The organism is Cetobacterium somerae (assembly GCF_022430525.1).
In the GTDB taxonomy this organism is placed as follows: domain Bacteria; phylum Fusobacteriota; class Fusobacteriia; order Fusobacteriales; family Fusobacteriaceae; genus Cetobacterium_A.
In genome coordinates, this window is the sequence record NZ_CP092519.1 from 1845485 (window position 1) to 1903155 (window position 57671).

Annotated in this window: 52 protein-coding genes, 17 tRNA genes and 3 rRNA genes (2 of these 72 running past the window's edge); 5 read left to right on the top strand and 67 right to left on the bottom strand. The window is 29.7% G+C overall.

All coding sequences use genetic code 11. The features are described from left to right. The 12 genes from rsxC to yaaA all read right to left on the bottom strand — a co-directional run. A protein-coding gene (rsxC, locus tag MKD34_RS08690; RefSeq protein WP_240219055.1) for an electron transport complex subunit RsxC crosses the window boundary here: on the bottom strand, positions 1 to 181 show its start. Its footprint begins 1130 nt before the window's first position; 181 of the gene's 1311 nt are visible here — the first part of the coding sequence; the start codon lies at positions 179 to 181; its stop codon lies off the left edge, out of view. 105 nt (positions 182 to 286) lie between these two features. Beyond that, positions 287 to 853: an aminoacyl-tRNA hydrolase gene (gene pth, locus MKD34_RS08695; RefSeq protein WP_240219056.1), complete on the bottom strand. Its 567-nt coding sequence runs from the start codon at positions 851 to 853 to the stop codon at positions 287 to 289. A gap of 66 nt (positions 854 to 919) precedes the next feature. Then, positions 920 to 2128 carry an L-serine ammonia-lyase gene (locus MKD34_RS08700; protein ID WP_023050787.1) on the bottom strand — a complete coding sequence of 403 codons (1209 nt, stop codon included), beginning with the start codon at positions 2126 to 2128 and terminating at the stop codon, positions 920 to 922. A gap of 29 nt (positions 2129 to 2157) precedes the next feature. Further along, complete coding sequence (gene pheT / locus MKD34_RS08705) at positions 2158 to 4551, bottom strand: phenylalanine--tRNA ligase subunit beta (RefSeq protein WP_240219057.1); 2394 nt, start codon at positions 4549 to 4551, stop codon at positions 2158 to 2160. 16 nt (positions 4552 to 4567) lie between these two features. Further along, positions 4568 to 5584 carry a phenylalanine--tRNA ligase subunit alpha gene (pheS, locus tag MKD34_RS08710; protein WP_240219058.1) on the bottom strand — a complete coding sequence of 339 codons (1017 nt, stop codon included), beginning with the start codon at positions 5582 to 5584 and terminating at the stop codon, positions 4568 to 4570. 25 nt (positions 5585 to 5609) lie between these two features. Beyond that, positions 5610 to 6071, bottom strand: coding sequence for a metallophosphoesterase family protein (locus MKD34_RS08715; protein WP_240219060.1), 462 nt, complete (start codon positions 6069 to 6071; stop codon positions 5610 to 5612). Positions 6072 to 6078: 7 nt separating this feature from the next. Continuing rightward, positions 6079 to 6852, bottom strand: coding sequence for a universal stress protein (locus tag MKD34_RS08720; protein ID WP_240219062.1), 774 nt, complete (start codon positions 6850 to 6852; stop codon positions 6079 to 6081). Positions 6853 to 6876: 24 nt separating this feature from the next. Continuing rightward, a complete protein-coding gene (gyrA, locus tag MKD34_RS08725; protein ID WP_240219063.1) occupies positions 6877 to 9330 on the bottom strand; it encodes a DNA gyrase subunit A in 2454 nt (817 codons plus the stop codon). A gap of 46 nt (positions 9331 to 9376) precedes the next feature. Continuing rightward, positions 9377 to 11287 carry a DNA topoisomerase (ATP-hydrolyzing) subunit B gene (gene gyrB, locus MKD34_RS08730; protein ID WP_240219064.1) on the bottom strand — a complete coding sequence of 637 codons (1911 nt, stop codon included), beginning with the start codon at positions 11285 to 11287 and terminating at the stop codon, positions 9377 to 9379. Then, positions 11274 to 11825, bottom strand: a complete 552-nt coding sequence (locus MKD34_RS08735) for a DUF721 domain-containing protein (protein ID WP_240219066.1) — start codon at positions 11823 to 11825, stop codon at positions 11274 to 11276. The genes gyrB and MKD34_RS08735 overlap by 14 nt, the downstream gene beginning before the upstream one ends. Further along, on the bottom strand, positions 11803 to 12903 hold the full coding sequence (gene recF / locus MKD34_RS08740; protein WP_240219067.1) for a DNA replication/repair protein RecF: 1101 nt from the start codon (positions 12901 to 12903) through the stop codon (positions 11803 to 11805). Before recF ends, MKD34_RS08735 begins: the two co-directional genes overlap by 23 nt. A gap of 30 nt (positions 12904 to 12933) precedes the next feature. Then, on the bottom strand, positions 12934 to 13140 hold the full coding sequence (gene yaaA / locus MKD34_RS08745) for a S4 domain-containing protein YaaA (protein WP_023050778.1): 207 nt from the start codon (positions 13138 to 13140) through the stop codon (positions 12934 to 12936). Positions 13141 to 13633: 493 nt separating this feature from the next. Between yaaA and MKD34_RS08750 the strand changes: the two genes are divergently transcribed. Together MKD34_RS08750 and yfcC are read left to right on the top strand one after the other, a co-directional pair. Next, the gene (locus MKD34_RS08750; RefSeq protein ID WP_240219069.1) at positions 13634 to 14845 is read left to right on the top strand and encodes a NupC/NupG family nucleoside CNT transporter; all 1212 of its coding nucleotides are present in this window, start codon (positions 13634 to 13636) and stop codon (positions 14843 to 14845) included. Between the two features lie 147 nt (positions 14846 to 14992). Continuing rightward, positions 14993 to 16492 carry a putative basic amino acid antiporter YfcC gene (gene yfcC / locus MKD34_RS08755; protein WP_240219070.1) on the top strand — a complete coding sequence of 500 codons (1500 nt, stop codon included), beginning with the start codon at positions 14993 to 14995 and terminating at the stop codon, positions 16490 to 16492. Between the two features lie 92 nt (positions 16493 to 16584). Here yfcC and MKD34_RS08760 read toward each other — a convergent pair. The 25 genes from MKD34_RS08760 to MKD34_RS08880 all read right to left on the bottom strand — a co-directional run bounded on the left by MKD34_RS08760 (position 16585) and on the right by MKD34_RS08880 (position 32369). Then, positions 16585 to 16661: transfer RNA gene (locus MKD34_RS08760), tRNA-Asp, on the bottom strand. A 3-nt stretch (positions 16662 to 16664) separates the two neighbouring features. After that, a tRNA-Val gene (locus tag MKD34_RS08765) sits at positions 16665 to 16740 on the bottom strand. Between the two features lie 15 nt (positions 16741 to 16755). Further along, positions 16756 to 16831, bottom strand: a tRNA-Phe gene (locus MKD34_RS08770). Positions 16832 to 16864: 33 nt separating this feature from the next. Then, positions 16865 to 16948, bottom strand: a tRNA-Ser gene (locus MKD34_RS08775). A gap of 7 nt (positions 16949 to 16955) precedes the next feature. Continuing rightward, positions 16956 to 17030: transfer RNA gene (locus MKD34_RS08780), tRNA-Glu, on the bottom strand. Positions 17031 to 17037: 7 nt separating this feature from the next. Beyond that, a tRNA-Ile gene (locus MKD34_RS08785) sits at positions 17038 to 17114 on the bottom strand. A 5-nt stretch (positions 17115 to 17119) separates the two neighbouring features. Next, positions 17120 to 17196, bottom strand: a tRNA-Arg gene (locus tag MKD34_RS08790). Positions 17197 to 17202: 6 nt separating this feature from the next. Next, a tRNA-Lys gene (locus MKD34_RS08795) sits at positions 17203 to 17278 on the bottom strand. Between the two features lie 7 nt (positions 17279 to 17285). After that, a tRNA-Gly gene (locus MKD34_RS08800) sits at positions 17286 to 17361 on the bottom strand. Between the two features lie 31 nt (positions 17362 to 17392). After that, a tRNA-Met gene (locus MKD34_RS08805) sits at positions 17393 to 17468 on the bottom strand. 9 nt (positions 17469 to 17477) lie between these two features. Next, positions 17478 to 17565, bottom strand: a tRNA-Leu gene (locus MKD34_RS08810). 179 nt (positions 17566 to 17744) lie between these two features. After that, a complete protein-coding gene (locus tag MKD34_RS08815; protein ID WP_240219072.1) occupies positions 17745 to 18509 on the bottom strand; it encodes a glycosyltransferase in 765 nt (254 codons plus the stop codon). Between the two features lie 8 nt (positions 18510 to 18517). Continuing rightward, positions 18518 to 19504, bottom strand: a complete 987-nt coding sequence (locus MKD34_RS08820) for a glycosyltransferase (RefSeq protein ID WP_240219074.1) — start codon at positions 19502 to 19504, stop codon at positions 18518 to 18520. Further along, positions 19486 to 20601, bottom strand: coding sequence for a glycosyltransferase family 4 protein (locus MKD34_RS08825; RefSeq protein ID WP_240219075.1), 1116 nt, complete (start codon positions 20599 to 20601; stop codon positions 19486 to 19488). The genes MKD34_RS08820 and MKD34_RS08825 overlap by 19 nt, the downstream gene beginning before the upstream one ends. 13 nt (positions 20602 to 20614) lie before the next feature. After that, positions 20615 to 21736, bottom strand: coding sequence for an EpsG family protein (locus MKD34_RS08830; protein ID WP_240219077.1), 1122 nt, complete (start codon positions 21734 to 21736; stop codon positions 20615 to 20617). Then, positions 21733 to 22791 carry a glycosyltransferase gene (locus MKD34_RS08835; RefSeq protein WP_240219079.1) on the bottom strand — a complete coding sequence of 353 codons (1059 nt, stop codon included), beginning with the start codon at positions 22789 to 22791 and terminating at the stop codon, positions 21733 to 21735. The genes MKD34_RS08830 and MKD34_RS08835 overlap by 4 nt, the downstream gene beginning before the upstream one ends. Then, positions 22792 to 23589, bottom strand: a complete 798-nt coding sequence (locus tag MKD34_RS08840) for a glycosyltransferase family 2 protein (protein ID WP_240219081.1) — start codon at positions 23587 to 23589, stop codon at positions 22792 to 22794. A 5-nt stretch (positions 23590 to 23594) separates the two neighbouring features. Continuing rightward, positions 23595 to 24830, bottom strand: a complete 1236-nt coding sequence (locus MKD34_RS08845) for a sugar transferase (protein ID WP_240219083.1) — start codon at positions 24828 to 24830, stop codon at positions 23595 to 23597. Continuing rightward, positions 24830 to 26443: a hypothetical protein gene (locus tag MKD34_RS08850; protein WP_240219084.1), complete on the bottom strand. Its 1614-nt coding sequence runs from the start codon at positions 26441 to 26443 to the stop codon at positions 24830 to 24832. Before MKD34_RS08850 ends, MKD34_RS08845 begins: the two co-directional genes overlap by 1 nt. Positions 26444 to 26570: 127 nt before the next feature. Beyond that, positions 26571 to 26646, bottom strand: a tRNA-Asn gene (locus MKD34_RS08855). A gap of 10 nt (positions 26647 to 26656) precedes the next feature. Next, positions 26657 to 26773 (bottom strand): 5S ribosomal RNA (gene rrf / locus MKD34_RS08860). 49 nt (positions 26774 to 26822) lie between these two features. Beyond that, positions 26823 to 29739, bottom strand: a 23S ribosomal RNA gene (locus MKD34_RS08865). Positions 29740 to 29875: 136 nt separating this feature from the next. Then, positions 29876 to 29951: transfer RNA gene (locus tag MKD34_RS08870), tRNA-Ala, on the bottom strand. 52 nt (positions 29952 to 30003) lie between these two features. After that, positions 30004 to 31516, bottom strand: a 16S ribosomal RNA gene (locus MKD34_RS08875). The 16S, 23S and 5S rRNA genes sit together here with 2 tRNA genes alongside, the layout of an rRNA operon. A 202-nt stretch (positions 31517 to 31718) precedes the next feature. Then, the gene (locus tag MKD34_RS08880; protein WP_240219085.1) at positions 31719 to 32369 is read right to left on the bottom strand and encodes a Crp/Fnr family transcriptional regulator; all 651 of its coding nucleotides are present in this window, start codon (positions 32367 to 32369) and stop codon (positions 31719 to 31721) included. A 95-nt stretch (positions 32370 to 32464) separates the two neighbouring features. On the opposite strand from MKD34_RS08880, the gene aroE reads away from it, so the two are divergent. Further along, on the top strand, positions 32465 to 33268 hold the full coding sequence (gene aroE / locus MKD34_RS08885; protein WP_240219087.1) for a shikimate dehydrogenase: 804 nt from the start codon (positions 32465 to 32467) through the stop codon (positions 33266 to 33268). A gap of 19 nt (positions 33269 to 33287) precedes the next feature. Further along, a complete protein-coding gene (locus MKD34_RS08890) occupies positions 33288 to 33641 on the top strand; it encodes a hypothetical protein (RefSeq protein ID WP_240219089.1) in 354 nt (117 codons plus the stop codon). A gap of 46 nt (positions 33642 to 33687) precedes the next feature. On the opposite strand, the gene leuS is transcribed toward MKD34_RS08890, so the two are convergent. The 4 genes from leuS to MKD34_RS08910 form a co-directional block, all read right to left on the bottom strand. Further along, a complete protein-coding gene (gene leuS, locus MKD34_RS08895) occupies positions 33688 to 36300 on the bottom strand; it encodes a leucine--tRNA ligase (RefSeq protein WP_240219091.1) in 2613 nt (870 codons plus the stop codon). A gap of 75 nt (positions 36301 to 36375) precedes the next feature. Further along, positions 36376 to 37086, bottom strand: coding sequence for a 23S rRNA (guanosine(2251)-2'-O)-methyltransferase RlmB (rlmB, locus tag MKD34_RS08900; protein ID WP_023050517.1), 711 nt, complete (start codon positions 37084 to 37086; stop codon positions 36376 to 36378). Positions 37087 to 37098: 12 nt separating this feature from the next. Continuing rightward, positions 37099 to 38370, bottom strand: coding sequence for a UDP-N-acetylglucosamine 1-carboxyvinyltransferase (gene murA / locus MKD34_RS08905; RefSeq protein ID WP_240219092.1), 1272 nt, complete (start codon positions 38368 to 38370; stop codon positions 37099 to 37101). 1 nt (position 38371) lies between these two features. Continuing rightward, on the bottom strand, positions 38372 to 38935 hold the full coding sequence (locus MKD34_RS08910) for a DUF1694 domain-containing protein (RefSeq protein WP_240219093.1): 564 nt from the start codon (positions 38933 to 38935) through the stop codon (positions 38372 to 38374). Between the two features lie 103 nt (positions 38936 to 39038). Here MKD34_RS08910 and MKD34_RS08915 point away from each other — a divergent pair, with 103 nt between their 5' ends. Beyond that, positions 39039 to 39854, top strand: a complete 816-nt coding sequence (locus tag MKD34_RS08915) for a carboxypeptidase-like regulatory domain-containing protein (RefSeq protein ID WP_240219094.1) — start codon at positions 39039 to 39041, stop codon at positions 39852 to 39854. Positions 39855 to 39888: 34 nt separating this feature from the next. On the opposite strand, the gene MKD34_RS08920 is transcribed toward MKD34_RS08915, so the two are convergent. From MKD34_RS08920 to rnpA, 26 genes are all read right to left on the bottom strand, one after another. Beyond that, entirely contained in the window at positions 39889 to 41238 is a 1350-nt protein-coding gene (locus tag MKD34_RS08920; RefSeq protein WP_240219095.1) for a glucose-6-phosphate isomerase, read from the bottom strand. A gap of 21 nt (positions 41239 to 41259) precedes the next feature. Next, positions 41260 to 41712, bottom strand: a complete 453-nt coding sequence (locus tag MKD34_RS08925; protein ID WP_240219096.1) for an S-layer homology domain-containing protein — start codon at positions 41710 to 41712, stop codon at positions 41260 to 41262. A gap of 86 nt (positions 41713 to 41798) precedes the next feature. Continuing rightward, positions 41799 to 41873 (bottom strand) — tRNA-Cys (locus MKD34_RS08930). Positions 41874 to 41888: 15 nt separating this feature from the next. Next, positions 41889 to 41964, bottom strand: a tRNA-Phe gene (locus MKD34_RS08935). Positions 41965 to 41969: 5 nt separating this feature from the next. Further along, positions 41970 to 42046 (bottom strand) — tRNA-Asp (locus tag MKD34_RS08940). Between the two features lie 6 nt (positions 42047 to 42052). Continuing rightward, a tRNA-Val gene (locus MKD34_RS08945) sits at positions 42053 to 42128 on the bottom strand. Between the two features lie 60 nt (positions 42129 to 42188). Further along, positions 42189 to 42665: a 2-C-methyl-D-erythritol 2,4-cyclodiphosphate synthase gene (ispF, locus tag MKD34_RS08950; RefSeq protein ID WP_240219097.1), complete on the bottom strand. Its 477-nt coding sequence runs from the start codon at positions 42663 to 42665 to the stop codon at positions 42189 to 42191. A gap of 9 nt (positions 42666 to 42674) precedes the next feature. Further along, positions 42675 to 43661, bottom strand: a complete 987-nt coding sequence (rfaE1, locus tag MKD34_RS08955; protein ID WP_240219098.1) for a D-glycero-beta-D-manno-heptose-7-phosphate kinase — start codon at positions 43659 to 43661, stop codon at positions 42675 to 42677. 1 nt (position 43662) lies between these two features. After that, entirely contained in the window at positions 43663 to 45219 is a 1557-nt protein-coding gene (locus tag MKD34_RS08960) for a type II secretion system protein GspD (protein ID WP_240219099.1), read from the bottom strand. Beyond that, complete coding sequence (locus tag MKD34_RS08965; RefSeq protein WP_240219100.1) at positions 45219 to 45374, bottom strand: hypothetical protein; 156 nt, start codon at positions 45372 to 45374, stop codon at positions 45219 to 45221. The genes MKD34_RS08960 and MKD34_RS08965 overlap by 1 nt, the downstream gene beginning before the upstream one ends. Before the next feature lie 470 nt (positions 45375 to 45844). Further along, positions 45845 to 46537: a hypothetical protein gene (locus MKD34_RS08970; RefSeq protein WP_240219101.1), complete on the bottom strand. Its 693-nt coding sequence runs from the start codon at positions 46535 to 46537 to the stop codon at positions 45845 to 45847. Next, positions 46518 to 47072: a hypothetical protein gene (locus MKD34_RS08975; RefSeq protein WP_240219102.1), complete on the bottom strand. Its 555-nt coding sequence runs from the start codon at positions 47070 to 47072 to the stop codon at positions 46518 to 46520. Before MKD34_RS08975 ends, MKD34_RS08970 begins: the two co-directional genes overlap by 20 nt. Continuing rightward, positions 47041 to 47565, bottom strand: coding sequence for a prepilin-type N-terminal cleavage/methylation domain-containing protein (locus tag MKD34_RS08980; protein WP_240219103.1), 525 nt, complete (start codon positions 47563 to 47565; stop codon positions 47041 to 47043). The genes MKD34_RS08975 and MKD34_RS08980 overlap by 32 nt, the downstream gene beginning before the upstream one ends. Continuing rightward, positions 47546 to 47881 carry a type II secretion system protein gene (locus MKD34_RS08985; RefSeq protein WP_240219104.1) on the bottom strand — a complete coding sequence of 112 codons (336 nt, stop codon included), beginning with the start codon at positions 47879 to 47881 and terminating at the stop codon, positions 47546 to 47548. Before MKD34_RS08985 ends, MKD34_RS08980 begins: the two co-directional genes overlap by 20 nt. After that, positions 47868 to 48329 carry a prepilin peptidase gene (locus MKD34_RS08990; protein WP_240219105.1) on the bottom strand — a complete coding sequence of 154 codons (462 nt, stop codon included), beginning with the start codon at positions 48327 to 48329 and terminating at the stop codon, positions 47868 to 47870. Before MKD34_RS08990 ends, MKD34_RS08985 begins: the two co-directional genes overlap by 14 nt. Continuing rightward, on the bottom strand, positions 48314 to 48760 hold the full coding sequence (locus MKD34_RS08995; protein WP_240219106.1) for a type II secretion system protein: 447 nt from the start codon (positions 48758 to 48760) through the stop codon (positions 48314 to 48316). Before MKD34_RS08995 ends, MKD34_RS08990 begins: the two co-directional genes overlap by 16 nt. A gap of 8 nt (positions 48761 to 48768) precedes the next feature. After that, positions 48769 to 49923 (bottom strand): type II secretion system F family protein, encoded by a 1155-nt coding sequence (locus tag MKD34_RS09000; RefSeq protein ID WP_240219107.1) that lies wholly within the window; start codon positions 49921 to 49923, stop codon positions 48769 to 48771. Beyond that, the gene (locus MKD34_RS09005) at positions 49920 to 51065 is read right to left on the bottom strand and encodes a GspE/PulE family protein (RefSeq protein ID WP_240219108.1); all 1146 of its coding nucleotides are present in this window, start codon (positions 51063 to 51065) and stop codon (positions 49920 to 49922) included. The genes MKD34_RS09000 and MKD34_RS09005 overlap by 4 nt, the downstream gene beginning before the upstream one ends. 153 nt (positions 51066 to 51218) lie before the next feature. Continuing rightward, entirely contained in the window at positions 51219 to 51782 is a 564-nt protein-coding gene (locus tag MKD34_RS09010; protein ID WP_240219109.1) for a hypothetical protein, read from the bottom strand. A gap of 22 nt (positions 51783 to 51804) precedes the next feature. Next, positions 51805 to 52620 (bottom strand): histidinol-phosphatase HisJ family protein, encoded by an 816-nt coding sequence (locus tag MKD34_RS09015; RefSeq protein ID WP_240219110.1) that lies wholly within the window; start codon positions 52618 to 52620, stop codon positions 51805 to 51807. A gap of 108 nt (positions 52621 to 52728) precedes the next feature. After that, positions 52729 to 54579, bottom strand: a complete 1851-nt coding sequence (gene mnmG, locus MKD34_RS09020) for a tRNA uridine-5-carboxymethylaminomethyl(34) synthesis enzyme MnmG (RefSeq protein WP_240219111.1) — start codon at positions 54577 to 54579, stop codon at positions 52729 to 52731. An 87-nt stretch (positions 54580 to 54666) separates the two neighbouring features. Then, on the bottom strand, positions 54667 to 56034 hold the full coding sequence (mnmE, locus tag MKD34_RS09025; protein WP_240219112.1) for a tRNA uridine-5-carboxymethylaminomethyl(34) synthesis GTPase MnmE: 1368 nt from the start codon (positions 56032 to 56034) through the stop codon (positions 54667 to 54669). 11 nt (positions 56035 to 56045) lie between these two features. Beyond that, positions 56046 to 56783 carry a Jag family protein gene (locus tag MKD34_RS09030; protein WP_240219113.1) on the bottom strand — a complete coding sequence of 246 codons (738 nt, stop codon included), beginning with the start codon at positions 56781 to 56783 and terminating at the stop codon, positions 56046 to 56048. A gap of 10 nt (positions 56784 to 56793) precedes the next feature. Continuing rightward, complete coding sequence (locus MKD34_RS09035) at positions 56794 to 57402, bottom strand: YidC/Oxa1 family membrane protein insertase (RefSeq protein ID WP_023050042.1); 609 nt, start codon at positions 57400 to 57402, stop codon at positions 56794 to 56796. 1 nt (position 57403) lies between these two features. Continuing rightward, positions 57404 to 57640, bottom strand: coding sequence for a membrane protein insertion efficiency factor YidD (yidD, locus tag MKD34_RS09040; protein WP_240219114.1), 237 nt, complete (start codon positions 57638 to 57640; stop codon positions 57404 to 57406). Between the two features lie 13 nt (positions 57641 to 57653). Next, positions 57654 to 57671 carry the end of a ribonuclease P protein component gene (gene rnpA / locus MKD34_RS09045; RefSeq protein WP_240219115.1) on the bottom strand. It continues 324 nt past the right edge of the window, so the window shows 18 of its 342 coding nt (coding positions 325-342); its start codon lies off the right edge, out of view — the gene reads right to left on this strand; its stop codon occupies positions 57654 to 57656.

Consider the following 57671-nt stretch of genomic DNA (forward strand, 5'->3'; position numbering starts at 1 on the left):
TTATTTGCCCCTTTAAAACTCTTTCTCCAATCTCTACGCAAGGCGTTAAAGGAACCCCTATGTGCTGAAGAAGTGGGATGAAAACCATTTTTGGTGCTGCTAAAATCTCTACAGCTTGATTTTCTGTTTGGATCTTATTTTCAGGTGGATGTACTCCCCCTTTGAATCCGAAGAATTTCATAAAAATATTCCCTCCTTTGTAGTTAACAAACTATATTCCATTGTTAGAATAACATATTTATTTATATTTAACAACTTTTTTGAGCTATTTTTTTGCTTTTTTGTGTTACTTTTTGTTATATTTCTGCATAATTTTATCTATTTGAGTGTTTTTTAATACATCATCTAATAAAGAAATCACACTTGAAAACATAGGATTTATAACCTCTGACTCCTCTTTTGTAAACCTACCTAAAACAAAATTAATATTTTCATCTTTATTTTTTGCTTTTCCTATTCCACATTTTACTCTCATAAAATCCTGACCTAAATGTGATATTATAGATTTTATTCCATTGTGGCCACCAGCGCTTCCATTCATTTTTACTCTTAATTTTCCTAAAGGTAGATCCATATCATCATAAACAACAATTAAATCTTCCATTGGATCTATTTTATAAAATTTAACAACCTGAACTATTGAATTACCACTTAAATTCATATATGTTTGAGGTTTTAATAAAATTACTTTTTCTCCATTTACTGTTTTTTCTGTTAATAATCCTTGAAATTTTTCTTTAAATGGATTGAATCCATTTTTTTCTGCAAACTCATCAATTATATCAAATCCAACATTATGTCTTGTTCTTTCATACTCTTTTCCAGGATTTCCTAATCCAACTATTAACTTCATCTTTCCTCCTAAATTATAACTATAAAGAAAGAGAGAATCTAAGATTCTCTCTTTCAAAAGGTTTTATTAGCAATTCCCATCAAATTGGTATTTTGCAAGTCCTCCTAGAGAAGTTTCTTTGTACTCCTCTTTTAAGTCTCTTCCTGTTTCTCCCATAGTTTTTACAACTTGGTCAAAAGAAATGCTATGCTTTCCATCTGTATATAAAGCATACTGCGCCGCGTCTAAAGCTCTTACCGCTGCTGCTGCGTTTCTCTCTATACAAGGTATTTGAACATATCCTCCAACTGGGTCACAAGTTAATCCTAAGTGGTGCTCTAATGCCATTTCTGCTGCATATTCGATTTGCTCTAATGATCCACCTAATATGAAACATGCCATTGCTGCTGCCATTGCACAAGCTGATCCAACTTCTGCTTGACATCCACCCTCTGCTCCTGATATTGTAGCATTTTCTTTTATAATGTTACCGATTAGTCCTGCTATAGCAAGACCTTTTAATACTTCTTCATTTGTTAAGTTATACTCCTCTTTTAAGGCGTACATTAATCCAGGAATTACTCCTGCAGCTCCACAAGTAGGGGCAGTAACAACTCTACCTCCTCCTCCATTCTCTTCAGATACAGCTAATGTATAAGCAAATATTCTTCCAACAAATCCACCTCTAGATTTATCGTTTCTTGCTTTTCTATAGAATGATTGAGCTCTTCTTTGTAATCTTATTGTTCCTGGTAAAATTCCATTTTTAGAAAGTCCTGATTGAACTGATGCTTCTAAAGCTGTTCTTATTTGATCTAAGAAATACCAAATTGATTCCCCTTCATTTTCAGTAACAAATTCCCATAATTCTTTTTTATTTTTTTCACACCATGACATAATTTCAGCCATTGTTCCAAAAGAATAAACTCTTGATCCACCCTGTCTTTGTTGTCCTTCTTCCATTATAGTTCCTCCACCAACAGAGAATACTAACCAAGAATTTAACTCGTTTCCTTCATTATCTAAAGCGATAAACTTCATACCGTTAGTGTGATACGGATGAACATACTCTGGCATCCATACTATTTCTGTAGATTTAGGCTTTAACGTCTCTATTATTATATAGTCTGTTAAGTGCCCTTTTCCTGTTAATGCAAGTGATCCGTATAACTCTACTTTATAACTTGCTGCATTTGGGTTTTCTGCCTTAAATCTTTTTGCCGCTCTCTCTGGCCCCATTGTATGAGAGCTTGATGGTCCATTTCCAACCTTAAATAATTCTCTTAGTGAATCCATTTTTCCTCCTGAACTTTTAATTAAAAATTTTACTGTCTAATCTCTCCATTATAGTTTTTAGCTATTAATTTTAAGATTTTGTCAACAGTTATATTGATATCGCTTTCCTCAAGAGTTCCATCCTTCTTTCTTAAAACGATGCTTATAGCAACTGATTTTTTATCAGCTTCTATTTTCTCTCCTTGGTAAACGTCAAATATAGCAACACTCTCAATTAGATTCGATGACTTTTTGATATCTTCTAACATCTTTCCAACTAGTACATCTCTATCTAAAACAACTGCTAAGTCTCTAGTAACTTCAGGATATTTTACAATTCTCTCATATTTAACTTTTTTAGCTCTATAATTTAATAGAGTTGTTAAATCAAGTTCAGCTACGTATGCTCTCTCTCTTTTAATGTCCATATTTTCTGCTAACTCTGGGTGAATTTCTCCAAAAGTTCCTATTTTAACTTTTCCTATTCTTATATCAGCACTTCTTCCTGGATGGAAGTTCTTATCCTCTGATCTATCTAATTGATATCTAGTTACTCCCATATATTCTAAGAATTTTTCAACAAATCCTTTTAAAGTATAGAAGTCCATTGCTTCTGGCTTTGGATCCCATAATGTTTTAAAAGTTTTTCCTGCAAGAGCTATTGAAGCTCTTAATGTTTCATTTGCTAATCCATCCTCTTTTGGAGTAAATACTCTTGATACCTCAAAAAATCTTAAACCATTTTGATTTCTGTTTAAATTATCTCTTACATTTGCTAATAAACTATAAATTAATGTTGGTCTCATAACTGCCATATCATCACTAATTGGATTTGTTATTTCCAATGTAGGTTCTGTTATTCCTAACATTTTTATAGCATCTTTTGAAATGAAACTATAGTTTATTACTTCTTGTAATCCTAATTTTGCTAATATTTCTTTAGCTTCATCAACAACAACTGTCATCGAATCTTTAACTCCAGGTCTTATATTTTCTTCTGGCATCTTATTTTCTATATTATCAAAACCATACATTCTTATTATTTCTTCATAAAGATCTGCTGTTCTAGTCAAATCTCCTCTATAAGATGGTGGTGTTGCTATTATTGTTGTAGAATTTAGTGTTTTTATATTTATACCTAAATTAGTAAGTATTTTTCCTACTACATCAATCTCTATATTTTTTCCCATGAATTTTCTTAATTTTTCGATATTTAAAGGAATTTCTATTTTTTCATATTTTTCAATATATTTATCAATACATCCTTCTAAAACCTCTCCACCTGTTAATTGAGAGATTAAATCTGCTGCTCTTTCTAAAACTTCAGCAGTGTTTTCTATATCTAATCCTCTTTCAAATCTATAAGAAGAATCACTTGATAAACCTAATTCTTTAGATGTTTTTCTTATGTTTTCTGGAGTAAAGTATGCGCACTCTAAGAAAATTTCAGTAGTTTCTTCTGTTACTTTACTTGATTCTCCACCCATTATTCCAGCTATTCCTAAAGGTTTTTCAGCATCTGCAATAATAAGTTCGCCTTTATTTAGCTCTCTTTCAACACCATCTAGTGTAACTATTTTTTCACCATTTAATGCTTTTCTAACAACTATTTTTCTGTCATTAATTTTTGTTAAATCATAAGCATGTAAAGGTTGATTACATTCAAATAAAATATAATTTGTTGCATCCACAACATTATTTATTGGCTTTAATCCCATTGAAATTAATCTATTCTTTAACCATTCTGGAGATTCTTGTACTTTTATATTTTTTATAACTTTTCCTGAGAATCTTTTACATCTCTCTTTATCTTCTATTCTTACATCTATATGTCCAGTATTTATACTTTCTATTATCTTTTTAGATTCAAACTCAGGACATTTTATCTTTCTTCCATAGTAAGCAGCTATTTCTCTAGCTATTCCTATATAAGATAAACAATCTGGTCTATTTGGTGTTATTTCTAGTTCAAAAATTACATCATTTAATTTTTTATAAACTCTGTACTCTACACCTAACGGAGCATCTTCTGGAAGTATTATAATTCCATCTCCATCATTTCCAAGTCCAAGCTCTACCTCAGAACAAAGCATCCCTTGAGACTCTATACCTCTTATTTTACTTTTCTTTATTTTAAAGTCTCCTGGTAAAACTGCTCCAATAGTTGCTACAACAACTTTATCTCCCAGTTTATGATTTGGAGCACCACATACTATTTGTAGCTCCTCCTCTTCACCTATATTAACTTTTAAAAGTGTTAATTTTTCAGCTTCAGGATGTTTTCCATACTCTGTTATCTGTCCAATAACTACTTTTGCTAATTCTTTTCCTTGCTCCTCTATAGCTTCAACCTCTTGACCAATCATAGTCAACGTGTTTTCTAGCTCTTTTATGTCCTCTTTTATATCGACATATTGCTTCAACCAATCCAACGAAATTAACATTATATGCCTCCACCTTTTATTTAAATTGCTTTAAGAATCTTACATCATTTTCAAAGAATGCTCTTAAATCATCAATACCATATCTTAGCATTGTAATTCTTTCTATTCCCATTCCAAATGCAAATCCTGATACTTCTTCTGGGTCATATCCTACAGCTTCTAAAACAGCTGGATCAACCATTCCACATCCCATTATTTCTAGCCATCCACTATGCTTACAAAGTCTGCACCCTTCACCTTTACAGATTACACATTGCACATCCATTTCAGCACTTGGTTCTGTGAACGGGAAGAAATGTGGTCTAAATCTAACTTTAGTTTCTCCAAATACTCTTGTTACAAATTGCTCTAACATAGCTTTTAAATTAGCAAAAGATACTTCTGGCCCTACCATTAATCCTTCCATTTGATGGAACATTGGTGTATGAGATATATCATAATCATTTCTATATACTTTTCCTGGACAAACCATTCTAAACGGTGGCTGATGTTTTTCCATATATCTAGCTTGTACTGGTGATGTATGTGTTCTTAAAACTACATTTTCACTCATATAAAATGTATCTTGTAAATCTCTTGATGGATGTGTTTCTGGAATATTTAACGCATCAAAGTTATAAGAAGTAAATTCTACTTCTGGTCCCTCTGCAACATCAAATCCCATCTCCACAAATATATTTTTTAAGAAGTTCATAGTTTCTGTTATTGGATGTAATCCTCCTGTAGAAACTTCTCTCCCTGGAAGAGAAATATCTAGAGTTTCAGATTCTAACTGCTCTTTTTTTACCTTATTTTTAATCTCTGTTGTTTTTTCTTCGATTAAAGTTGTTATAACTGTTTTTACATCATTTACCATTTGTCCAAAAGCAGGTCTTTCCTCTGGCGATAAATCTCTCATAGATTTAGAAATTTCAGTAAACTCACCTTTTTTTCCTAAATACTTAACTCTAATTTCATCCATTTCTTGTAGTGTTGTTGCTTTTTGGATAATTAAACTAGCTTCATCCTTTAAAGCATTCAGCTTATTTTTCATTTGTTTCCTCCTAAAACAAGGCTTTTTATTTTATCTCTTTATAACTAAAAATTAGCTCTTTATTTTCAATTAGCAATACCCCATACCTATTATCCTTTAAAGCCCCTGGATTAAAATATTTTATTCCATTCTTTTCTTCATAATAAGGAATATGAGTATGCCCAAAACAAACAGCATCTACATCATATTTTTCAGCTATCGCTTCCAAAGTATACATCTCTTTTTTTACGTTATAAAGATGTCCGTGCGTTATAAATATTTTTATTCCATCTATGTCAAATATTTCATTATCATTAAATTTTCTATCAAAAATATCACAGTTTCCTCTAACAATATAAAACTCTATATCTGGAAAAGCAAAAGAACACTCTTCGCCATCCCAGCTATGATCACCTGTCCATATTATTATATTAGGACTTTCTTGTGATATTATATCATAAATTTTATTTGTGTTTCCATGAGAATCTGTAATTATTAGTATTTTCATATTCATTCTATCCTATAAATATTGATGTTTGAGACTTTTCCATAATATTCAATCCTTTTTTTCCTGTAATTTTTTCAAAGAAATAACCTCTACTCAAATTCCCCATAATTAAAAGATCTAAATTATTAACTTCATTTAAATACTCTTCTTTAGCTGTTTCTCCGTCAAAATTCTTCCATTCTACAACTTTTTCTTTTTCTTTTAAATATTTTAATAATGTATTATCCTCTATCTTATAAAGTAAAGTTAACATTATAAATTCTTTTATATCTGGAAAAATATTTATAAAAGAAAATACACTCTTATTTATTTTTACACCATCATCACTTGAAATTCCAACTTTTTCTAAAGATGTTATAGCTTTTTCTCCCACCATAACAATAGGTTTAAAGTGGTTTTTCAGTACTGTTACAGCTGATTCTGATAAAGCTTCACCTTTTTCAAAAATCAATAAATCTGCAAGTTTCATATATTCTTTAATTATATCCCAAGGAAAACCAAATTCAACATTTAAGACTGAATTTATCCCTCTTAATTTCAATTTTTCTTGTAGATGTTTTACTTCCTCTTCTTCAAAAGCGTCTCTTTCTTGTGAAAAGGAGTTATTACTTAAGTTTACTATCATTCCATCCATTGTTGCTGGTATAATCTCATCCCTTCTAACATCTTTTACATATAGTGGGACTATTTCGTATCCAAATTTCTCTTTAAAAAATATTGCGCTATCTATTAGTACATTTTTTTTTGATCCTTCTCCAAATACAACTAAAACTTTTTTCATAATAACTCCTCCTATAGACTTAAATTATTCTTGAGTTGCTTCTTCTGCATCTTCCTCTTTAAAACTTGCTATTGATACAACTTTTTCAGATTCTGATTCATTTACTCTCATAATTTTTACACCTTGAGTTGCTCTTCCAATTATAGAGATTTGATTTACTGAAGTTCTTATAACAATTCCCGACGATGTTATTACCATTAATTCCTCTTCATCTTTAACAGGTTTAACTGCTACAACTTCTCCATTTTTATCACTACATCTTATATTTATAACACCTTTACCACTTCTAGATTGTAATGGATACTCATCTACTCTTGTTCTTTTTCCATATCCATTCTCTGTAATAGTTAAAATAGTCTCATTTGCTGCATCATCTATTAATAACGCTGATATTACTTTATCTTTAGCTCTAAGAGATATTCCTTTTACTCCACTTGTATCTCTTCCAGTTGGTCTCACATCATCTTTAGAGAATCTAATTGAGTGTCCTAATTTTGTTGCTAAGAAAATCTGTTCTTTTGAATCAACTGGTAAAATTCCAACAAATATTATGTCATCCCCATCTCTTAATTTGATTGCTTTTAATCCAGCAGTATTTATATTTTTGTATTCACTTAAATTTGTCTTTTTAACCATTCCATCTCTAGTTACAAATACAAGCTCTTTATCTTGGCTAAACTCTCTTATTTTTATTATTTCTCTAACTTTCTCATCTTCCTTTAATTTGATTAAGTTTCCTATAAGTCTTCCTCTAGCCTGTTTTGAAGATTCTGGAATTTGATAAACCTTTAAGTGGAAAACTCTACCTTTATCAGTGAAAATCATCATTGTATCTAAGTTTGACATAACTTCCATTCTCTCAACAAAGTCATCCTCTATAGTATTTTGAGTTGAAACTCCTTTTCCACCTCTTTTTTGAGCCTTATATTTATCTAGCTCCATTCTTTTTACATACCCTCTATTTGTTATAGTAACAAGAACACTATCATCTTTTATTAAGTCTTCTGGTCTTATTTCTAATCTCTCTTTTTCAATAGTTGTTCTTCTTGGATCATTGTATTTATTTTTTATATCATTTAATTCATCTTTTATAATTTCATAAACTCTATCATCATCTGCTAAAATTTTATTTAATTCAATTATTAAAGTTTTTAATTCTTCGTGCTCTTTATCAATTTTATCTCTTTCAAGACCAGTTAATCTTTGTAGTCTCATATCTAAAATTGCTTTTGATTGCTCTTCACTAAATCCATACTTATCAATTAATGCAATTCTAGCTTCATTACCATCTGCTGATCCTCTAACAATTTCAATAACTCTATCAATATTTTCAAGAGCTATTATAAATCCTTTTAATATATGAGCTCTTCTCTCAGCTTTATTTAAATTAAATTTTGTTCTTCTAGTTATAACTTCAAATCTATGCTTTAAATACTCATCTAAAATTTCTTTTAAATTTAATACTCTCGGAACGTTATTAACTAATGCTAGCATAATTATTCCAAATGTTGTTTGAAGCTCTGTGTATTTGTATAACGAGTTTAAAACTAATTCAGATTCTTCACCTTTTTTTAGCTCTATAACCACTCTAATACCATCTCTATCTGACTCATCTCTTAAATCAGATATTCCAACTATTTTTTTCTCTTTTACTAGATTAGCTATTTTTTCAATTAAAGAAGCTTTATTTAATTGGTATGGAATCTCTTTTATTATTAAGCTTTCTCTACCATTTTTTCCTTCTTCTATTTCAATTTTTCCTCTAACTCTAACTCTTCCTCTTCCAGTTGTATAAGCGTCATAAATACCTGCTTCTCCATCAATTATTGCTCCTGTTGGGAAATCTGGACCTTTTATATATTCCATTAATTGAACTGGTGTTATTTCTTTATTATCTATTAAAGCTAGTATTCCATCTACAACTTCACCTAAGTTATGAGGTGGAATATTTGTTGCCATTCCTACAGCAATTCCCGTAGCTCCATTTAATAAAAGATTAGGAAGTTTTGCTGGTAATACAATTGGCTCATCTAATGAATCGTCAAAGTTTTTTCTAAAATCTATTGTGTCCTTATCAATATCTTCTAATAACTCATTACTTATTTTAGACATTCTAGCTTCCGTATATCTCATTGCTGCTGCTGAATCTCCATCGATAGATCCAAAGTTTCCATGTCCATCAACAAGTTCATATCTATACGCAAAGTTTTGAGCCATTCTTACCATTGTATTATATACTGCTAAATCTCCATGTGGATGATATTTTCCTAAAACTTCTCCAACGATTCTTGCTGACTTTTTATATGCTTTATCGCTTGTCATTCCCATTTCATTCATAGCAAATAGAATTCTTCTATGTACTGGTTTCAATCCATCTCTTACATCAGGTAATGCTCTACTAACTATTACACTCATAGAGTAATCTAGATAGGATTGCTTTAACTCTTCCTCTATATATCTATTATTCACATTAGACATTATTTATTCCTCCTAGAACATTATTTTTATTATTGTACCCATACATTTATATATCCAGATTTTTTACAAATTCTGCATGTTCTTCAATAAACTCTCTTCTTGGTTCTACTTTATCTCCCATTAGTTTATCGAATAATATATCGGCTTCTCTTGCGTCGTCAATTGTAACTTTTAATAAAGTTCTTGTGTCTGGATCCATAGTTGTTTCCCAAAGCTGTCCAGGATTCATCTCTCCTAATCCTTTATATCTTTGAAGAGTGTATCTTTTATCTTCACCCTCTAGTCCAGCTATGATTTCTTTTAATTGTCTATCAGTATAAGCATAAGATACTGTTCTACCTTGAGTTATTTTAAATAGTGGTGGTTGAGCTATAAATACATTTCCATTATGGATTAAGTCTACCATATATCTATAAAGGAACGTTAGTATTAGTGTTCTTATGTGAGCTCCATCTACGTCCGCGTCTGTCATTATTATTATTTTTCCATATCTTCTTTTTTCTATATTAAAGTTATCTCCAATACTAGTTCCAAAAGCTGTTACCATTGCTCTAATCTCCGCATTTTCTAATGCTTTATGTAATCCAGCTTTTTCTACGTTTAATATCTTACCTCTTAATGGTAAAATAGCTTGGAAAGATCTATCTCTACCTTGCTTAGCTGATCCTCCTGCTGAATCTCCCTCAACTATATAAACTTCACAATCATCAGGATTTTTTGAAGAACAGTCTGCTAATTTTCCAGGTAATGATCCTATATCTAAAGCTGATTTTCTAAGTACTAACTCTCTTGCTCTTTGAGCTGCTTCTCTTGCTCTTTTTGAATTTAATATCTTTTCAACTATAACCTTTAAATCATTAGGTGCATCTTCTAAATACATCTTTATTTGAGCTCCCGCTACAGTAGAAACTATACCAGTTACCTCACTATTTCCTAACTTTGTTTTAGTTTGACCTTCAAATTGTGGTTGTGGAACCTTAACTGAAACTATTGCTGTTAATCCCTCTCTTATATCAGATCCTTGAAGTTTACCATCTTTATCTTTTAAAAGTCCTGTAGTTTTTCCCAAATCATTTATTACTCTTGTTAATGCTGTTCTAAATCCACTTACATGAGTTCCACCTTCATGTGTATTTATATTATTAACAAAAGAGTATATTGTTTCTCTTTGATTTGTATTATACGTCATTGCTATTTCTACAGAAACATTATCAACTTCTCCACTCATATAAAAAGGAGCTTTCATTATTGGTGTGCTATCCTTTTCAATCTCTTTTATATAATCTAAAATTCCACCTTCAAATTCTAAATTTACAACTTTTGCAGGCTCTTTTCTTAAATCAGATAAAACTATAGTAAGTCCTTTATTTAAGTATGCTAGTTCTCTTAATCTTGTTTCTAATGTAGAAAAACTATATACTAATGTTTCAAAAATTTCATAGTCAGCTTTAAATCTAACTGTAGTTCCATTATCCTCTGCAACACCAATTTCTGTTACATCCTTTTCTGGTACTCCTCTGTTATATTTTTGGTAATAAACTTTACCTGCTTTTCTTACTGTAACTTCTGTCCACTCAGAAAGAGCATTCACTACAGAAACTCCTACTCCGTGTAATCCTCCAGAAACTTTATAGTTATTATTCTCAAATTTTCCTCCTGCATGAAGAACTGTTAACACTATCTCTAATGCCGATTTTCCATACTTAGGGTGTATATCAACTGGAATTCCTCTTCCGTTATCTACAACTTCTATTATATTATCTGGTAATATCGATACTTCTATTTTTGTTGCATATCCTGCTAATGCCTCATCCACTGAGTTATCTACAATTTCCCATACTAGATGGTGTAGTCCTCTTTCTGAAGTTGTTCCTATATACATTCCAGGTCTTTTTCTTACAGCTTCTAATCCTTCTAAAACTGTAATATTTTCTGCTTGATAATTATTTGTTGTCATCTCTATCCTCCAATATCTTATCTGCAATATTTTTTAAAGAGCACGGTTTACAAGTAAATCCTTCTCCAAAAAACATCATTCCACAAATATCACATTTTTTATAGCCTTTTAATTTTAAGGCATCTTCTCGCTCTTTTGCTCTTTTTTTCAAAACTTCTATTTTTTCTTCTAAAGTTAAATCCTTAAGTTCTGAAATAAAATTCTCTTTTTTTTCTTCATTAATTTTCTCTTCTATAAATTCCACATAGTTACAACTTTGAACCTTTGAAACTTTAAATCTTATATCTCTTACATACTCTTTTTTTAAAATTTCTTGAACTTTTTTTAAATATTTATTTTTGTTCATAGACATATGATGAAGGTAGATACTATCCTCAACCAATACGTATAGAATCCCCTCTTTTATCCAAAGAGGTTCACTTTTTTTAGAAAGTTTCCCAACAATATCTCTCCAATGTCCTCTTATTATACCTTCTTTTAACTTCCTACTTTTAATAATAGCTTCTTCCACTGCTTCACTTACATTCATAATGTCCATCTTGAATCTCTCCTTTATCAATTCTAAAGTTTTTAGATTCTATATTTAAATCAGTTGTTGAACTAATGAAAACTTGTAATTCTCTTTTTTTTAAATAATTTATAATACTCTCTTTTCTTATTGAGTCAAAATAAGATGATATATCATCTATTAAAAAAATTGGTGTTTCTCTTTTTTCTTTTATTACCATATCTATTTCAGAAAGTTTTAAAGAAAAAATTATCGATTTTTTTTCACCTTGAGATGAATATGACTTAGCTTCTTTTCCATTCAAAAGAAATTTAAAATCATCTCTTTGTGGTCCTACTAATGAGTATCCATAACGAAGCTCTTGATACTTTAACTCCTGTATTTTAAGCTTTATTCTCTCCTCTAAATTCAGTAGATTTAAACCTTTTACTTCTCCAAGAAAACTTTCATATTTCAAGTTTAATTCTTTTTTATCATCAAAAAGCTTTCGATAATTTAAGTTTAATATTATAGAAATATTTTTTACATATTCTATTCTTTTTAAAATCACCTTAGCTGCCAATTTAATGAATTCCTCTTCATAAATCAGAAACATCTCATCTTTTATATTTTTTTCTTTTATATACTTATTTCTTATTTTTAAAAGTTTATTATAATCTTTTAAATTTTTAAAATATTCATAATTGCTTTGAGCTATTTCTCCATCAAAAAATGTTCTTCTAAAACCAGGACTTCCAACTATTAGCTCAATATCTTCTGGAATAAAAGTAACAATATTTACTTTTCCATAAAATTCGTCAAATGGAGTTTTTTTACCATTATACTTATACTCTTTATGTTTTTTATCGATTTTAACACTCAAAGTTTTTTCAGAAATTAAATCTCTATAAGATATGTAACTTCCCATTTTCTCTTTATTGTATTTTATCAATTCTATATTTTTTGAGGTTCTAAAACTTTTCCCAGTAGCACTAAAATAAATAGCTTCTAATATACTCGTTTTTCCTTGGCCATTTTTTCCAAAAAATAGATTAAATCTTGAAGAAAATTGTATATTTCTATCCTCTAAATTTCTAAAGTTTACGTAATTCATTTCAAGAATTTCCAATGTTTATTTCACCCCAAAACTATAATAGATTTAAGCTACTACAAATACTAATCCTAAAAATTCAACCTTATCACCTGGATAAAGTTTTTTCCCACGTCTCTCTTCTACTTCTCCATTAACTTTTACTTGTCCATCTAAAATAAGCTCTTTAGCTTGACCACCAGTACCAATTTCACCAGTAAATTTAAGAAATTGATCTAATTTAATAAATTCTGTAGAAATTTTTATCTCCTGCATCTTTACCTCCTAAAATATTTTTAGTCTATTATACATTTTACCATAAAACTAACTTTATTTCTATAAGATTTATCATGGTTTCACGAGGGTTTCTACCTTTAAAATAATATTTTTATTATTTTTTATTATTTTTTTATTATTTTTCAATATAAATACAAATAGTATAATTTTAATTCCTTTTTTATTTTTTTTCTATTATTTTTTTATTATTTTTCATAAAAAAAACCTTTAATTTTGTTACAATAAAAAAGTGTACATTTAATTTATTTACGTTATTTTTTAAACTTTTAGTTTTAATTATGTTTTTTTTGTTATATTTACAAAACAAAAAGTGTACATAATTTTTCTTATTATTTTTATCTATATACATATATTTTTTTTACTAGGCAACTTGTCCTATGTATATTATATATTTTAGAATATAATTAAAAGGATAAAGTAATTTTTGATAGTAATATCAAAATAATATTATAGTTATAGAGGAGCTGGTAATGTGTCTATACTGAGAAGTATATTCGGGATTTTTGTAATTTTATTTTTAGGTTATCTTCTATCTTACGATAGAAAAAACATCAAATGGAGAACAATTATAGCTGGTTTTGCACTACAATTTTGTTTTGCCTTTATAGTAATGAAAACGTCTGGTGGAGCTTACGTCCTTGAGTCTGTTTCTAATGGTTTTAACAAAATAATTGCTCAAGCTAATGAAGGAATACAATTTGTTTTTGGAGGATTATATACACCAGGAACTAACATCGCATTCGTTTTCGCTTTTAATGTTCTACCTCTTATTATTTTCTTTGGTGCTTTAATATCTGTATTATATCATTTAGGAATTATGCAATTAGTTATCAAATATATCGGTGGCGGAATATCAAAGCTTTTAGGAACTAAGGAAGCTGAGTCTGTATCTGCTGCTGCAAATATTTTCCTTGGTCAAACTGAAGCACCATTAGTTATAAAACCTTATATCGCAAACTTAAGTAGATCACAACTTTTCGCCGTTTTAACTTGTGGAGTTGCTTCTGTTTCCGGTTCTACTCTAGCTGCTTATGCTGCTTTAGGTGTTCCTATGAAATATTTAATTGCAGGTTCTTTCATGGCTGCTCCAAGTGGATTAGTTTTTGCTAAACTAATCATGCCTGAAACTCAAGCTGAATCAGATGATGAAAAAATTGAGTTTACAAAAAGTGATTCTGTTAATGTTATTGAAGCTGCTGCAAAAGGAACTATCGATGGTATGAATATCGCTCTTATAATCGGAGCTATTTTGATATCATTTATCGCTCTAGTTTCTTTAGTAAATATGATTTTAGGTGGAATCGGAGATCTATTTGGAATCCAACTTACTCTTCAAACAATTTTAGGTTATCTTTTTGCACCTATAACTTATGCTATGGGAATTCCGTGGCACGAAGCTGTTTATACAGGAAGTTTATTAGGACAAAAAATGGTACTTAACGAGTTTGTTGCCTATGTAGATTTCACAAAAAACATAGCTGGACTTTCTGAAAAAACAATAGCTATTATGAGTTTTGCTTTACTTGGATTCGCTAACGTAGCCTCTTTAGGGCTTCAAATCGGAGCTTTAGGAGCTATCGCACCTAACAGAAGAAGTGAAATCGCTCAAGTAGGTATGAGAGCCGTTTTAGCAGGTTTCTTAGCTTCTCTTCTAAATGGAGTTATAGCAGGAGTATTTTTCTAAAACTATATATTTACTTATAAAAAGACAAGAAAATTTTCTTGTCTTTTTTTTATTATATATTTTTTATATTTTTTTTATTAACTATTGTTTTTTAGAATTTTATATTATATACTCGTACAAACAAAAATAATTAACTAGGAGGAAACAATGAAGAAAAAAATCAGAATACCTGATACGTACGTCATTATCTTTTTTGTAGTTGTCTTTGCTGCAATTCTTACTTACATTATCCCAGTTGGTAGCTTTACCATGGAAAAAATTCAGTATGCTACTGAAGCTGGTATGAAAACTAGAACAGTTCCTGTTCCAGGAAGTTTTAAATATGCATTAAATGATTTAGGACAGCCACTTACTAAGGGTATCCCTATATTTGCTGCTGGTGGAGATATGAGTGTTACTAACTATATTTTCGAAGGTCTTGTTAGTGGAGATAAGTGGGGAACTGCTGTTGGTATTATCGCATTTATCCTTATCACTGGTGGAGCTTTTGGTATTATTTTAAAAACTAAAGCTGTTGAAGCTGGAATACTTAATATGATTAAAAAGACTAAGGGGTCTGAAGCACTACTTATACCTCTTGTTTTCCTTCTATTCTCTTTAGGTGGAGCTGTATTTGGTATGGGAGAGGAAGCTATTCCTTTTGCTATGATCCTTATACCTATAGTTGTTGGTATGGGTTATGACTCTATTACTGGTATTTTTATGTGCTATATATCAACTCAAATTGGATTTGCTACATCTTGGATGAACCCTTTTAGTGTGGCTATTGCTCAAGGAGTTGCTGGAGTTCCTGTACTTTCTGGAGCTATGTTTAGAATAGTTATGTGGGTATTCTTCACATCTTTTGGAATTATCTATACTATGAGATATGCTAAAAAAGTTAAAGCTAATCCTGAGTTATCAATATCTTACGAAACTGATAAATTCTTTAGAGATGATTTTAAAGCTGATGAATCAGAGGATTTAGAGTTTAAATTTGGACATAAACTTGTATTTTTAACAATATTCTTAGGAATGTCTTGGATTATTTGGGGAGTTGTTTTCCACGGATATTACTTACCTGAAATAGCTGCACAATTTACTATTATGGGTATTGTTTCTGGAATTATTGGAGTTATCTTCAAATTAAATGATATGACTGTTAACGATATTGCTACTTCTTTTAGAAAAGGTGCTGAGGATCTTATCGGAGCAGCTCTAGTAGTTGGAATGGCCAAAGGTATCGTGTTAGTTTTAGGTGGAGTAGATGCTGGAACTCCTACCGTTTTAAATACTATCTTAAATGCTGTTGCTGGGATTTTAGGCGGATTACACGCTTCTATATCTGCAGTTGCTATGTACTTCTTCCAATCTGTATTCAACTTCTTCGTTGTATCAGGTTCTGGACAAGCAGCTTTAACAATGCCAATTATGGCACCACTTTCAGATTTAGTTAGTGTTCCTAGACAAGTTGCAGTATTAGCTTTCCAACTTGGAGATGGATTCACAAATATGATTGTACCAACATCTGGTATCTTAATGGCCATTTTAGGTATTTCAAAAGTTGAGTGGGGAGTTTGGGCAAAACAACAAATTAAATTCCAAGGTATTTTATTTGTATTAGGTTGCGTATTTATTGTTATAGGTGTTTTAATTAATTTCCAATAATAATAATAGGATGAAATAAATTTATTTCATCCTATTATTTTATTTTTCCATAAAAAAAAAGATGTATTTCTACATCTTTAAAAATCTTTTAATGGCGGGAGTGACGAGGGTCGAACTCGCGACCTCATGCGTGACAGGCATGCGCTCTAACCAACTGAGCTACACCCCCATATGGTGGAAACAACTGGACTTGAACCAGTGACCCCCTGCTTGTAAGGCAGGTGCTCTCCCAACTGAGCTATGCTTCCTTATAGATTTTTTAGTGGTGCCCAGAGGCGGAATCGAACCACCGACACGGGGATTTTCAGTCCCCTGCTCTACCGACTGAGCTATCTGGGCATCTTTTGTTACCTGCTATAGGTACCTTTAAAATGGCGGAAGGTCAGAGACTCGAACTCTGAAGTCTTGCGACGCCGGTTTTCAAGACCGGTTCCTTACCAGTTAGGATAACCTTCCATATTAATGGTACCCCGTAGGGGAATCGAACCCCTGTTTATAGAGTGAAAATCTATTGTCCTTACCACTGAACGAACGGGGCAGGTGAGTGGTGGATCCAGCTGGAGTCGAACCAGCGACCACTCGGTTATGAGCCGAGTGCTCTAACCAACTGAGCTATGGATCCGTTTATGGCGTGTCTGAAGAGATTCGAACTCCTGACCCACGCCTTAGAAGGGCGTTGCTCTATCCAGCTGAGCTACAGACACATTAGATGGTGCGTCATACTGGGCTCGAACCAGTGACAACACGATTAAAAGTCGTGTGCTCTACCATCTGAGCTAATGACGCATTTTTATGGAGCGGGAGACGAGGGTCGAACTCGCGACATTCAGCTTGGAAGGCTGACGCTCTACCAACTGAGCTACTCCCGCATATTATTCCATCTTTATTATTTAGTTGTTTTGGTGGCGGGGGCTGGATTCGAACCAACGACCTTCGGGTTATGAGCCCGACGAGCTGCCAACTGCTCTACCCCGCGATATATAAGTGGTGCCTGGGGCCGGAATCGAACCGGCACGCTATCAGATAGCTCAGGATTTTAAGTCCTGTGCGTCTACCTATTCCGCCACCCAGGCTTCCTAGTTGAAGGTGCTTGTCGCTTTCGCGCTTCGCTGTCCCTCACGGACATTAATAATAATATCATAAATTATAAACAAAGTCAACAAGTTTTTTTATTTTTTTTAAAGTTTTTTTTTGTTTTCTTAGACACCTTTTAAAAACCTTTATTTTTCAATGGTTTTCAAAAGGTATCTTATTATATTTTTTTTATAAATTTTTCATAAAATTTTCTAATTGGTTCTAAAATATTTAAAAAAATAAGTAAATTTATTAACTTTTTTTTATAACCTTTTAAAGTTTTAAACTCTAAAAAATAAAGTTTTTTATTATTTCCATGCCAACTTTTTCCCCACCAGTGTATTCCATACGTATTTTTAGTTATTTTTTCATAAGAAAATTCTTCTGTAAAATGATATGGATAGAAATATTCATATGGATATATTTTTATTCCATCTTTTAACTCTATAATTTTATTTTCTCCTACAAAGTTATAATCTTTTTTTAATAGATAATTAATTATAGCTGGAATTGTATATACATTTACATCCCAAATATCATTTTCATAAAACTCTAACATCTTTTTAAAAAATATATGACCTTTTTTTGCTCCTATTATCCCTGCACTTGGTTGATTTTCATCTTCCATTCCTAAAAATAACTTATCATCTAAAAATCTATCCAAGGATTTTAAAATTTGCATATCTGAATCTAAATAAATTCCTCCATTCTCATATAAAACTTTAACACGAAAATAGTCTGATAAAAATGCCCATAATTTTCTTTTATAACACTCTTCTAAAAACCTATTTTTTTTTATTTCATTATAAAAATCTAAATTCTCTTCATTCCATTCTATTATTTCATAATTTGGAAGTTTTTCCCTCCACGAGTTTATACATATATCCATTATATTTGGTTTAGATCCCTTCCCTAACCATATGTAATGTATCTTTTTTTCCATAACTCCTCCTAAAAATTAGGTATTTTTTGAATGTTTCCTATATCTTTTCTCATTAATTTTCTTAATAAATTAGAAAATTTAGGAGCGATATAAACCAATATCTCTTCAAAATTTCTATTTTTTATACCTTTTACATCTTTAAAAATTGTTCTATAATTTTTTAATTTCTCTTTATAATTTTTATCAGAATTTATATACCTATAAACAATAACTTTATAAAAACTTGGTAAAAGTTTTGATAAAGCCTCTCTTCCATATTCATCTGTTTTACTGTACTCACTTAAAAGCATATAACAAATTTTTTCTAAAGAGTTTATACTTTTATCTGTTACAGTACTCATTATACTACCACTTCTCTGTCTATAATAATAAAATGCAATATCAATATATTTAACTCTCTTAGCTTTTAAATATGCCATTGGAGTAAAATAACTATCTTCATGTATTAAATTATCATGAAAATATAGCTTATTTTCACAAATAAAGTCTCTTTTATAAATATCGTCTACAACCTCTTCTCTAAAACATTTTGTACCTTGAAAAAGAGTTAGAAAGAATTTAGTTCCTTTCCCAACCGTAAAATCTTTAATTTCCTGAGATCTAAAAAGAGGTTCTCCTATTTTTTCAGCAGAAAAATACCTCATATTTCCAACCATTATATCTAAGTCTAATTTTTGTCCCTCTTTAAAAAATTCTTCAAACCCTTTAGAGTCAATTATATCATCGCTATCTATAAATGATAGATATTCACCTTTTGCATCTCTTATCCCAGCATTTCTTGCTGATGATAACCCACCATTTTCTTTATCTATAATTTTAGTTATCTCTGGATACTTCTCTTTATATTTTTTTAAAATATCTAAACTTCTATCTGTTGAACCATCATTTACTAAAATAACCTCGTACTCTATATTCTCCACCTTATATATACTATCTAAACATTCTTCTAAAAAAGTTTCAACATTGTAAACTGGTACTATAAATGTAAGTTCCATAACTTTCTCCTATATATCTCTATTATTATTTTTTCATCAAATTCATTTAACATCTTTTTACGTCCATTTCTTCCCATTTCATCTCTTTCTTCATTTGACAAATTAATAAATCTCTCAATTTTTTCTGATAAATCTATCGAATCTTTTACATTAACTAAATAACCATTTTTTTTATCCTCAATAATCTCTTTGCATCCAGTTACATTTGTTGCAATTATTGGTTTTTCCATGCTTGCAGCTTCCATTAAAACTTTAGAAATACCCTCTCTATAAGATGGTAAAACTACACAATCAGATGAGTTTATAACGTTTTCTACATCCTTACGATGCCCTAAGTACTCTAATATCCCTGCTTTTTCATACTCACTCATTTTAGCCTCATTTACACCGTTTGCTGCATCTCCACCTAAAGCTCCTAAAAATAAAAATTTAACTTCATATTTCTTTTCTTTAATTATTCTAGCAGCTTCAACATATTCTCTAACACCTTTATCGTAAAAAGCTCTAGCTACCATTAAAAAAATCAACTCTTTATTTGGCTTTCTTAAAATTGGTTTAAATTTCTCTGTATTAACTCCTTCTCCAGGAAGAATGAATATTTTTTTCTCATTCACAATATTTTCATCCGTTAAACGTTTTTTATCATCTTGATTTAAAACCCAAACCTCTTTCGAATAATTTAAAGAAATCTTATATAAAGTTTTAGCTATTTTAGAAACAATTCCTCCTTCAACAAAGGAATAACCCAATCCTGTTAAAACTGCTATACTTGGAATCTTTGCACATTTAGCCGCTAGAGTTCCGTAAATATTTGGTTTAATTGTATAGTGAAAAATAATATCAGGCTTCTCTTCAATATAAATATTTTTTAATTGAAGAAATAATTGAAAATCCTTTACAGGATTTACTCCTCTTAAACTTAACTCTATAGGAATGTGTCTAACTCCAAGTTCTTTCGGAAAATCTATTCTAGAGTCTTTTGGAGCTACAGCTATTACCTCGTGTCCATCATCTATCAATGCTTTTATAACTCCATATCTGAATATATATATATCCCAAAGTACATTTGCAGTAAAAAATATTTTTAATTTTTTCATAAATACCTCTCAATTAATATTGTATTAATAGTTCTTTTCCATGACTTTCTTTCAAGTATTTTTTACTTTCAATCAGTTCCTTTTCTCTTTTATTATAATCTAATTTATTAAAAATGGCATTTTCATATTTGTAATTTATTTTATTTCCTGGAAATATCATACTTCTATAAATTCTTACAAAACATAGTAAACATATAATTATTATCAAATTTTTTTTATTTTTTACATTTTCTATCGCTCTTGTTAAAACTAACCAAGCTCCATAAATAAATAGTATTCCTATTCTTAATGAAACTATAGAAAGCTCTGAAGTAAAAAGAAATATAAATATCCAAATATAAGCACTATTTTTTATGATTAAATCCTTTTCATATTTATATGCTAAGAAAAATATGAACGCTCTTTCTAAATAAAATAGATTTAACCCTCTTATTAACTCTTTAGGAACTACACTTCTATAATTAATTAATTTATTTTCAAAAATATCAGGCAAATATTCAAAATTTAATTTAAAAATTAAGTGAAAAATTTTTAAGTCTAATAAATAATATATACTTCCTAATATAAAAGTAGCCATTATAATTTTATTTTTATAATTATAATTTAAAATAAAGTACATTGGTAAATAAAATACTGCACTTGTATGAAATAATATCCCTAATATATTTAAAATCAAAAAAGGAGTTATTTTTCTCTCTCTTATATATTGAATAGAAAATAAGAATAAAATCATTGCTTTTATATTTCTTAATAGTTCCACTTCGATGTGTAATCCTTGAATACTAAAAAATATTGCAAATGCCATTATTGGATATTTACAATATTTTTTAAATATAAAATATATAGCTATAAAATCAATTGTTGTAGTTATCAATTGATAAAAAATATAATTTCTAAAAAAGCCTCTAATTAAAGAGGTATATAACATATAACCTTTTTCATAAATATAAGTTGAGTTCATAAAGGAAGGATAGTAAAAATACCAATCCCATCCTAAAAATCCTCTTGTTCCTAAAAATATAATTAAAATAATAATTATACCTTTTAAAATTTTTTCCTTTTGAACTTTATTTTCTGAAAAAACATCATAAATTCCTAGCATCAATAATATCAAAGCTATTGATATAAAAATCATTTTAATTCCTCTTTATAAATATTTATATATTGTTTTGCAGTTCCTTCAATTGAATATGTTAAGCTATTTTTTATTCCTGCTTTACTTTTTTCAAAATAATATTTTTGATCTTTTAAACTCATAATTTTTTCAACTAAATCATTTACATCTCCCAATTTAAAAAGAAGTCCACTATCTCCAACAACATTAGCTAAGCCCTCTACATCACTTGCTATAATAGGAGTTCCTGCTGCCATAGCCTCTAATGCACTTAGCCCAAACCCTTCAAATTTAGATGATTGTATCGCTATATCGCTCCTTTTTAAAAGTGCTGGAATAGAATTTGAATAACCTAAAAATTGAACCCTATCATTTAAATTTAACATTAAAACTTCACGCTTTACAGCTTCTTGAGTTTCTCCTTCTCCAACAAAAGTTAGTACATAATCTTTGGGTAATTTCTCCATTGCTCGTACTACTGTTAAGTGATCTTTAGATGAATGAAATCTTGAAACCATTATTAAATTATTCCCTTTTCTCTCTTTAGGTTTTCCCATAAATGCTCTTAAAGAAACTCCATTTGGTATAACCTCTATTTTATTTATGTTTAATCCTATCCATCTCATAAGTTCTCTAGCAGTAGCTTCTGATATTGCTATTACTTTATCATAAGAACTATATATAAATTTGTCTAAAATCTTATATATCCATTTTTCTCTTCTTCTATTATGTGTACTATGTTCTGTTGTTATATACACTACTTTTTTATTTAAATATTTTGCAACACTTGTCCAAATTTGAGCATGAACAAGATGAGCATGCACTATATCTATTTTATTTTCTTTTATTATTTTAGATATTTCAAATGGGTTTTTAAAACTAAATTTGTCATTTGCTTTAAGAGTATAAATTTTTACACCTCTTTTTTTATATTCTTCTAAAAATTTTTCATTTTTAGTATCTAAAACTAATAACTCCACTTCCATTCCCTGTTTTTTTTGAGCTGGAATTAAATCTAATAGTAGCTTTTCTGCTCCACCTAATTCTAAAGATGTTATTATGTGAAGTATTTTCATTTAATTCTCCTTTTCTTTTTTCCAATCATAATACATCGATTGGAAAAATCTAATTAAAAACTTAACTTTATTTTTAATTGGAATTTTTTTTCTCAACATATATTGGTAATATAATTTTAATCCTTTAGGATTATTTTTTATTATCTCATTAAATTTCCTTGTATAACCATCAGCCAAATATTGATAGTAATATATCCCCTTATCTATGTATCTAAAAATATAATTTTCACCTATTTGGTTCCAAATATATCCTTCGGGAATAAATTTTTCATTCTCTATTTCTGGAAAAGGATACTCTCTCATTATAGATGTTTTAACTATTTCAGCCTTATCTCCCAATATTTTTTTATTGTAGAATATATCTAAAGGATTACTATCGATTTGAGCTCCACCAAAAGTTTCATTTTTTCTTACACTTTCTCCATTATCAAAAACTTCAACTTTTCTAAATACTATTCCTGCATAATCGTTTGGTAAAGTTATAATTTCTTCTTCTATTATTTCCATTGCTTTTTCATTTAAATAATCATCACTATCAACAATAAAGAAAAACTCTTTTTCAGCTAAAGAAACACCAATATTTATTGCTCTCATCTTCCCACCATTTTTTACTCTTTTATATAATATGGGAATCTCATCTTCATCTATAAACTCTTTTATTAACTTTTCAGTTCCATCATTTGAACCATCATCTACAACTATCCATTCAAAGTTTTTCACTGTTTGATTCTTTAAACTTTTATATAATCTCCTTAATGTTTGTTCTCTATTATAGGTTGGTGTAAATACAGTTATCATCACTCTTACCTTCCTTTTCCAAAAACAACTGTTTTTAAAGTTTTAAATAAAATTACTATATCTAAATATAAGCTATAACACTTTATGTAGTATAAATCATACTCTAATTTATTTTTAGCATCTTCAACTGTTGCTCCATATGGATACATTACTTGAGCCCATCCAGTAAGTCCAGGTTTTACCATGTGTCTTAATCCATAATACGGAATTTGTTTTTCTAACTCTTTTATAAACACCATTCTCTCAGGTCTTGGGCCAATAAAACTCATATCTCCTCTAATAACATTTAAGAGTTGAGGTAGCTCATCTACTCTTGTTTTTCTCATAAAATTTCCAAACTTTGTAACTCTTGGATCATTTTTTTGAGCCCATTTTGCTCCATCTTTTTCTGCATCCTGTCTCATACTTCTAAATTTATATACAGGAAATTCCTTTTCATTCTCTCCTACTCTATCTTGAGAATATATAATTGGTCCTGGACTTTCTATTTTTACAATTATAGCTGCAATTATCATAATTGGAAAAGTTAAAGCTCCTATTACAATAGACATTCCAATATCAAAAACTCTTTTTACTTTGTTTTGAAATTTACTTCTTAAAATCTCAAATCCATAAGCATTTAATAACCATTCTTCATTTATATACGAAACTTCAACTTTTTTTTCAATTTCTAACATATAATCTAAATATCCCATTACATGAGTATTTCTTAATTTTATTTTTAATATTTTTTCAATTTCTTTTTCTTCTAATCTTATTTTTCCTAATAATAATAATTTTATATTATTAACTTTTACAAATTCCTCTAACTTTTCAATATCATCAGTAAAATTAATATATCTATAACCCTCTAATTTTTCTAAACTTTTTTCTAAATTAACTTTTAACTCCCCGGTTCCATAAATTGTAACTGGCTTAACTCTATAAACGACTATATTTATAATTGTTCTTAAAAAAATTGTAATTGTAGTAAATAAAAGGAAAAATATAATTAACCAAAAATCCCAACTTATAAGAAACCAAATCAAAAAGAATATAAAATTCAGTCCAATTACAGTTATATAATTTCTTATTGTATACTTAGGTACATCAAAATTCATTAAATCAAATAAGTACAATCCTAGCATTATAAAAGAAAATACTCCAATGCCTATAATACTCGTTTCTAACGTTAATCCTAACAAGTTTGTTAAAGTTGAAAATAGAATCCCTAAAATACCTATATAAAACGCTTTTAACATTAACTCTCACTATCTCCTTCATAGAGAACAACTCTTTCTCCATCTTCTATTATATTTTCATCAGCTCCATTTTTATCATAAAATATAATTGCTTTAAATATTTCATCTTTAGAATCTAAACCATATTCTGAAAACAATGCGGTAGGATAAGCCCCATCTCTGTAAGAAACAACTGTCAGCATATTATTATTTCTAACTAAATATTTTGTCTTTCTATTTTTGCTTGCTATATCTTCATCATCTCTTCCAATTCTTCCAAGTATTTTACCTAAAATATCTAATTGAAATTTATCCTCATCATTTTTTACTTCCCACACACCAGAATCCTCTTTTTCGATTTTAACTTTTCTCATTTCTTTTCCAGTTTTTAAAATATATCTAATATTCCCCATGCTGTCAAAAGTGAACGGTAAACCTTCATCTTTTAAATTATAAGAAGCTAAATTAAATCCTGGCTGGATACTTCCTGGAACTCTTTTCTCAATATAAATAGCTGGTAATTTATCATCTATCGCCACTGTCTTCAATTTTAATTTTTTACTTTTTATAACTTTTTTATCATTCAGATTTAATTGTTCAATTAAAACTATATTTTCTGATTTTGGATATAATCCTACTATTGGTAAAATATCTCCTGATGTATATTTTTTTTCATAACTAAAGTTAGGCATTCCTCCCATACCCATTACTGTTACTTTTAATAATTCAATATCATCACTTGGTTCATATTTCATACCATAGGCTAAAGGTGTTCTTCCATATGGATTGTATCTTAAGAACGGATCTTCAAATGTATATACTTTTTCTTCATATTCCTTTTTTAATTCTTTTTCATACTTTTCGTCTTGAACATATAAATCGCCATATAAAGCAGCTTTTCTAATATCAAATCCTTTCAACATATCTTCTATTTCAATTGCTAAACTTGGATTTACACTTCCAATTTTATAAAGAGTTTTACTTATTTCAACCGTTTCTTCTAAATCATATTTTTTCATATCTTTCTTTTCTACAAACTCAACAGTTATCGGTGATTTGGATAAAATCTCACTTATTTCTATTAAATTATTTTCTGAAAGCTGATCAAAAGTATCTTTACTATTTTTTATTGGTAATAATTTAGTTATCCTGTCTTTAATTTTTATAACTTCAGGTCTATTCTCGATAGTTTTAATACTATTCTCAAAATTGTTTTTTATTAAATCTTCTTTAAAGTATTTACCTAACTCTGGAGATAATAATATTAAATCTTTTAGTCCTTTTATTACTTTAGAGTTTTCTAAAGCTTTATTATACTCTTTATTTTCTAAATACGATTTAATATCTGGATTATTTATAAAATCAACTAACTTTCCATCTTTTAAAGTTAAAACTGCTATTTCCATTTTATCTGGTGATAAACTTTCCAAAATTCTTTTCAATTTATTATCTTTTAATTTTATATCAAAAATTTTTTCATTTTTTTTCTTTTCACTATTTTCATATATTTTAGAAATACTTTTATTACTTTTTAATATGTTTTCTATTTTTTTTCTATTAAATAATAACATAAAACCAATTACTATTATTAATATAGAAATTATTGATACTATTATTTTTTCTTTTTTAATCATATTTTTATACTCACCCCATTTTTAAATTTTTAAATTCTTTATTATTATACACTATATTGAATTAATTGTATAAAAAAAAGAGCTAAAAAGCTCTTTAAAGTTAATTATTTTTCCAAAAAATAAAAAATGGCGCTTCTTGCTGGGCTCGAACCAGCGACAACACGATTAACAGTCGTGCGCTCTACCAACTGAGCTAAAGAAGCACTTTTTTAAGATTGGCAACTTCCTATCCTCCCAGGGGGCTGCCCCCCAAGTACTTTCAGCGTTTATGGGCTTAACTTCCAGGTTCGAAATGTTACTGGGTGTACCTCCATAGCTATCGTTGCCAATCAATATTTATTTGTGTTCTTGAACACTTGAAACTATATAGTAGTATATTAAGGTTAAAACTTCGATATATTAGTATTGGTCAGCTAAAAGTCTCACAACTCTTACACCCCCAACCTATCAACCTCCTAGTCTCGAAGGTATCTTAAAGAGTACTTATCTTGAAGTCAGTTTCCCGCTTAGATGCTTTCAGCGGTTATCTGTTCCAAACGTGACTACCCAGCTGTGCCACTGGCGTGACAACTGGTACATCAGAGGTTTGTCCATCCCGGTCCTCTCGTACTAAGGACAGATCTTCTCAATACTCTAACGCCTACAGTGGATAGGGACCGAACTGTCTCACGACGTTCTGAACCCAGCTCACGTACCGCTTTAATGGGCGAACAGCCCAACCCTTGGGACCTTCTCCAGCCCCAGGATGCGATGAGCCGACATCGAGGTGCCAAACTCTACCGTCGATATGGACTCTCGGGTAGAATCAGCCTGTTATCCCCAGGGTAGCTTTTATCCGTTGAGCGACGACCCTTCCATTCGGAATCGCCGGATCACTATGTCCTGCTTTCGCACCTGCTCGACCCGTCAGTCTCGCAGTTAAGCTCTCTTATGCCATTGCACTCTGCGGTTGATTTCCATCCAACCTGAGAGAACCTTTGAACGCCTCCGTTACTCTTTCGGAGGCGACCGCCCCAGTCAAACTGCCCACCTAGCACTGTCTTCGAGGGTACAAACCTCAAATTAGAATTCCGACATAGTATGGTTGGTATTCCACCAGTGACTCCGCGTAATCTAGCGACCACGCATCATAGTCTCCCAACTATCCTATACATACGATGCCAAAACCCAATACCAAGCTACAGTAAAGCTCCATGGGGTCTTTCCGTCCTACTGCAGGTAACCGGTATCTTCACCGGTAATACAATTTCACCAGGCCTCCCGTCAAGACAGCTCTCAGATCGTTACACCATTCGTGCAGGTCGGAACTTACCCGACAAGGAATTTCGCTACCTTAGGACCGTTATAGTTACGGCCGCCGTTCACCGGGGCTTCAATTCGGAGCTCTCACTCCTCCTCTTAACCTTCCGGCACTGGGCAGGTGTCAGCCCATATACGTCGCCTTACAGCTTAGCATAGACCTGTGTTTTTGTTAAACAGTCGCCTGAGACTCTTCACTGCGGCCTCTCATAGCTTTGCGTCGCGTGTACGCTCACCATAAAAGGCACCCCTTCTCCCGAAGTTACGGGGCTATTTTGCAGAGTTCCTTAACGAGAGTTAGCCTGTCCGCCTTAGATTTCTCATCCTGACCACCTGTGTCGGTTTGGGGTACGGGCACTAATATCTTTAAAACGCTTAGAAGCTTTTCTCGGCAGTGTGGTATTTGCACCTTCCATCTTACGACTCCTCATCACACCTCACGTTTAGTCTAGCGGATTTTCCTACTAGACCACGCTACATGCTTGAACTGGCACTTCCGTTCGCCAGCGTGCATAACCTCCTGCGTCCCTCCATCACTTGATATCAGTGGCACAGAAATATTAATCTGTTTTCCATTCGCCTACGCAATCTAGCCTCGGCTTAGGACCCGGCTTACCCAGGGGAGACAAACTTTACCCTGGAACCCTTGGTCTTCCGGCGTGGGGGATTCTCGCCCCCATTCTCGCTACTTATTCCTGCATTCTCACTTCTGATACCTCCAGAGTTTCTTGTCGATTCTCCTTCAACGGCCTACAGAACGCTCTCCTACCAGTCGCTTACGCAACTCCACAGCTTCGGTTTATAACTTAGCCCCGTTACATTGTCGGCGCAGAGACTCTCGACCAGTGAGCTATTACGCACTCTTTAAAGGTATGGCTGCTTCTAAGCCAACCTCCTGGTTGTTTGTGAATCTCCACCTCCTTTCCCACTTAGTTATAATTAGGGACCTTAGCTGGTGGTCTGGGTTGTTTCCCTTTTGACCATGGAAGTTAATTCCCATAGTCTCACTCCTGAGCTCTAGAATTATGGTATTCGGAGTTTGATTGACTTCGGTAAGCAGTATGCCCCCTAGGTCATTCAGTGCTCTACCCCCATAATTGAACACTCAAGGCTGCACCTAAATGCATTTCGGAGAGAACGAGCTATCTCCTGGTTCGATTGGCTTTTCACCCCTAAACCTACCTCATCTCCCAACTTTTCAACGGCGGTGAGTTCGGGCCTCCACTGTGTCTTACCACAGCTTCACCCTGGACAGGCTTAGATCACCAGGTTTCGCGTCTACGCCCAGCGACTATGTCGCCCTATTCAGACTCGGTTTCCCTTCGGCTCCGTTAAACTTAACCTTGCCACTGAACGTAACTCGCAGGATCATTCTCCAAAAGGCACGCCATCACCCCAAAGGGCTCTGACCGCTTGTAAGCACACGATTTCAGGTTCTATTTCACTCCCCTCCCGGGGTTCTTTTCACCTTTCCCTCACGGTACTATGCGCTATCGGTAAGTAAGAGTATTTAGCCTTACGAGATATGGTCCTCGCAGATTCACACAGAATTCCTCGTGTTCCGTGCTACTTGGGAGAGATCATACATTTGATACGGTTTACCTGTACGAGGCTTTCACTCTCTACGGCAGGCCTTTCCAGACCTTTCCAGTTCGGCGTATCATAATGTCGAATACCTTGCAGTTCTTCAGACGATCTTCCCGCTACCCCGTAGATGCAACGGCTGCATCCTTGGCACATCTACGGTTTGGGCTCACCCCCGTTCGCTCGCCGCTACTTAGGGGATCGTTTTTACTTTCTTTTCCTCGCGTTACTTAGATGTTTCAGTTCACGCGGTTCCCTCTTTCGTGCTAAGACTCCATCTTAGCAGATTTCTCCATTCGGAAATCTTGGCATCACAGTTCGATTGCAACTCCACCAAGCTTATCGCAGCTTACCACGTCCTTCATCGGCTCTTACTTCCTAGGCATCCTTCGTGTGCCCTTAATATTTTAACCTTGTAATATAATTCATATTATTTAGACAGACTAACTACTCAATTTAAGATTGACTTAAAAATGAATTGTTAGTTAATTTAGAATATTTTCTCAATATCTACTATATAGTTTCCAATGTCCAAGTTTGATAATGTTTTGGTGGAGATAAGCGGAGTCGAACCGCTGACCTACGCAGTGCAAGTGCGTCGCTCTCCCAACTGAGCTATATCCCCATACTTACAAAGAACAGTATCAATCGAATAGAGAAAAAGTTAGTCTCCTTAGAAAGGAGGTGATCCATCCGCACGTTCCCGTACGGATACCTTGTTACGACTTCACCCCAATCGCTAATCACACCTTAGGAACATCCCTCCTTACGGTTAGGCCTGCTACTTCAGGTGCAACCAACTCTCGTGGTGTGACGGGCGGTGTGTACAAGACCCGAGAACGTATTCACCGCAACATGCTGATTTGCGATTACTAGCGATTCCAACTTCATGTACTCGAGTTGCAGAGTACAATCCGAACTAAGAACAGCTTTAAGAGATTAGCTCACCCTCGCGGGTTGGCAACTCTCTGTACTGCCCATTGTAGCACGTGTGTAGCCCAGCGTATAAGGGGCATGATGACTTGACGTCATCCCCACCTTCCTCCTGCTCATCGCAGGCAGTATCGCATGAGTGCTCAACTTAATGGTAGCAACATACAATAGGGGTTGCGCTCGTTGCGGGACTTAACCCAACATCTCACGACACGAGCTGACGACAGCCATGCACCACCTGTCACTAAGTTCCGGCAAGCCGGCACGAATCCATCTCTGGAAACTTCTTAGGATGTCAAACGCTGGTAAGGTTTCTCGCGTTGCGTCGAATTAAACCACATGCTCCACCGCTTGTGCGGGTCCCCGTCAATTCCTTTGAGTTTCACACTTGCGTGCGTACTCCCCAGGCGGATCACTTATCGCGTTAGCTTGGGCGCTGAGGTTCGACCCCCAACACCTAGTGATCATCGTTTACGGCGTGGACTACCAGGGTATCTAATCCTGTTTGCTCCCCACGCTTTCGCGCTTTAGCGTCAGTATCTGTCCAGTGAGCTGACTTCTCCATCGGCATTCCTACAAATATCTACGAATTTCACCTCTACACTTGTAGTTCCGCCCACCTCTCCAGTACTCTAGAAAAACAGTTTCCAACGCAATACGGAGTTGAGCCCCGCATTTTAACATCAGACTTATTTTTCCGCCTAGACGCGCTTTACGCCCAATAAATCCGGATAACGCTTGCGACATACGTATTACCGCGGCTGCTGGCACGTATTTAGCCGTCGCTTCTTCTGTTGGTACCGTCACTTTCTTCTTCCCAACTGAAAGCACTTTACAATCCGAAGACCTTCATCGTGCACACAGAATTGCTGGATCAGGCTTGTGGCCCATTGTCCAATATTCCCCACTGCTGCCTCCCGTAGGAGTAAGGGCCGTGTCTCAGTCCCCTTGTGGCCGTTCACCCTCTCAGGCCGGCTATCCATCGTCGCCTTGGTGGGCCGTTACCCCACCAACTAGCTAATGGAACGCAAGGCTCTCTCTTGGCGCATATAGCTTTCATAAGTTTCCCATGCGAGAATCTCATAATATCCGGTATTAGCTGTCGTTTCCAACAGTTGTCCCAGACCAAGAGGCAAGTTCCTTACGCGTTACTCACCCGTCCGCCATCCTCAATACCCGAAGGTAAATCGAATCGACTTGCATGTGTTAAGCATTCTGTCAGCGTTCATCCTGAGCCAGGATCAAACTCTTCATTCAAATATATTTAAAGTCCTAAGACTTACGTTTACACCATTTATTGGTTTGCCATTTCTGGCATTTTGTTATTTTCATAACTTCTGACTATTTTCTCTATTCGGTTGTTAATGTCCTTTGAATTTCTTCGTTGCGGTTGTTCCCGCTACAAGAAGTATAATACCACAACAATTACATTCTGTCAACACTTTTTTTATTTTTTTACTTAAATTTTTTCTTTATTTAAAATAAACTTATTCTTTCCATCTCTTCTTAATATTTCTTCTTCAACAAATTCACTAATAACTCTAGATAAAGAAGGTCTACTTACTCCAAATAATTCAGCAAGTTCTTTAATTGAATGTTTAAAAATCACTTTATTATTTTGTGTATTTTCTAATATATAATCTAATACCTTTTCTTTTATAGTCTTATTATTAAAACTTTTCCAAACTTTGTTTGATAAAAATTGTGTTTTATCAGAAATTTCATCAAGAAAATTTATTAAGAATTTTTCATTTGTATTAAAAGCTTGTAGTAAATTATTCTTGTCAATATGTAGCAACATTCCTTCTTCTAAGACTATTAAATCTACCGGTAAATTATTGTCTTCTCCAAATATAAAAGCTGAGCCAATTATATCTCCATTTGATAAGTTTTCAATTTTTTGTACATCTCCATTACTCTTTAACATTTCTGCACTTAATAATCCCATTATAACTATAAATAAACCATCTACTTTTTCATCTCTAAAAAATACAACATCATTTTTTTTAAATTTTTTTATTTCATATTTTATCTTCCCAAATAAATTTTCTAATTCATCTTCTGATATTCCTTTAAATAATTTAAACTTAACTAAAGTTTTAAAATCCATTATAACCTCCTCCTATTTTTTCAATAATATTTAATATTATAATACCATTGTTTATTAGAAAAAATAATACTATAATTAGTATAAGAGGTGATTTTATGAAAAAATTTGGTTTATTGGGAAAAAATATTTCCTATACATTCTCACCAACTTTACATAGTAAAATTTTTGAACTATATAATATTAATGCTCAATACAAAGTATATGATTTAAAAGAAGAAAATCTAATTAAAGAATTTTTACAAAATCTAAAACAAGAAAATATTTTAGGAATTAATGTCACAATCCCATATAAAACATCTATTTTAAAATTTGTAGACATTTTATCTCCAGAAGTTCAATCTATTGGAGCTGCCAATTGCATAAAGTTTGAAAATGGAAAACTTATTGCGTACAATACTGATTACTTTGGACTTATAAAAACATTTGAAAAAATGGGATTAATCTTAAAAAATAAAAAAGTAGTTATTTTAGGTACTGGTGGAGCATCAAAAGCTTGTATTAAAGCCCTTTCAGATTTGGGTGCGATTATCTATGTTGTTTCTAGAAATATTATTAATGTAGAAAATGAATTAAAAAATGTATTTTTACTTTCATATAATGATTTAGAAAAAACTTCTGGTTATTTACTTATAAATGCCACTCCTGTTGGTACTACCCCTAATATTAATACCTCACCAGTTAAGAAAAATATCATCCAAAATTTTAATTTTGTTTTAGATCTAATATATAATCCTAAAGAGACTTTATTTTTAAAATATGCTAAAGATTTAGGAAAAACCTTCGAAAATGGTTTATATATGCTAATCTCTCAAGGAATAAAATCTCAAGAAATTTGGAATGAAAGAGAATTTAACTACGAACAAATATACAATGAACTCATTAATACAATTTATAAATAACATTGGAGGCTTTTTAAATATGAAAAAAATTATCATCACTTGTCCAAAGTGTAAAGAAAAAATGAAAATAATGGATAAAGTTGCAAAATATAGATGCCCAAATTGCAAAGAAATCTATAAATTTACTTGGTACAAAAGAATAATTCAAAAATTTGTTGGTTTTTTTCAAGGAATTGTTCAAACTTTTATTGATATAAAAAATAATTTTATAACAAAATACAAAAATACAAAAGCTACCTACAATTATATGAAGCAAATGAAAACCAACATGAAAAATAACCCAAATTGGTCAAATTATCATAGAGAACAAGCAGAAGAGAAAAGAATGAAAAATGCTCAAAAACCTAGTTTTTGGGATAAATTTAAAAAATAAAATTAAAAAAAAGGAGAGTTCTTTATACTCTCCTTTTTTCTTGAATTTATTTTACTACAATATTTACAATTTTACCTGGAACAACTATTATTTTTACAACAGTTTGTCCTTCAATAAACTTCTTAACATTTTCTATTTCTAATGCCTTCTTTTCTAACTCATCTTTAGAAACTGTTCTCTCTACTTCTAAAGTTCCTCTTAATTTTCCATTAACTTGAACAGCTATTGATATCTCATCTGCTACAGTTAATTCTTCTTTATGAGTTGGCCATGATTCTAAGAATAACATGCCCTTATTTCCCATCTCTTGCCATAACTCATCACAGAAATGAGGGGTAAATGGTGATAGCATAATAACAACATTTACCATCGCTTCTCTAAATATTTTTTTAGATTCTGATGTTTCTTTATCTGTTCCTAAAACTTGAGTTCTAAAATCTTGCATTTCATTTAATAACTCCATAGTTGCTGCTATCGATGTATTAAAGTGATAGTCAGCTTCGATAGACTCAGTTACCTTTTTAATTGTTTGGTGTAATTTTCTAACTAATCCTTTATCTTCTTTACTTAATTTTGTATAATCAATCACTGTTGAATCTGTCAAATACTCTTTATTTTCAAGAACTAATCTCCAAATTTTATTTAAAAATCTTGCTGCTCCTGCCAATCCATTTTCATTCCACTCTAATTCTCTCTCAGGTGGGGCAGCAAACATTATAAATAATCTAGTAGTATCTGCTCCATATTTATTTATCATAATCTCTGGATCTACACCATTATTTTTAGATTTTGACATTTTTTCAACTTTAACTTGGACCTCTTCACCAGTTGTTTTTAAGAAAGCTTGAGATCCTTTCATTTCAACTTCATCAGGGTATAAGAATCTATTTTCATTTGCTGAGTAATATGATGGTCCTAGTACCATTCCTTGAGTTAATAATCTTTTAAAAGGTTCATTTGATGATAATAATCCCATATCTCTTAAAACTTTTGAGAAGAATCTTGAATATAATAAGTGCATCACAGCATGCTCTATTCCACCTATATATTGATCTACAGGAACCCAACCATCAACAATATCCTTTTCAAATGGTAAGTTTGTATTTTTAGGATCACAATATCTTAAGAAATACCATGATGAATCTACAAATGTATCCATTGTATCAGTATCTCTTCTTGCAGGTCCACCACAACAAGGACATACTGAATGCTTATAACTTTCTGATGTTTCTAAAGGATTTCCATTACCTGTGAATTCTACATCTGTTGGTAATAATACTGGAAGATTCTCATCTTTTTCCATAACTACTCCACATTTTTCACAATATAAAGCTGGAATTGGTGTTCCCCAGTATCTTTGTCTTGAAACTCCCCAATCTTTTAATCTGTACTTTGTTGTTCTTTCTCCAAATCCTTTTGCTTCTACATATTCTGCTATTTTAACTAAAGCTTCTTTTGAAGATATTCCATTAAATTCTTCAGAATTTGTCATTACTCCAGATCCAACAAAAGCATTTTTCATCTCTGAAGCTTCTATCACAATCTCTTTTTTTGTTTCTTTATCTATTGGATTAATTACAACTTTTATTGGTAAATCATACTTTTTAGCAAAAGCAAAATCTCTTTCATCATGAGCTGGTACAGCCATAACAGCTCCAGTTCCATAGTTCATTAATACATAGTCAGCTATCCATAACTCAACTTTTTCTCCATTTACAGGATTTATTACATGCCAACCTGTATTTATACCATTTTTTTCTTTTCCTTCAGCTGTTCTTTCAATCATATCAGTATTCTTCATTGCAGATACAGCTTCTCTTATACTTGAATTAATTTTTATAATTTCATCTACTAATGGGTGCTCTGGAGCAATTACAGCATATGTAACTCCAAATAATGTATCAACTCTTGTTGTAAATACTGGTAACTTTTCATCTTTTTCAACCAACTTAAAGTTTACTTCTGTTCCAAAAGATTTTCCAATCCAGTTTTTTTGCATTGTTAAAACTTTTTCTGGCCATCCATCAACTAACTCTTTATGCCCTTCTAATAATTCCTCTGCATAATCTGTTATTTTAAAGAACCATTGCTCTAAATCTTTTTGGATAACAGGAGTTTTAGAGTGTCTCCAACACATTCCATCTTCAACTTGCTCGTTTGCTAAAACTGTTTGGCAATCTGGGCACCAGTTTACAGTTGATTTTTTCTTATAAACTAATCCCATTTCAAACATTTTTTTAAATATCCATTGATTCCACTTATAGTACTCAGGAGTATAAGTAGCAATCTCTCTATCCCAGTCATATGATAGTCCCATCATTTTTAACTGTCTATTCATATTATCTATATTTGATTTTGTCCATAATGCTGGATGTGCACCATTTTGAATAGCAGCATTTTCTGCAGGTAATCCAAACGAATCCCATCCCATTGGATGTAGTACATTATACCCTTTCATTCTTTTATATCTTGCTATAACATCTCCTATTGTATAGTTTCTAGCATGACCAACATGTAGTTTTCCAGATGGATATGGTAACATCTCTAAAACATAGTAATTTTCTTTTCCTTCAACTTTATTTTCAGTCTTAAATATATTTTCTTCTTTCCATTTTTGTTGCCATTTTTCTTCAATTTGGCTAAAATTATATTCTCTCATCTCTTCACCCCATTAGCTTTAATTTTATCTCATAATATAGCATAAAAAAACCTGTACTTCCACAGGTTTCTTTATTTAATATAAATTTTTTGCTATCTCAGAAAGTATTATTCCTCCAGCTACAGAAACATTTAATGAGTTAATTTTTCCATGCATTGGTATCTTAACTAAAATATCACAATTTTCTTTTACTTTCTTTCTTATACCTTCACCTTCACTACCTAATACAAGAGCCGTCTTATTTGGATATTTCTCTTCATGATAATACTTGCTTCCAGATCCTTCAGCACCGTAAACCCAGAAATCTAACTTTTTTAACTTTTCTATTGCATCAGATATATTTGTAACTTTTACTATATCAACATGTTCAATAGCTCCAGTTGAAGTTTTAATAACAGTTTCATTTATTTTAACTGAATTTCTTTCTGGAATTATAATTCCTTTTACTCCAAATATTTCAGCACTTCTAATTATTGCTCCAAAATTTCTTGGATCTTGAACTCCATCTAAAATTAAAACTATTGATTTTTCATCTCTAGCTATCTTTTCTAAAAATTCTCCTAACTCAATATAGTAATCATAATCACTTAAATATGCCACTACCCCTTGAGAGTTCTCCTCTTTTTTTCCAACTTGAAATAATTTTATATTTCTAGCTGAAGCCAAAGCCTTTAATTTACCTAGCTTTTCTTCTCTCATCCCTTTAAATATTTCAATTTTTTCGATATTGTTAGACTTATTTTGTAATAACTCTATTACAGGATTTATTCCTATTACTTTTTCCATTTTCTCACCCTTTTATATTTCTACTTTTATTCTTTCTATATCTGCACCTAACGCTTTTAACTTTACTTCTAGGTTTTCATATCCTCTATCCACATGATAGATTCTATTTACTATAGTTTCTCCATCTGCAAGTAACCCAGCTAATATTAAAGAAGCTCCTGCTCTTAAATCACTAGCCATAACCTCCGCTGATGAAAATACTTCTATTCCATCAATTCTTGCTATATTAGCATCTGTTGATATATTCGCTCCCATTCTATTTAATTCAGGAACATGCATAAATCTATTTTCAAATATTGTTTCCTTTATCTCACTTGTTCCTTTTACTAAACACATTAAGGTCATCATTGGAGATTGTAAATCTGTTGGAAATCCTGGATGTGGCATTGTTGTAGCTTTAACTGCTTTTAAATCTTTTAATTTAGTTTTTGTTGTTAAAACATCTCCATCAATATCAAACTCTGCTCCCATCTCTTCAAGTTTTGATATAAAACTCTCTATATGATCTCTTATAACTCCTTTAACAGTTATAGCTCCATCAAACATAAGTGATGCAACTATAAAAGTTCCAGCTACTATTCTATCTGGAATAATTGAATATTCACAAGGCGTTAACTTCTCTACTCCTTCAATTTCTAATCTTCCAGTTCCAATCCCCTCTATCTTTGCTCCCATTTTATTTAAAAAATTACACAAATCATCTATTTCAGGTTCTCTTGCTGCGTTTTCAATAACTGTTTTTCCCTTTGCTTTTACAGCTGCCATAATAACATTTTCTGTTGCTCCAACACTAGGAAAATCAAATACAACTTTTCCACCTATAAGTTCTTTTGCTTCTCCTTCAACATATCCGTGATCTATTTTAATCTCAACACCCAATGCTTCAAATCCTTTCAAATGTAAATCAACTGGTCTTGAACCTATCGCACACCCTCCAGGTAATGATACTTTTGCTTTTTTCTCATGAGCTAACATCGGCCCCATAACTAAAAAAGAAGCTCTCATTTTTTTTACTAAGTCATATGATGCAACAAGTGATTTTAGTCCATTATTAACTACTTTATATGAATGTTCTCCCATTTTTTCAATTTCAAGTCCTAAGCTTTCTAAAAGTTGAACAAGAGTAACTATATCTCTTAAATTTGGAACATTATTTAAAATATAAGTTCCTTTTTCAATTAACGTTGCTACAAATATTGGTAAAGCAGCATTTTTTGCTCCTTCTACTTTTAATTCTCCATTTATTTTCTTTCCACCTATTATTTTAAATGCCTCTACGCTCATGTTATCTCTCCTTTTTGTCAAATCTGTCTATTGGGCAAACCTTTCCAAATAATCTATCAAAAAAATTCATTTCTTGAAACTTATCCAATCGTTCTGGCAGTTTTGCTTTTAATTCTTTATAATGCTTTGGACAAATTTTATGCCCTTCACCATATATAAAAGCTTCACTTAATCCAGCATCAGTATATATTTTAGTTGCACTCTCTAGTACAACATCTTTATTTTCATTATCTAATGGTTCTTGAGAAACAACAACTAATCCAATATTTCCTCTAAAAGTAATATCATCTACAAGTGTATATCTTAGACCTATCTTTTCAGCTTCATCTATGTATGGTTTAATTGAATCAAAAGGAATATCTCTTCTAATTTTTAGTAAAACAGCTCTTGTATCCTTCATTGCTTCTTTTATTTCATTATGAATTAAATTTCTTTCAATCTCTTGTTTTTCCAGAGCTGCTAAAATATTTTCTTTAAATTCCCCTAAATAAATTAGCTTTTCTGTTTGAGTTTTTAAGAAGTGTAACTTTGCTTTTTCTCTTTCGTTTATTATATCATCTACCAACTAAAATCACCTTCTATAAAAAATTTATTTTTATTAATAATTATAGCATATAAAATCAAAAAAGTGATATAATTAAATATAACATTAATGTAACGGAGGTTCTATGAGATTTAGACTTTTTCTATGTTTTATTTTTGCGATTTCACTTAGTGTTTTAGCACAAAATAAAACTATTACTATTTCTGGTTTTGTTACTGATAAAGAGTTTAGATTAGGAGATGCAACTGTCTGTTTTTTCAATAGTTCTAATAAAGTTAAATGTACAAAAAGTGATATTAATGGAGAATTCTCCATAGAATTACCTGAAAATAAATATAGAGTTACTGTTAAGAAGGATGGCTATACATCTCTAATTGGAGATAACTTTTTTGTTGATTATATTTTTAACCCTCCACAAAACTTAGTTTTAAATATGACTGATAATAAAATATCTATTTATGGCAAAGTTATAAATAATTTTGGAGAACCCATTAAAGATGCTCAAGTCAAAGTTAAAATTGGAGAAAATCTCTTAGATATAAATACAAATATAAATGGTATTTTCTTTTTTCAAGGTCATGTTGGATTAATATCAATTTTTGCTCAAAAACCTGGCTTTTATGGAAATGGTGTTTCTATGTTAATTCAAAATGAGAAATTTATTAATGATATTTCAATTGTTCTCGAAGCTAAAACATTTTATATATCTGGTGCTTTAGTTCAGGGAAATAACTATCTAAAAGAAGTTGAATTAGAACTAATAAATGGAAGCAACAATAAAATTATTGCTTCATTAAAAACTTCTAAAGATGGACTTTTTGAATTTAGAGATATTTTAAACTATGAAAAAGCATATTTTAGAGTTCCTAGTCTAGGATATCAAAGTGCTCCTTTTACTATCAATAAAGATTTAAGACAATTTAATATATTTGTAAATTAAAAAGAAGCCCAAAAATGAGCTTCTTTTATTTTTATTATTTATTTAATCTTTTATTTAATTCTTCAGCTTGCTTTTCAAAACCTTTTTTTCCTAATAAAGCAAACATATTAGCTTTATATGCTTCTACTCCAGGTTGATCAAATGGATTTACTCCAAGTAAATATCCACTTACTCCACAAGCTTTTTCAAAGAAATAGAACATATATCCTAAATGATATGGTGTTGCTTCTGGTAAGTTTACTATTAAATTAGGTACGCCTCCATCTACGTGAGCTAAAACTGTACCTTGAGCTGCTTTTTTATTTACAAAATCCATTCCTTTTCCTGCTAAATAGTTTAATCCATCTAAATCTAATTTATCAGCTTCTATTATCACATCGCATTCAGGTGTTTCTATATTTACTAATGTCTCTATTAAAATTCTTTTACCATCTTGTATGAATTGTCCCATAGAGTGTAAATCTGTTGAAAAATCTGCTGCGGCAGGTAATAATCCTTTTCCATCTTTACCTTCTGACTCTCCAAATAATTGTTTCCACCATTCACCAATATAATGTAATCTTGGTTCATAGTTAATTAACATCTCTACATCTTTACCTTTTCTATTTAAGATATTTCTTATTGTTGCATATTTTAAACAATCATTATTCTCATAAGGAGCTTTATAATCCTCTTGAGCATCTCTTGCTCCAGCCATTAACTCGTCTATATTAATTCCTGCTGCTGCAATTGGTAATAATCCAACTGCTGTTAAAACAGAAAATCTTCCTCCTACATTATCAGGTACAACAAATGTTTCATACCCCTCATCTGTTGATAATTTTTTAAGTGCACCTTTACTTGCATCTGTTGTTGCATATATTCTTTTTCTTGCACCTTCAACCCCATATTTTTCCTCTAAATGCTTTTTAAATACTCTAAAAGCAATAGCTGGTTCTGTTGTTGTTCCTGATTTTGAAATAACATTAACAGAATAATCTCTATCTCCAATTATTTCTAATAAATCATTTATATATTTCCCTGAAATATTTTGTCCTGCAAAATAGATTTCAGGTCCTTTTCTTTTTGATTTAGGTTGGTTATTATAAAAAGTATGTGATAAAAATTCAATAGCTGCTCTAGCTCCTAAATAAGAACCTCCAATACCTATAACTACTAAAACTTCTGAATCATTTTTTATTTTTTCTGCTGCATCTTTTATTCTATTAAACTCTACTTTGTCATAATTAGTTGGTAAATCAAGCCAACCTAAAAAATCATTTCCTGCTCCTACTCCATTCATTAAAGTTTCTGTAGCAAGTTTACATTGAGCTTCCATTAACGATAATTCATTTTCTTTAAAAAATCCTAGTGCATTTGAATAATCAAATGATAACTTTTTCATAATATATAACCTCCATATTAATTAGATACCTACATTTTTTTCTAAAACTTCTATTCTTTTTCGTAATTCATTTACTTGTTTTTGAGTTTCGTCGTTTTTTTGTCTAATAACTTCAATATCAACTCTCATATTTTCTATTTTTCCATTAAATAAATCTGTATCAAAGCCGATTTTTGTCAATTCTCTAGAAAATTCATAAACTAAGCTTTCTAAAATAACTAAGTCACCTCTATTAGCTTTTTTTTCATTCAATGTATTGAATGCCCTGTTTAGACCTTCTGCAAAGCTATACCTTGAAACTGGAAATTCTCCTTTAAACAAAAAACTCTCTTCTGATATTACTCCCTCATTCACAAGATTTTGAATCGCTTTGTATGCCCAATGATTTTGAGGAACATCTTCGAATATAAGTTCTTTTCCTTGTCCATATGCTAATGCTATCAGTGTAAAGTATATCACAATTATTTTCTTCATACACTACCTCTTTATGGTTAATTTTTTTTCAATTATAGCACAAAGAATAAAAAAAAACAGCCCTAAAGCTGTTTGAATTCTTATTTTGGAGGCGACGACCAGATTTGAACTGGTGAATAGAGATTTTGCAGACCTCTGCCTTACCACTTGGCGACGTCGCCTTCTATAAAATTGAATGGTGCCCAGAGGCGGAATCGAACCACCGACACGGGGATTTTCAGTCCCCTGCTCTACCGACTGAGCTATCTGGGCAATAATGGCGGGAGTGACGAGGGTCGAACTCGCGACCTCATGCGTGACAGGCATGCGCTCTAACCAACTGAGCTACACCCCCATTATATGGTGGAAACAACTGGACTTGAACCAGTGACCCCCTGCTTGTAAGGCAGGTGCTCTCCCAACTGAGCTATGCTTCCTTGAAGACAACACTAGTATAGCACAATCCATTCACTAACGCAACTATTTTTTTATATTTTTTATTTTTTTTGTAAAAGAACAACACAATAAGATTTTATTCCTTCCTCATTGCCTGTAAATCCTAGTTTCTCTTCTGTAGTAGCTTTTATACTAATATTTGAAATTTCAGTTTCTAGCACTTTTGAAACTCTGTCTCTCATTTCGTCTAAATAAGGTTTTAATTTAGGATTTTGAGCAACAATTATACAATCTAAATTTATAATTCCATATCCTCTTTCTTTAATTAAGCTAAATACTCTTTCTAAAAGAATCATACTATCTATATCTTTATATTCGTTTGATGTATCTGGAAAATGCTGCCCTATATCTCCTAGAGCCAAAGCTCCTAAAAGAGCATCCATTATAGCGTGAATTAATACATCACCATCTGAATGACCTAAAACACCTTTTAGGTGGGGTATCTCTACTCCACCTAAAATTAATTTTCTTCCTTCTACTAATCTGTGAACATCATAACCATTTCCAATTCTCAACATAAATACTACCTACTTCCACTCATTATAAATTCTATTGTAAAAATCTAAAATCTCTTCAGTTGTAACTGTTGATGTTCCCATTTTTCCTACTACTACACCTGCTGCAGTATTTGCTATCTTAGCAGCTTCGTGTAATGTTACACCTGCTGCACTAGCTAGCGTAAATACAGATATAACCGTATCTCCTGCACCTGTTACATCAAATACCTCTTTTGCATATGTTGGAATATTTATTACTTCATCATTTTGAAATAAACTCATCCCCTCTTCACTTCTTGTTAAAAGAAGATTATCTAATTCTAATTTTTCTTTTAACTCTTTTCCAACCTCAATTATATTATCGAAACTTTTTTTACCTAAACACTCAATAGCTTCCTTTCTATTTGGTGTCATTGATGTAGCTCCAATATAATTTAAAGCATTTTTAGGTTTTGGATCAACAGTTACTATTATTCCTTTTTCTTTACATAACGATATTATCTTTTTTACAACTTTTGGTGTTAATACTCCTTTATCATAATCAGATAAAATTATTGCGTCTAAACCATCAATTTGTTTCTCTATCTGTTTTAATAATATTTCTTCTAAATTTTCAGTAATTGGTCTTGCATCTTCCCAATCTAATCTTAAAAGCTGTTGATTTCCACCTATTATTCTTCTTTTTACAATAGTAGGTCTATCATCACTTCTTACAATTCCCATTGTTTCTATAGATTTTTTTTCTAACTCTTTTATTAATCTATCTCCATCAAAATCTTCTCCAACAACTCCAAAACAAACTGCTTTGGCTCCTAATGTTGATAGATTATTAACTACGTTTGCTGCTCCACCTAATACAAATCTTTCCTCTTTTATTGAAACTACTGGTACTGGTGCTTCTGGAGAAATTCTTTCAACTGATCCGATTAAATAATCATCTAACATCATATCTCCAACTACTGCTACTTTTAAATTTTGAAAACTTTTAAGTATCTCTTCTAATCTACTTTTTTCCATTTTAAATCTCCTCTATTACTTCAGCTTTTAATTTTATATATAAATCTGTATGTTCTAATCTACTTGATTTGCTTCTAAATAAAATTCCTACAGCTGGAATTTCGCTTAAGATAGGAACTTTGCTATTAATTTTTTGATCTATTTTTCTTTTTAATCCACCTATTAAAATCACATCATTATTTTTTAACCTAACTTTTGTTTGCAAATTTCTCGATATTTTAGATCCTCCATCTGCATTAAATGTTCCAGAGTTAATATCACTAGGTTTTAATGATTTTTTTAATTTAAAATCACTTGCTTCTAAATTCAAATCTAAATATACACTATTATCCTCTTTTATATACGGTAAAACTTTTAAAATGATTCCAGCTTCTTTGAAAATAGGGGTGTATGTAACTGTATCATTATTTGTATTTTCCTCTTTATCTTGTCCTACAATAACTTCTTCTGTCATTTTCAAAACTCCTGTTTCACCATTTAGTAATATTATTGATGGTAATGCATTTATTGTCAAGTCTTGAGTTGTTTCTAGTAAAGTCAAAGTTAAATCTAAAACATCTTTCCCACTATTAAATTTACTAATAAAATTTATAGAGCTTCCCATTATTTCACCTAAACCATCTACAGTTCCAGATATAAGTGTTTCTAAATAAATTCCACTGCTTTTATCAGATAATCTACCTTGAGTATCATAAGCCCAATTAAAACCAAGCTCTTCAAAAAGATTTTCTTTTACATCTATTATCTCCGCAGTGACTCTAACCTGTTTTTTCCTTTTATCTAGTTTTTTTATTAAATTTTTTGCAGCATAAACTGCTTCGCCTTTTCCAAAAAGTACTATAGAATTATTTCCAGAACTAATTGAAACCTTTAGTTTATCCTCAAAAGTTTCTCTTATTATTTTTTCAATTTCTTCATGATTTAAATTTTCTAATAAAATATTTTCTATTATATCATCTTTTTGGTTTTTTTGTTCCCTTTCTTGAGGGATATTTTTAGGGAAATTTAAATTTTTTCTCTCTACATAAAAATCAAATTTATTTACTCCATCCTTTATTTCTAAAAAATCCCCACTATAAGTATAATCATTGGATAAAATCGAAATAAAATACGTTCCTTTCACAATACTATCTATTAAATATTCTCCATAATTTCCTGAATAAGCTTCAATAACTTCTCTTCTTTTTAAAATTATTTTTATACCTTTTAATTCTTTATTTGTATTTTTATCAAATACTTTTCCAACAAGCATATCTTTATCTTCTGATTTTCTTCCACGAAATATTAATGTTTTTCCATTTTTTATTTTAGTTAATCCATATGTTGCTTCCATTGCATCCAAAATTTCATCTATAGATGTCCCTTTTTTAAAATATCCATCAACTACTATATCTTTTACGTAGCTGTCCCCAATCATTGTATATTTAGAATATCTTGAAAGATGAGCAAATAAATCTACAATTGGAATATCTTTTAAATCTAACTCCTTTGGATAGGTTTCCATTGAGAAATTAGTAAAGTATATAAAAAGAAATAATATAAAAATTTTATATTTCATTAAATTGACCTCCTTTTTTTACCAATTTCTCTTGTTCTATAATTTTTAAAAGTCCCATCATTATAATAATCATAATCTAAATTTTCTTTTTTATTATTGAATATATACATAACATTCATTTTTAAATCTAAAACATTATTATTTATTTCTATCATAATAGAATCACTTTTTAATGCTATATATCTTTTCTCTTCATCTAATTGTAATATAAAATTAAAAATATCTATTTCTCTTCCTGTTGCATGATAAAAAAAAGTTCCTTCTGTATTATCTAAATTCTTTACTACTTTTACCTCTCTTCCAATTACTTCAATTGTTAAATTATTCTCATTTGAAATATCATTAATAAATTTGAAAATTTCATATTCATTATTAAAAATTAGTTTCTGTTTTTCTTCTAATAATTCATTCTTTTTAGAAATAAACTCTTTTTCTTTATCACTATTTTTCTTAAATATTATCTGCTTTTCTATTTCTATATTTTTTAAATCTTTAAGTTCTATTTTTAATTTTTTTCTTATATCAAATTTTGCTTTTAAAAATACTATTGGTTTAAATAATAAAAGATATATTATTAAAAAATTTATTACTGTGAGTATAACTTTAATTTTTAAATTAAAACTTTTTAATTTATCTCTAACTCCATTAAAAAATATAAAATTTCCCCCTCTTTTTTTATGAAATCAAATTTTGTTTCAATAATTTTTTTATCTATTGATAAATATTTTTTTAATTTAAATATATTATTTATATTTTTTCCTGTTCCATTTAATACTATTTTATTTTCTAAAAACTCTATCTTTCCTAAATTTACATCTGATTTTTTACATGCTTTTGATAAAAAAACTAAATTATCCCCAATTTTAGTTTTTTTAAATTTTAATTCTTCATCCTCATCTAACGAAATTTCAGTGAGTTTAATATCTAACTCTTTTAAATTTTTCCTATAATTAATTATTTCTTTTTTTAAATTCAAATTTTCCTCATCTAACTTATAATTTTTTAAATAAATAGCTAAACTAAAAATAAACTCTATTGCTATTATTGTTGATAATAATACTTTGATTTTTTTTCCTATTACTTTAGGCTCTTTTAGGTCCCATCCCTTCTCACTAATAATATCTCTTATTTTAAGGACTATTTCATTATCTAAAACAATTTTTATTTTTAATGTTACTTCATCAGCAACTTCATATATAGATAATAATTCATTTATCTCTCTTGGAATATCCTCTTCATCTTGAAACAAACCTTGATTAATTATTTCTCCATCTTCTAATAATTTTATTCCCCTATCATTAATCTCTAATATTTTCATTTTTTAATCTAGCTTCAACTCCTCTTATCTCTCTTTTATAGCTTTTAAAAAAATTAGACTCACCCTGTAAATATTCATAAAATAAATCAATTTTAATTTCTATTTGAGTTTTTTCTATATCTATAATCTTAACTAATTTTATTTCAAAAATATTTTTTGTAAAAGGAATAAACTTTAATTTATCTTCTATGAATTTTTCATTTTGTTTAACTGTATGCCTTTTATAACCACTTTTAGAAGTTTCATTAATATCAGTCCAAATAAGAGTTTTATCTTCAAAGTACTCAATTATGTCTTTATAATCACCGTTATCAATTAAATAATTTCCCTTAAAAATCTCATATTCTGCTATTACAGAAATATTTTCTATAACCCAATAATCATCATTTGATATTTTTAAAGAAGTAAAATTATCAATTTCATTTCTATAATTTAGTAAACTCATAGAAAATAACCATACTAAAAGTGTGAGAATAAATAAAATACTTGGAAGAATATATCCCTTATTTTTTAAACTCTTTTTTAAATTTCTCATTCAAATAATATCCCTCCATTGATACTCCATAATCTTCTAATTTAAAATTTATTTTAAAATTTTTCATAATATTTTCTCTACTTTCTAATTCTATATTTATCTCATTTTTTCTTCGCCTTTTTCCTAAAAAAGAGGTAATAATATTATCTTCAAAATAATATATTTCTATATTTGTAAATTTATACTCTCCTGGAATATATTTTTCAATAATAAGTATGTTTCCATTATTTACAGAAGGTTTAGAGTAGTCAATATAAGAGTTTATATTATCTTGTTTATATATTTTATATTCTAATGATTCATATATAGATGTGTTTATTCCTTCCAATATTAACTTTATATCTTTATTAAACCGAAACCTATTCATTTGTATTTTTCTTTCAATGTTTATATATTTTAAATAATAAAATAAAATTTGAAAAATAACTGAAACTATCACTAAAGTAAATAATATTTCTATTATTGAAAATCCTTTATTTTTGTTTATATACATATAGCTTACTCTCTCTTCTCAAATTATTTTTTTCTATCTTTATCTCTAATTCATATATTTTTTCAAAAATTTTCTTTCTTTTTATATCAATAACAAGCTCTTTATCTAAAGATATATAATCATTTATATTTAATGGATTTTTATAAAATGATCTAATCTTCTCTATTTCATTTTCTAAATTATTAAACTCATTTAGTCTATTAAATCCTTTTTTTAAATATACCAAAGAGTATAATAATGGGTTTAAAACAACTAATAATATAACTAAACTTATTAAAACCTCTAAATATGTTCCTCCTTTTTTACCATTTTTCATAATTTTCCATAATTATAATTAAAAAATATGATAAAATTAAAAATGGACCAAAAGCTATATCTTTATCTAGTTTTTTTGAATATATATATTTTCCCCCTAAATAAATCAAAGGAGTAATAAAACTTATATTTAGAAAAATTAATATATCGAAAATCGTATTAAATTTTAGAAGAAATCCTAAACTTGTAACTAACTTTACATCTCCCATTCCTACACACTCCTTATTTAAAACATCACTTCCATATCCGTATATTAAAATAAAAGGTAAAGTATATAATGCAGCGCCCAAAATTCTTTCTTCTAAATCTCCTTCTAAAAAACCCAAAATCCATCCTAATAAAAGTAACATTAAATTACTTTTATTTAAAATTATTTTTTCTCTTACATCTCTCATTATTATCTCTAACAAAATTACTACTATAAAAAAATATACTATAATTCTGACCATTTATCTCCTCTCATATTAAGTGGTAAAGTCTCTAAATCAGGTATTAATATAAAACCTTTATTTTCATTTAACTCTACTTTTACCTTTCCACCATATTTTATTACTTGTTCTTGTCCTTCATTTTTACTTCCTCCAACATCTAAAAATAATTCTGTAGTACCTGTGCTAAGCTTAATTCCCGTATATTTCTCTAATTCTTTTAAAATTTTGCTCATGTTATTATCTTCTGAATTTGGATAATTTCCATTCTCTAAATAGTAAGTTTCATTAGCCATTCTTAGACTTTGAAGAGTATTTATTGCTTTAGAATCCTTTGCAAGAGCCAAGTAATCTCTTACTTTTGGAGCTATAAAACTACTTAAAATACCTATTACACCTAAAACTAAAACAATTTCAATTACACTAAATCCTTTATTTTTTTTCTTTTTCATTGAACCTCCTAAATTTCAAAAATATCACTCATATTCAATATAGGTAAATATAAACCAATTACAAATGCGCTTATTAACACTCCTACAATCAATAATAAAATAGGTTCTGATAATTTTAAAACTATCTTTATCTTTTTATTTAACTCCTCATCTCTCATAAAAGAAATCTCTTTCAAAACCATTTCAATAGTCCCACTTTCCTCTCCAACTTTAATCATATAAATCTCCTCTAAAGATAATATATTTAATCTCTTAAAACATTCTGAAAGTAACTCTCCTTTTTTTATATTTTTTAATATAAACATTTTATTTTTTAAATATCCACTATCTAAATTTTCTAAAATAATATCTATTCCTTTATCGATAGATATTCCTGATTCTAATAATAGAGAGAGATTTTCTAAAATATTTATTATATATTTTTCCAATAAATATTTTTTTATAAAAGGTACTTTTTGTAATTGTTTTTTTAAATGAAAAAATTTTATAGAAAAAAAAACTACACAAATTATTATAATTATTGTGTAGGGAAACTTATTCAAAATATTTTGAATATTTAAAATTATTCTTGTTAAAAATGGTAATTTATTTATTTCTATTTCATATAATATTTGAAAATTAGGTACTATAAAGTAAAAAATTAAAAGTATTATTATTATTGATATGAATAATACAAAAGTTGGATACGATAATGCTATTTTTAACTCACTTTTTAATTTTTCTTTTTTTTGTTTCAAATAAGCTACTTTTAAAAAGCCATCACCTATTTTTCCAGCATTTTCTGAAACATAAATTATTAATAATTCTCTTTCTTTTATTAAATTTTCACTTCTTAAAATTTCATATATATCCTCTCCTTTTTCTAATTTTTTATAAAGATTAAAAATTCTAAATTTTAAACTTAAATTTTTACAACTATTTTTTTGAAACTCTATAGATTTTTTTAAAGAAAGACCCGCATTTAAAAGTCTTCCTATTTTAAAATATATCTTTTCTAAATCTTTTTCTTTAATTTTTCTTTCAAATTGTATTTCTAAAATTTTTATTAATTTTTTTTCCTCTTTAAATAACTTATTTAAAAGTATTTTTTTATTTTTTTCTAAATATATATCCTCTATCCGCTCATTTTCTTTATCTAGAATAAGGCATCTATACAACTTCATATTAAACATTCTCTTAAAACTTCAGATTTTGTTGTAATTCCAGTTTCAACTTTTATAAAACCATTATCTAAAAGTGTTTTAAATTCTTTGGATTTTAAATAATTTTCTAAATCTTTTATGCTTTCATTTAAAATAATATCTCTTATCTCTTTATCAAAAAATATTATCTCTTCCACAACTTCTCTACCTTTAAAACCTTCATTACAACAACTTTTCTCTATTTTACCACCACATATTTTACACACTTTTCTAACTAGTCTTTGGCTTTCAATAGCATTTATAGCTGTTGCAATAACAAATTTATCTACTCCAAAATTGATTAATCTATCAATTGCTGATACTGCATCTTTTGTATGAAGAGTTGTTATAACTAGATGCCCAGTTAATGATGCCATTAACGCTATCTCTGCAGTTTCTTTATCTCTTATCTCACCAACTAATATAATATCCGGATCTTGTCTTAAAACACTTCTTAATATTATCGAAAAATCTAATCCTATCTCATTTTTACATTGAATTTGATTAATATCTGGAAATTGGTACTCTATTGGATCTTCTATTGTAATTATATTTAATTTTTCATCATTTAAATAATTTACTATTGAATAAAGAGTTGTTGTCTTTCCACTTCCAGTTGGGCCACAAAATAATAATAATCCATTTTTTCTATTTAAAACTTCCTTTAATTTAATTAGGTTCTCAGTTGTAAATCCTAAATTTTCTAAAGAAACTTTAGATATATTATTCTTTAATATTCTTAAAACACATCTTTCTCCAAATATGGTAGGAATAAATGAAACTCTAAAATCTATTTTTTCATTCTTATATCGTGCTTTAAACCTACCATCTTGAGGCAATCTTTTTTCTCCAATATCAAGTTCACTCATTAATTTCAATTTAGTCATTAATTTTAATCCAAAATTTTTATTTAAATCTTGATAATATTTTAAAATACCATCTATACGAACTCTTATTTTGATATCACTTTCTTTTGATTCTATATGTATATCTGAAACATTCTCTTTTAAACTATAGAATATTAATTCATTTAAAAACTCTAAGATATCTTCTTTATTATATTTTATTTCATTAAAATCTCTTATTTCAAAAACTTCTCTTTTAAAATAAATATTCTCCCCCATATCATCTCCTTTCAACTTTTAATACTCTAAATTGAACTTTGTTTTCACTCGTAGAAACTTTCACATATTTAATTAAAACTCGATTTTTAACTGTTGTTTTTACCAATATAACAGTAAAAATGATGACTATTAAAAAATAATTTTTTAATTCCATTATTCCTCCATCCAACCGACTCTATTTTGACCATCTTGTGAATAGTGATAATTTAATATATTGTCATAATTAATATCTTTTATATCTCTATTTAAATATATATTTATTTTCAAAACTTTCTCTTTTTGAAATGTATAAAATGCAATTCTATTTTCAACTTGATTATTATAACCAAATATATACATTGTAAAAGCTTTACTTAAGTTTCCATTTTTTGTCGTGTCAACTTTGAAGTTTTTATTTCTATTACTATCATAAATTATTTCATATTTTAATTTTTTAGGAAGATATACTCTTTCTATAATTTCACTGTTTAATTTTTTTATATTTAAATTTTTATTTATCATATCAATCTCTATATAATATTTATTTTTCTCATACATAGATTTCACAGTATACTTAATAAAAAATGTTTGAATAATACGTCTACTACTTTCTAGATCCATTTTTTCATTATATTTAATTATTTTATAAAATAAAAAAGAGCTAACTATAAAAATAATAGCAACGCATGCTATTGTCTCTAAAAAAGTTAGCCCTTTGTTTTTTTTATTTTTGTTCATATTCACCTTCTCTTAAAGAAAATTATTTTATTTTTTTAAAAGATACATCAAGTTGGTCAAAAGATGAAATATATTTCACTCCTATATTTTCTAAAAAATCATATGCTTTTTTAAAATCTTTGCCTAAATCTGATGCTTTGTGTGAATCTGAACCTATTGTTAGAATCTCTCCTCCTAGCTTAAAATAACGTTTTATTATATCATCACAAGGATAAAATCTATTCTCATTATATCTTATTCCAGAAGTATTAATTTCAATACCCTTTCCTTTAGAAATAATTTTTTTTAAAATCTCATCAATTATATCTTGATATCTTATATAATCTATAAAACCTTTTTTGTCAATACCGCCATATCTTGTAATAAAGTCAAGATGACCTTGAACACTAAACCCATTGAAGTTTTCTACACTTTTTAATATTTCTAAAAAATATTTGTCGTGAGCTTGTTCTCTCGATTTATTTTCCCAAAACTCCTTTTGATCTAAAAGTAACTTATCCACACTGTGAACAGAAGATATTATAAAATCAAATGGATATTTTTCGATAATTTTATCTCCAACTTCTCCTAGATGTCTTTGAATTCCGAATTCCATCCCTAATTTTATATCTAAGTCATCCTTATATTGATCTTTTAACTTTAAAATCGTCGGAACATATTCATCTAAATTTAACATAAAATCATTACTATTAGTTGTCCCAATTACATCTAAATCCATATGATCAGTTATTGCAATCTCTTTAATACCTAATTCTTTTGCTTTTCTACAAATTCTATCTAAATCTTCTACAGAATCTCCAGAAAAACTACTGTGTATATGATAATCACTAATAATCACTATTTTTCCTCCAAAATCTATTTTATAGTTATAAGTATAACAAAAAAAACTGTAAATACAAGTTATTTAACTTTATCTTTACAGTTTTTATTATTGTACGTAGTACTATTATTTTTTTAAAGTTGCTAAAAGTAACGCTATATCATTTCCTGTTACTCCACTTATTCTTGAAGCTTCTCCTATTGAAAGTGGTTTAATCTCTTTTAATCCAGCTTTAGCTATATTTGAAATACCAGTTACAGTATCAAAATCAAAATCTTCTGGAATACTTAAAGCTTCTAATCTTTTAAATCTTTCTATCTGCTCTCTTTCTCTTTCAATAAATACTTCATATTTTATCATTGTTTCAATTTGATTTTTTACAAATTCAGGATATTCAGGAATATCTAATAAATGAGCTAAATCATCATAAGAAACCTCTTTAAATTTAAGAAGCTCATTTGCTTGAACTCCTTTAGTTAATCTTTGTTCTATTCCCTTTTTTTCTAATAATTCATTAGCATCTTTCATAGGAACTTTTGTTTCTTTTATTCTCTCTATCTCTTTATATACATCTTCTCTACATTTTTTTAAATAATTAATTTTATCTTCTGGAACAATTCCAATCTCCTCAGCTTTATCTAATAATCTCATAAAACCATTATCAAATCTAAGTGTTAATCTATACTCTGATCTAGATGGTAATACTCTATATGGCTCAGGTGTCTTTTTGTGAATGATATCGTCAACTAATACTCCGATATATCCTTCACTTCTATCAAAAATTATAGGCTGTTTATTCAGTGTTTTTCTTGCTGCATTAACTCCAGCGATAAATCCTTGCGTTGCTGCTTCTTCATATCCAGATGTACCATTTATCTGACCTGCAAAATATAATCCTCTTATTTTTTTGCTTTCTAAACTTGGATATAATTGTGATGCCGGTGCATAATCATATTCTACTGCATAACCATATCTCATTATTTTAGCATTTTCTAGACCTTTGATAGATTTTAACATAGCTTCTTGAGCAAATGGTGGCATTGCTGTCGTTAACCCATTTACATAAAGCTCATTTGATTCACTTGATTCTAATTCTAAAAATATCTGATGATCATATTTATCTGGAAAGTTTAAAACTTTTCTATCTAAAGATGGGCAATGTCTAGGTCCGTGTGTTTCAATTATTCCAGAAACTATTGGAGAAAATTTTAACATTTCTTTTGTTACATTTAAAGTTTCCTCAGAAGTATGAGTTAACCATGTTGGAACTACATTATTTTTTTCTTTTTGTGTATATATAGAAAAATATCTAGGATGTTCCTCTCCATAAAGTGGTTTCATAACAGAAAAATCTACAGTTCTCTTATCTATTCTTGGAGGAGTTGCTGTTTGGTATCTTTCTAAATGTATTCCATTTTTTTGTAAACTATCGGATAATTTTTCAGCTGAATTTTCACCCATTCTTCCAGCAGGATATTTTACATCTCCTATAACTATTCTTCCTTTTAAGAACGTTCCAGTAGCTAGTACAACTGTCTCTGCAAAGTATTCAATTCCTAAAGCTGTTTTAACACCTTTAATTATATCATTTTCAACTAAAAGTTCATCTACACTATCTTGCATAATCTCTAAATTTTCAGTTTCTTCAAGTAATGTTTTCATTTTTGTTCTATATAAAAATTTGTCAGCTTGTCCTCTTGTTATTCTAGCAGCAGGACCTTTACTTGTATTTAAATGTTTTAATTGAAGATTATATTGATCTGTATGCCTTCCCATCTCTCCACCTAAAACATCTATCTCTGCAACTAAATTACTTTTTCCAGGTCCACCTATTGATGGATTACATGACATCATTCCTATATTATCTAATGCCAATGTAAAAAGTAATGTTTTTCTATTCAGTCTAGCACTTGCTAAAGCAGCTTCAACTCCAGCATGTCCTCCACCAACAACTATCACATCATATTCAAAAGTCATATATTTCTCCTTTTATTTTTGTCCATATACATAAATAAACATCAAAAAAATTATAGCCACAGACAATAAATCTGTGGCTAATACCTTTTATTTTCCTACACAGAAATTACTAAAGATATGATCTAAAAGATCTTCATTACTAATCTCTCCTGTTACCTCTGACAATGAATCTAAAGCTTCTTTTAAGTCTACAGCTATTAAATCCATTGGTAATCCCATATCTATTGTTTCAAATATATTTTCCACTGCTTGCTTAGTTTTTTCTAGTGCTGACTTATGTCTAACATTAGTAATAACTAATTTTTGTGAACTATCTTCAACTTGACCAGAAATAACATAATTGTATATCTCTTTCTCCATTGAATCTATTCCTATTTTTTCTAATGCAGAAATTTTTATCCATTTTTTTATTTTTGTTAATGGTGTTATATCTAATTTAGATTCAACATCTGTTTTATTTATAAGACCTATAACTTTATCAGCATGAATTCTTTCATGTATTTTTAAATCTTCTTCATCTAATTCTCTAGAGTTATCAACAACAAATAAAACTAAATCTGCTTTTTCAATTAACTCTTTTGATTTTTCTACACCTATATTTTCTACTAAATCATCTGTTTTTCTTATTCCTGCAGTATCTACTAAGACTAAAGGAATTCCATTCAAATTAACAACTTCTTCAATAACATCTCTAGTAGTTCCAGCTATATGAGTTACAATCGCTCTCTCTTCTCTTAAAATAGAGTTTAATAAACTTGATTTTCCAACATTAGGCTTACCTACTATAGCTGTTTTTACACCTTCTTTAATCATTTTTCCCTTATTATAAGATTTAATTAAAGCATCTGTTGTATTTACAACATTATGTAAATTTTCTACTAAATCATGTGGTAATGGATCATCTATCCCTTCTTCAGGATAATCTAAAACTACATTAACATGTGCAGAAACATCTAAAAGTTGCTTTTTTAATATATCGATTTGCTCTCTTAAATCTCCTCTAAGTTGATTTAATGATAATGATATACTTTTATCCGTTTTTCCATGTATTAAGTCTATTACAGCTTCAGCTTGAGTTAAATCTAATCTACCATTCATAAAAGCTCTTCTAGTAAATTCACCTATTTCAGCTATTCTAGCTCCACTTTTTAAAACTAACTCTAAAACCTTTTCTGTAATTAAAAATCCACCATGGCAATTTATTTCTACAATATCTTCTTTAGTATAAGTATTAGGTCCTTTCATTATAGAAACTAAAACTTCATCTATTATTTGATCTCCATCATAAAGATGTCCATAATTAATACTAAAATTTTTAAGTTCGCTAACTTCTTTTTTTGATATAGGTTTAAATATTTTTGTCAGTATACATAAAGAATCACTTCCTGACATTCTAACAATTCCTATTCCACCTTCTCCTCTTGGAGTTGAAATGGCAGCAATAGTATCAAACATATAACTCACCCCTATTTCTTTTTTCTAATAACAATATATCTTTTAGGGTCTTTTCCTTCGCTATAAGTATCTAATTCTGAATATTTATTAACAACTTCATGTATAATTTTTCTTTCTCTTGGTGGCATTGGATTTAACTTTATAGGTTTAGTAGTTTTCATAGCTTTTTCTGCCATTTTTCTTGCTAAATCTCTTAATGTTACATTTCTTTTTTCTTTAAATCCTTCTACATCAACATCTATTCTAACATCTTTTATTAAAGTATTTAACAGATATTCATAGCTATTCAATGTTTTACCTTTCTTTCCAATAATTATTCCATTATCTTCACCATAAAGGTTTATAACACAATTTCTACCCTCTAGTCTTAAAATCTCAACTTCTAATTCAAGTCCCATTTTATTCAATAATTCTTGAGATGTTTTTATTATCTCTTTTTCTCTATTTTCTTTTATCTCTTTTTTTACTTCTTTTTTTTCTTGTTCTGCTTCTATGTTAGTTTCTGATTTTATAGTAGTTTTTACTATTTCATCTTTTTCTGGACCTGAAATCTTAATCTCTTCAGCTTCTACTTCTCTGCTAACTTCAACTTTATATAATCCATCTTTAGCAAAAAAACCAAAGAACGACTTAGGCTTCTCTAATTCAGTAACTTGAACAACTTGATCAGCAGTAACCTCCAATATTTTTCTAGCTCTAGCAATAGCAACTTCTCTATTACTTGCTTTGATTTCAATTATATTTTCCATAACTCTAGTCTTAGTCTCCTTTTTTCATTATGAAATATTGTTGTACTATTCCCACAAAGCTTGATGTTAACCAATAAACTTGTAATCCTGCTGGCATTTTATAAGAAATAAATACCATCATTACTGGGAATATATACATCATTTGTTTCATTTGTGGATTACTATCTGTTCCTGTTAATTTCTGTTGAATAAATGCAACAACTCCGTTTAAAACAGGTAATATATAATAAGGATCCGGTTGTAATAAATTCATCCATAAGAATGATTCAGCAGGAACGATTCCTCTTTCAGCTCTTAAAACACCAAAAAGTGCCCATAAAATAGGTAATTGAACTAATAGTGGTAAACATCCTCCAGCCGGATTTACATTTTTTTCTTTGTAAAGTTCCATTGTTTTCTGGTTTAATAAATTTTTATCATGACCATATTTTTCTTTGTATTGCTCTAATATTGGTTGTAACTCTTTCATTTTTTTCATTGATTTATCTTGTTTCAATGTTAACGGTAATAATATTATTTTTATTAATATTGTTAATCCTATTATAGCTAAACCGAAATTTCCTGTAATTCCATTTATAAATAGCAATATTTGTTCAAATATTTTGTATAAAAATTCCATTTTATTTTTTTCCTCCGCATTTTTTAACCGGTGGCACTGGATCATATCCGCCTTTAGAATATGGGTGACACCTTAAAATTCTTAATATTCCCAAATACACTCCTTTAAAAACTCCATGCACTTCAATTGCATCATACATGTATTTTGAACAAGAAGGTTGAAATATACAGTTTTTCCCCAAAAATATTGAAATATATTTTTGATAAAATCTTATTAAAATCAAGATAGTTTTTTTCAAAATATAAACTAAACTATTTTTTAAATAGCTT

Bases quoted from the DNA above. Each gene is read 5' to 3' on its own strand.
- MKD34_RS08960 (WP_240219099.1), bottom strand. From the start codon at position 45,219: ATGAAATATAAAATTTTTATATTATTTCTTTTTATATACTTTACTAAT.
- mnmE (WP_240219112.1), bottom strand. From the start codon at position 56,034: ATGTTTGATACTATTGCTGCCATTTCAACTCCAAGAGGAGAAGGTGGA.
- MKD34_RS08735 (WP_240219066.1), bottom strand. From the start codon at position 11,825: ATGGACATTATGAATGTAAGTGAAGCAGTGGAAGAAGCTATTATTAAA.
- MKD34_RS08985 (WP_240219104.1), bottom strand. From the start codon at position 47,881: ATGAAAAATGGTAAAAAAGGAGGAACATATTTAGAGGTTTTAATAAGT.
- gyrB (WP_240219064.1), bottom strand. From the start codon at position 11,287: ATGACAACAAATAATTATCAAGCAGAAAATATTACAGTTTTAGAAGGA.
- MKD34_RS08965 (WP_240219100.1), bottom strand. From the start codon at position 45,374: ATGATAGAAATAAATAATAATGTTTTAGATTTAAAAATGAATGTTATG.
- MKD34_RS08850 (WP_240219084.1), bottom strand. From the start codon at position 26,443: ATGATTAAAAAAGAAAAAATAATAGTATCAATAATTTCTATATTAATA.
- leuS (WP_240219091.1), bottom strand. From the start codon at position 36,300: ATGAGAGAATATAATTTTAGCCAAATTGAAGAAAAATGGCAACAAAAA.
- MKD34_RS08830 (WP_240219077.1), bottom strand. From the start codon at position 21,736: ATGATTTTTATATCAATAGCTTTGATATTATTGATGCTAGGAATTTAT.
- pth (WP_240219056.1), bottom strand. From the start codon at position 853: ATGAAGTTAATAGTTGGATTAGGAAATCCTGGAAAAGAGTATGAAAGA.
- MKD34_RS08975 (WP_240219102.1), bottom strand. From the start codon at position 47,072: ATGAGAAATTTAAAAAAGAGTTTAAAAAATAAGGGATATATTCTTCCA.
- pheS (WP_240219058.1), bottom strand. From the start codon at position 5,584: ATGAAAAATAAGCTGAATGCTTTAAAGGATGAAGCTAGTTTAATTATC.
- MKD34_RS09000 (WP_240219107.1), bottom strand. From the start codon at position 49,923: ATGAAGTTGTATAGATGCCTTATTCTAGATAAAGAAAATGAGCGGATA.
- MKD34_RS08815 (WP_240219072.1), bottom strand. From the start codon at position 18,509: ATGGAAAAAAAGATACATTACATATGGTTAGGGAAGGGATCTAAACCA.
- yfcC (WP_240219070.1), top strand. From the start codon at position 14,993: ATGAAGAAAAAAATCAGAATACCTGATACGTACGTCATTATCTTTTTT.
- MKD34_RS08920 (WP_240219095.1), bottom strand. From the start codon at position 41,238: ATGAAAAAGTTATCATTTGATTATTCAAATGCACTAGGATTTTTTAAA.
- MKD34_RS09035 (WP_023050042.1), bottom strand. From the start codon at position 57,402: ATGGAATTTTTATACAAAATATTTGAACAAATATTGCTATTTATAAAT.
- MKD34_RS08880 (WP_240219085.1), bottom strand. From the start codon at position 32,369: ATGGATTTTAAAACTTTAGTTAAGTTTAAATTATTTAAAGGAATATCA.
- pheT (WP_240219057.1), bottom strand. From the start codon at position 4,551: ATGTTAATTTCGTTGGATTGGTTGAAGCAATATGTCGATATAAAAGAG.
- mnmG (WP_240219111.1), bottom strand. From the start codon at position 54,579: ATGACTTTTGAATATGATGTGATAGTTGTTGGTGGAGGACATGCTGGA.
- aroE (WP_240219087.1), top strand. From the start codon at position 32,465: ATGAAAAAATTTGGTTTATTGGGAAAAAATATTTCCTATACATTCTCA.
- MKD34_RS08980 (WP_240219103.1), bottom strand. From the start codon at position 47,565: ATGTATATAAACAAAAATAAAGGATTTTCAATAATAGAAATATTATTT.
- MKD34_RS08720 (WP_240219062.1), bottom strand. From the start codon at position 6,852: ATGAAAAAAGTTTTAGTTGTATTTGGAGAAGGATCAAAAAAAAATGTA.
- MKD34_RS08825 (WP_240219075.1), bottom strand. From the start codon at position 20,601: ATGAAAAAATTAAAAATATTTTTTACTGCAAATGTACTTTGGGATATA.
- ispF (WP_240219097.1), bottom strand. From the start codon at position 42,665: ATGTTGAGAATTGGAAATGGTTATGATGTTCACAGATTAGTAGAAGGA.
- MKD34_RS08970 (WP_240219101.1), bottom strand. From the start codon at position 46,537: ATGAAAATATTAGAGATTAATGATAGGGGAATAAAATTATTAGAAGAT.
- MKD34_RS08915 (WP_240219094.1), top strand. From the start codon at position 39,039: ATGAGATTTAGACTTTTTCTATGTTTTATTTTTGCGATTTCACTTAGT.
- yaaA (WP_023050778.1), bottom strand. From the start codon at position 13,140: ATGCAGGAGATAAAAATTTCTACAGAATTTATTAAATTAGATCAATTT.
- MKD34_RS08835 (WP_240219079.1), bottom strand. From the start codon at position 22,791: ATGAAAATACTTCACATAATAACATCTTTAGAATTAGGTGGAGCAGAA.
- gyrA (WP_240219063.1), bottom strand. From the start codon at position 9,330: ATGTCTAATGTGAATAATAGATATATAGAGGAAGAGTTAAAGCAATCC.
- rlmB (WP_023050517.1), bottom strand. From the start codon at position 37,086: ATGGAAAAAGTAATAGGAATAAATCCTGTAATAGAGTTATTACAAAAT.
- MKD34_RS08925 (WP_240219096.1), bottom strand. From the start codon at position 41,712: ATGAAGAAAATAATTGTGATATACTTTACACTGATAGCATTAGCATAT.
- MKD34_RS08715 (WP_240219060.1), bottom strand. From the start codon at position 6,071: ATGAAAATACTAATAATTACAGATTCTCATGGAAACACAAATAAAATT.
- MKD34_RS09005 (WP_240219108.1), bottom strand. From the start codon at position 51,065: ATGGGGGAGAATATTTATTTTAAAAGAGAAGTTTTTGAAATAAGAGAT.
- MKD34_RS08995 (WP_240219106.1), bottom strand. From the start codon at position 48,760: ATGAAAAAGAAAAAAAATAAAGGATTTAGTGTAATTGAAATTGTTTTA.
- MKD34_RS08840 (WP_240219081.1), bottom strand. From the start codon at position 23,589: ATGATAACTGTATTTACACCAACCTATAATAGAGAACAAACATTAAGG.
- rfaE1 (WP_240219098.1), bottom strand. From the start codon at position 43,661: ATGGAAAAAAGTAGATTAGAAGAGATACTTAAAAGTTTTCAAAATTTA.
- MKD34_RS08700 (WP_023050787.1), bottom strand. From the start codon at position 2,128: ATGGATTCACTAAGAGAATTATTTAAGGTTGGAAATGGACCATCAAGC.
- MKD34_RS08820 (WP_240219074.1), bottom strand. From the start codon at position 19,504: ATGGAACTTACATTTATAGTACCAGTTTACAATGTTGAAACTTTTTTA.
- MKD34_RS08845 (WP_240219083.1), bottom strand. From the start codon at position 24,830: ATGTTAAAAGCGTTTTATATAGGTATTTTAGGGATTCTATTTTCAACT.
- murA (WP_240219092.1), bottom strand. From the start codon at position 38,370: ATGAGCGTAGAGGCATTTAAAATAATAGGTGGAAAGAAAATAAATGGA.
- MKD34_RS09010 (WP_240219109.1), bottom strand. From the start codon at position 51,782: ATGAACAAAAATAAAAAAAACAAAGGGCTAACTTTTTTAGAGACAATA.
- MKD34_RS08890 (WP_240219089.1), top strand. From the start codon at position 33,288: ATGAAAAAAATTATCATCACTTGTCCAAAGTGTAAAGAAAAAATGAAA.
- MKD34_RS08990 (WP_240219105.1), bottom strand. From the start codon at position 48,329: ATGGTCAGAATTATAGTATATTTTTTTATAGTAGTAATTTTGTTAGAG.
- MKD34_RS09030 (WP_240219113.1), bottom strand. From the start codon at position 56,783: ATGGAAAATATAATTGAAATCAAAGCAAGTAATAGAGAAGTTGCTATT.